Origin of the sequence: Allobosea sp. Root670, assembly GCF_001429415.1 — a bacterium.
In the GTDB taxonomy this organism is placed as follows: domain Bacteria; phylum Pseudomonadota; class Alphaproteobacteria; order Rhizobiales; family Beijerinckiaceae; genus Allobosea; species Allobosea robiniae.
In genome coordinates, this window is sequence record NZ_LMJU01000007.1 from 601 (window position 1) to 55,870 (window position 55,270).

Genomic DNA, 55,270 nt, shown 5'->3' on the forward strand with positions numbered 1-55,270 from the left:
CGCCATCTGGGCGAGGCGCTGGATCGTGCCCTCGATCTCCTTGCCGGCGACCATCATCAGGTCGGCCATCTCGTCGACGATGACGACGATATAGGGCAAGGGCTCGAGGTCCATGACCTCCTCCTCGTAGATCGCCTCGCCGGAATGCTTGTCGAAGCCGGTCTGGACGGTGCGGGTGATGACCTCGCCGGCCGCCTTGGCCTCGCCGACCCGGGCATTGAAGCCGTCGATGTTGCGCACCGAGAGCTTCGACATCTTCTTGTAGCGCTCCTCCNGTGATGACCTCGCCGGCCGCCTTGGCCTCGCCGACCCGGGCATTGAAGCCGTCGATGTTGCGCACCGAGAGCTTCGACATCTTCTTGTAGCGCTCCTCCATCTCGCGCACCGCCCATTTTAGGGCGACGACCGCCTTCTTGGGATCGGTGACGACGGGGGTGAGCAGATGCGGGATGCCGTCATAGACGGAGAGCTCCAGCATCTTGGGATCGACCATGATCAGGCGGCACTCCTCCGGCTTGAGCCGGTAGAGGATCGAGAGGATCATGGTGTTGATGGCGACGGACTTGCCCGAGCCGGTGGTGCCGGCGACGAGCAGATGCGGCATGCGGGCGAGATCGGCGATCACCGGCTCGCCGCCGATGGTCTTGCCGAGGCAGAGCGCGAGCTTGTGCTTGCGGGCGAGATCGGCGATCACCGGCTCGCCGCCGATGGTCTTGCCGAGGCAGAGCGCGAGCTTGTGCTTGGTCGCCTCGAAATCCTGGCTGGCGAGGAGTTCGCGCAGGAAGACGGTCTCGCGGCGGGTGTTGGGCAGTTCGATGCCGATCGCGTTCTTGCCCTGAACCACCGCCACACGCGCCGACACCGCGCTCATCGAACGCGCGATGTCGTCGGCCAAAGAGATCACCCGGGAGCTCTTGATGCCGGGGGCCGGCTCCAGTTCATAGAGGGTCACGACCGGGCCGGGACAGGCCTGGACGATCTCGCCACGGATATTGAAGTCCTCCAGCACGCCTTCGAGCAGGCCGGCATTCTGCTGGAGCGTCTCGACCGGCAGTCTCTCATCCTGCGTCGGCGGCGGCTCGGCGAGAAACTCGATCGGCGGCAACTGGAAGCCGGCATCCTGCACCACCGGCAACTCGACAAGGCGGAGCTTGGCCCTGAAGGGCGTGACCTTGGCGGGCTGGGCCACAGATTCAGGTTCAGGGCGCGCAGGTTCCGGTTGGGCGGGCTGAGGCTGAACCGGTTTGGATGGAACAGGCTTGGGCTCGACCGCAGGCCGCGTGCTGCGCGCCAGCGGCACGCCGGGCTTCGCTACAGGCACAGTTTCTTCCGGGGCCGGAGCCTCGTCCTCGACCGCAACCGTTTCCACGGCCGGGGCCTGCCAGGAGGGGGTCGCGATCTGGAAGCTCACCTGATAGCTCTGCCCCCAGCCGAAGCCGGACCAGGCGGGCGCGACCACCGGAGCAGTCACCGCGATCGTCGTCGCTTCGCGCTTCGCGACCCGCGGCTCTTCGTCGAAGGCGATGACCGGGGCATGGGCCAGCGCTTCCGCCGGCATCGGCAGAGAGACGGACTCGAAGGAGAACTCGGCGTCGTCGCGCTCGGCCTCGGGCACGCATTCCCAGAAGGCATGATCCGAGATGAAATCGAGCGGCGTCGCGACGTCCTGCTCCGGGACGACAACGATCTCCGCAGGAGCCTCGAACGCCATCTCGTCGGTGAAGGCGTTCTCACCCTCGTTGAACGTCAGCTCGACGGAGACCGTTTCATCCGTTGCCGGTTCGGGCGCCGTCTCGGTGCCGGGCGCTCCCCAGACCTGCCTGATCAGATGATCCGGCGTGCGCCAGAAGCGGACACGGCTCTCGCCCGGAGCGGGAGCGTTCGGGGACATGGCGATGTCGAGGGCCTGGCCCAGAACCGGGGAAGCGGCCAGCTCCTGCTCGGCCTGCGCAAGCTTGCGCTGGGCGTCCGTGGAGCGCGAGGGCCTGACATAGGTCGGCCAGAGGCTGGAGGATGATCCCCCCTGCCGAATCGACTCGGCCGCAGGGGCTTCCGGCGTCGCGGACGACGCGCCCTCCTGTGGCTGAACGAAGCGATTATCCTCGGGAACGACGGCGTTCGCGCGGCGGTGACGATCCAGTTTATGCATGGGCTTAGGCGAACACTACGCTTCGTTAACCTGAGCCCCAGTGCTAGCCCGGCAGGGTTAAGAGACCGTTCAGATCGAGCGCGCGGGGGCAGGCAGGATCAACACGGCGACGGCGATCATCAGCGCCCTGGCCCTGAGAACCGCGCCATCTCGTATCGCGCGCGGCAGCCCTCAGGCTGCGACGGCGCTCATCCGCGCAGCGTTCATCACGCGCACGCCGCCAGGGACGATCAGGATGGTCTTTTCGCGGGCGAGGCGGGTGAAGGTGCGGCTCACCGTTTCGATGGTCAGGCCGAGGAAATCGGCGATGTCCTGCCGCGTCATCGGCAGCGGCACCGTGACCGACGGCTTGCCGAGGCGGGCCCAGCGCTGCTGCATGCCGAGCAGGAAGCAGATCAGCTTCTCCTCGGCCGTGCGCCGGCCGAGCAGCATCATCTGCTCATGGGCAAGCGTCAGCTCATGCGTCGCGAACTCGTGCAGGCGCTTCAGCAGATGCGGCTTGGCATCGACCAGCGCGGTATAGGCGCCGCGCGCGAAGGCGCAGACCGCGACATCGCCGATGGCATCGGCCGAGAAGCCGTAGGCATCGCGCATCGCAAGGCCGAGAAAATCGCCCGGCAGCGCAAAACCGACCACCTGCCGGCGACCGTCGGAGAGCAGCTTGTAGAGGCGCACGACGCCGGCCGTGACGTTGTAGACGGAATGCGCCTCGCGGCCTTGCGTGAACAGCGTCGCGCCGGAGGCGAAATGCGTGGGATGCGCCAGGGATTCGAGCAGCGCCAGCTCGTCATCCGTCAGGGACGCACAGACGCTGACCAGCCGCACCATGCAGCTGCGGCAGCCGCCATCGCCGCAGGCCGTGGGGTGACAGTTCACGATCGCACCTTCCTGATCATCGGCAGACCATACCGCATGGGTTCGAGCCCACAAAGCGCGCTTCTGGTCGCAAGCCGCCGATTTGATCCAGATCAATGCGCCCTTGCCGGCCCGGCAATCACGGTACGCCCTCGAAACCCCGGAGAGCGTTCGTGACTGGCGATGATATCTTCGAGGTCGCGCGCATCGCGCCGGCGGGCGCCGACACGGTCTTCAGCCTCGTCGCCATGCTGCATCCGGAGGTGACCCCGGAGGGCTGGGCCGCCTTCGTGCGCGACAATTCGCAGGATGGCGCGCGGCCGCGCGGCGTCTTCGCGTTGCGCGACGCGCGGGCCATGCCGCATGCCGTCTTCACCTTCCGCGTCGCGCAGACGATCGCGGGCGGCACGGCGCTGGAGATCTCGGAACTGGCAATGATGAGGCTGCCGGGCACCTGCCTGGTCGATGCCTTGCTGCGCTTCGCCAACCAGCTTGCCGTCGAGCTCGACCTGCCCCGAATCGCGATCTCGCTGGAGCGCTCGGCCGCCTGGGCGCAGGACCATGACGCTTTCCAGCGCTCGGGCTTCCAGGTCGACCGGATGATGGTGCTCGGCCGGGCGCGACTGGCGCCGACGGCCTGCAATTGACCTGCCTCAATTGGGTATCAGCCCGACTTAGCGACCGTTGGCCTTTCGCCACGCCGCAAAATCGGTCTTGGTCTGCTCCTCCGTCGCCGGGTAGAGGCCGAGGATCGAGCGGCCTTTCAGCACCTCCTCAGTGACGAAATCTTCGAAGGCGGTCATCTCGACCGCCTCGGCCGCGACCTCGTCGGCGAGATGGGCGGGGATGATGATGACGCCCTCGGCGTCGCCGACCACGACATCGCCCGGGAAGACCGCGACGTCGCCGCAGCCGATCGGCACGTTGATATCGATCGCCTGATGCAGGGTCAGGTTGGTCGGGGAGGACGGGCGGTTGTGATAGGTCGGGAAGGGCAATCCCGCGATCTCGTAGGAATCGCGGAAGCCGCCATCTGTGACGACGCCGGCAACGCCGCGCTTCATCAGGCGCGAGACGAGGATGCCACCGGCCGAGGCCGCGCGCGGGTCCTTGCGGCTGTCGATCACCATCACGGCGCCGGGCGGGCAATCCTCGACCGCCTTGCGCTGCGGATGGGCGCGATCCTGGAAGACCGAGAGCGGGTTCAGGTCCTCGCGCGCCGGGATGTAGCGGAGCGTGAAGGCCTCGCCGACCATGGTGCCGGCGCCGGGATTGAGCGGGCGGACATCCTGGATGAACTGGTTGCGCAATCCGCGCTTGAACAGCGCCGTGCAGAGCGTGGCGACGGAGACCGTGCGCAGCTTCTCGCGGGTTTCCGGCTTGAGACTGGGCATGCGTTCACCTTCCGACGTCCGTGGCTCCCCGCCGGGCGGCAGGTGGCAGGGAAGTTCCCGCGATCCGCCCCGCTTTGTAAAGGCGAAGCGATCAGCGAAAAACGCAACCCCGCCCTTGCCTGCCGGGATACGGACTACTTGCCCCAGCGCAGCGCCAGCGGATCGAGCTCGCGGGCGAGTTCGATCAGGCCCTCGCGGGTCTTCGGATGCAACGGCGTCAGGGGATGGCGCACGGCCTCCGACCGGATCACGCCGCCTTCCTTCATCACCGCCTTGGCCGAGCGCAGGCCGCATTGGCGGTTCTCGTAATTGATGATCGGCAGGACGCGGGCATAGAGCGCCGCAGCCTGCTTGCGGTCACCCGCCGCGTGGGCGGCGAGGATCGGCTTGATCAGGTCCGGGATCATCGCCGAAGTCATCGTGCCGGTGGCGCCGGCATCAAGATCGGCCATCAGCGTGATCGCCTCCTCGCCGTCGAAGGGGCCGGCCACGGCATCGCCGCCGGCCTCGATCAGAGCACGCAGCTTGTTCGCCGTGCCGGGCACCTCGATCTTGAAATAGCGGACGAGCGGAACCTCTTTCGCCAGCCGGATCATGAAGGGCACGGTCATGGTCACGCCCGAGAGCGGCGCGTCCTGCAGGATGACCGGCAAGCCGCAGGCGTCCGTCACCGCCTTGAAATGCTCGATCATGCCCTGCTCGTCAGCCTTGAGCAGCGCGCCGTGATAGGGCGGCATCATCATCAGCATCTTGGCGCCGGCGTCCGCCGCGGCCTTGGCGCGGGCGGCGGCGATGCGCGTCGCGAAATGCGAGGTCGTGACGATGACCGGCACGCGGCCGCCGACCTGCTCCAGCGAGAGCCGCATGACCTGATCGCGTTCCTCGTCGGTGAGCAGGAACTGCTCCGAGAAATTGGCGAGGATGCAGATGCCGTCGACGCCCTGGTCGACCATCAGGTCCATGACGCGCCTGTTGCCCTCGATATCGAGGTCGCCGTTCTCGTGGAAGATGGTCGGCGCGATCGGCAGGATGCCCTTGTAGGGTTCGGTCATGGCGTCATCTCAGGTGGCGGACAGGGCGGGTTCAGACAGTGCTGGCGGCCTTGGCGCCGCGCAAGCGGCGGGCGATCGAGCCGAGGACCGGCATGACCAGAAGCGCCAGGCCGATCGTCATCAGCGTCGAGACCAGTGGGTTAGACCAGAAGATCGAAAGGGAGCCCTGGCTGAAGATCATCGACTGGCGGAAGGCGTCCTCGGCCTTGTCGCCGATGACCATGGCGAGCACGAGCGGCGCGATCGGATAGTCGAGCTTCTTGAAGAGATAGCCGACGAGGCCGAAGACCAGCGCGAGCCAGATGTCGAATTCCTTGCTCGCCGCGGTGAAGGCGCCGATGAAGCAGATCACCACGATGACCGGCCCGATGATCGAGAAGGGAATCCGCAGGATCGAGGCGAAGAGCGGCACCGTCGCCAGCACGATCACCACCGCCACGACATTGCCGAGATACATCGAGGCGATCAGGCCCCAGACGAAATCGGGCCGGTCGGTAAACAGCGTCGGGCCGGGGTTGAGGCCCCAGATCATCAGCCCGCCCATCATCACCGCAGCCGTCGCGGAACCGGGAATGCCGAGCGCCAGCATCGGCAGCATGGCCGCGGAACCGGCGGCATGGTCCGCCGTCTCGGGCGCGATCACGCCCTCGGGCTCGCCCTTGCCGAATTTGGCGGGATTACGCGAGGAGCGCTTGGCCATCGCGTAGCTCATGAAGGAGGCTGCCGTCGGCCCGCCCGGCGTGATGCCCATCCAGATGCCGATCAGCGAGGAGCGCAGCAAAGCGAGCCAGTAGCGCGGCAGCTTGGCGGCGGTGCGCAGCACGTCACCGATGCGCACCTTGGCGGCGACACCCTCGAATTTCAGCCCCTCCTCCATCGTCAGCAGCAATTCGCCGATGCCGAACAGGCCGATGACCGCGATCAGGAAGCTGACGCCGGCGAGCAGCACATCGAATTCGAAGGTGAGGCGGACATTGCCCGAGACCGAGTCCATGCCGATGGTCGCCAGTGCGAAGCCCATCGCCATCGAGACGACCGTCTTGAAGGGCGAGGCGCCGCCGAGCCCGATGAAGCTCGCGAAGGTCATGAAATAGACGGCGAAATACTCGGGCGAGGAGAAGCGCAGCGCAAAATTCGCGACCCATCCGGAGAGCAGCGTGATCAGGATGACGCCGGCCATGGCGCCGAAGCCGGCCGAAAGGAAGGCGAAGGAGAGCGCCTCCGTCGCCTTGCCCTGCTTGGCCATCGGGTGGCCATCGAAGGTCGTCGCGACCGATGAGGGTTCGCCGGGGATATTGAACAGGATCGAGGTGGTCGAGCCACCGAAGAGCGCACCCCAGTAGAGCGAGGTCAAAAGGATGATCGCCGAGACCGGATCCATCGAGAAGGTCAGCGGCAGCAGCAGCGAGACGCCGTTGGGCGCGCCGAGGCCCGGCAGGACGCCGACGAGCACGCCGAGCAGGACGCCCGCCATCATCAGCAGGACATGGTGCGTGGTGAGCGCGACCGAGAAGCCGTGCATCAGGTTGGCGACATTATCCATGCTGATATCCCCGCCGTCTCAGAGGCCGATGAGCGGCTCGATCGGGCCCTTGAGCAGGCCGATCTGGAAGAATTTCTCGAGGGCGAAATAGAAGAAGGCCGCCGTCACGAAAGCGGTCGCGAGACTCTGGAACCAGCCGTAGCCGCCCTGGAAGCGCATCGCGAAGACGAGATAGAGGATCGTCGCGACATACATGCCGAGCGTTACGCTCAGCACGACGAAGGCGACGAGCGGCAGCAGGAAGGACAGCACCCGCTTGCCGCGCTCGGCATCGAGGAAGGCCTCGGCGAGCGCGGCCCTGCCTACGACGCGCTGGCTGAGCGTGACCGCGATCGTGCCAAGGCTCGCCAGTGCGATCAGCGCCCCCGCATAGAAGGGAAAGGCGCCGGGCTGCGGGCCGGAGCTGTCCCAGCCGATGCCGAATTCGAGCGAGCCCTTCACGATGACGAGCCCGAAGACGAGCGTCAGGATCGCGGTCCCGATCTCGGCCCAGAAGCGGGTGATCATGCGGTGGGTTCTCCCTTTCAGGGCTTGCACGTCATGGCCGGGCTTGACCCGGCCATCTCGGAAACCAGCCGTCTCGTCATGAGATTCCCGGGACAGCGCGCCGCGCCGCCCGGGAATGACGATCCCACCTTACTTCGCGACCCAGCCTTCGTTCTCGAAGACCTTCTTGTTTGCCGCCTCGTCCTTGGCGACGAAATCGGCGAGTTCCTTGCCCTTCATGAACTTGCCGGTCTGGGCGGTGCGCGTCACGAATTCCTGCCATTCGGGGGTCTTGGAGACCTTCTCCAGCAGGCCGGCATAATAGGTCACGGCATCGGCCGGGACGTCGGCCGGCAGCCAGACGGTGCGCGGCATCTGGAAGGTCTCCAGCGGCAGGCCCGCCTCCTTGCAGGTCGGGATATCGCCCCAGCCCTTGCCGTCATGAACGGGTTCGCCCTTGGCGAGGCGCACCGGCGAGAAGACGCAGAGCGGCTTGACCTGCCCGGCCTTCCACTGGCCGATATTCTCGTTGGGGTTGTTGGTGTTGGAATCGATATGGCCGCCGGCGAGCTGCACGGCCGCGGCGCTGCCGCCCTGGAACGGGATGTAGATCCACTTCACGCCGGCGGCGTCCTGGATCATCGAGGTCAGGGTCTGGTCGGTGTCCTTCGATTGGCTGCCGCCCATCTTGAAGCCCATCGGCTTGGCCTTGACCGCCTCGAGATAGCTCTTGGCGTCGGCATAGGGGGCATCGCCCTTGACCCAGAGCAGGAACTCGTCGAGCGCCAGCGCCGCGACCGGCGTCAGGTCCGTGAATTTGTAGCCGAGCTTGGCGACATAGGGCAGCAGATAGGCGTTGTTGGTGCCGAAGATGACGCGGTTCGGATCGCCCTTGGCGCTCTTGCCGTAGACATAGCCTTCGGCGCCGGAGCCGCCGCCCTTGTTCACCACCACGATGGGCTGCTCGGTGAACTTGTGCTTGGTGATGATCGACTGGATGATCCGGGCGAAATTGTCGGTGCCGCCGCCGGCGCCCGAGGTCACGACGAACTCGATCGGCTTGGTCGGTTCCCAGGCCTGGGCGGCACCGATGCCGCCGAAGGCAACCGCGCCGGCAAGCGCAGCCGAAATAGCAATGGTCTTCATGGTTTCTCTCCCTGTGAGCTGGAATTGACGGGCCGCTCTTGGCGGCGGCCTTGACATGGACAGGCGGGATCAGGCAGCGGCGCGGGTCTTTTCCTTGCCATCCTGGGCCATCTTGATGGCGAGCGAGAGCGCGGCGCGCGTCGCGCCGAGATTGGCGACGCCCTTGCCGGCAATCTCATAGGCCGTGCCATGGGCCGGCGTGCAGATCGGGAAGGGGAAGCCGCCGATCAGGGTGACGCCGCGGTCGAAGCCGATCAGCTTCATCGCGATCTGGCCCTGGTCGTGATACATCGTCAGCACGGCGTCGAAATCGCCGTTCTTCGCCCGCAGGAACACCGTGTCGGAGGGGAACGGCCCCTCGACGGTGAAGCCCTTGGCCTTGGCCGCCTTCACCGCCGGCTCGATCGTCTCGATCTCGTCGCGGCCGAAATTGCCGCCATCGCCGGCATGAGGATTGATGCCGGCAACCGCGATGCGCGGCGGGTTGAAGCCGGCGGCGCGCAGATTGGCATCGGCCAGCGTCAGGGCGCGCAGGATGCGCTCCTGCGTGATGTTCTGAGCCACTTCCGAGAGCGGGATGTGCGAGGTGACGCGGGCGTTCCAGAGCTTGTCGAGGATATTGAACTCGCTCGCGGCGCCTTCGAAGCCGATCGCGTCGCGCACGAAGCGGATTTCGTCGTCATAGCCGGGATAGGCGAAGCGCATCGCCGCCTTGTTGAAGGGCGTGAAGAACACCGCATCGGCCTGGCCGGAGGCGGCGAATTGCAGCGCGCGGCGGAAATTCTCGGTCGCAGCCTTGCCGCCGGCGAGCGTCGCGGTGCCGCGCTTGAGATCGGCGGGGTCGTGATTGCCGAGATCGATAAAGGCGGGCTTGTCGCCAAGCGGCACGGCGTCACCGTCCTTGACGACCTGGACCTGCGGATCGACGCCGCCGTCCTTGATGCCGAGATCGAGCAGCCGCTTGTCGCCGAAGACGACATAGCGGGCAGCGCCGCGCAGGTCGGCCTCCGACAGGATGCGGGCCGTCAATTCGGGACTGATGCCGGAGGGATCGCCCATCGCAACGGCGATCACCGGCAAGGCGTCATTCGTCCGCTCACTCATGACTGCCACTCCGCTGCCTGTCCATTCGTCTGGCCCGTTGGCTAGCACACGCAGCCCGGCCACTCAAGTATGCTGTATGCAGCATATCCAGATTGCTGTACCAAGCAGGAAGATGCAGGCGCGGATTGCGCCCGCGCCGAAGGAGGGCCGATGAATTTTCATGCGCATTACGCCGGGATCGCGGAGCCGGTCGAAACCTGCCTGGTCGGCAGCGGCAGCTTCGGGCGCAGCTATCTCGCGCAGTCGCGCCGGACGCGGCTGGTCAATGCGCGCATCGCGGTCGACGTCACCGCCGAGGCGGCCGCGCGCGCCTTCGCCGCGGCCGGTTTCGAGCCGGGCGAGATCGCGTTGTGCGCGACCGGCGCCGAGGCCAGGACCGCATGGAACGCCGGCAAATGCATCGCCGCGGCGAGCCTCGACGTCGTCATGGAATTGCCCTTCGCGCTTCTCGTCGAGGCCACCGGGAGCCCCGAGGCAGCCACACGGCACAGCCTCGCCGCGATCGATGCCGGCCGCCATGTCGCGCTGGTCTCGAAGGAGGCCGACAGCGTCGTGGGTCCCGGGCTGGCACGGCTCGCCCGCGACAAGGGCGTCGTCGTGACGCCGGTCGATGGCGACCAGCCGAGCCTGCTGATCGCGCTCGCGAGCTGGGCCGAGGTCATCGGCCTCGAGATCATCGCAGTCGGCAAGTCGAGCGAATACGATTTCGTGCTCGATGCCGCGACCGGCGACGTCACCTGCAATGGCGTGACCCGCGCACTGCCGGCACTGCGAGAGCACTGGCTGCCGGGCTCGCGCTCGATCGTGACCAATGCAGCCGAGCGCGCGCGCATCCTCGGCGAGGCTTTCCCGCTGCGGGCCGTGCCCGATCTCTGCGAGATGACGCTGGTCGCCAATGCGCTGGACTTCTCGGCCGATGCCGCCGGCTTCCACGCGCCGCCGGCCCGCGTCCCCGAGCTCGCCGATCTCTTCGCGGAGCGCGCCGAGGGCGGGCTGATGGAGGGCACGCGCCGGATCGACGTGTTCCATCATCTGCGGCTCAAGGAAGAAGCGAGCTTCGCCGGCGGCGTCTTCATCGTCGTGCGCTGCGACAATGACGAGACCTGGGAGATGCTCGCCGGCAAGGGCCATGTCGTCAGCCGCAGCGGCAGGACGGCTGCGCTCTACCTGCCGCGCCACCTGCTCGGCGTCGAGGTCGCGACCTCCATCCTCGATGCCGCCGGCCTCGGCCGCTCGGGCTATGGCGACGATTACCGCCCGCGGCAGGATCTCGTCGCCGTGGCGCAGCGCGATCTCGCCGCCGGGACGGTGCTCGCGATGGGCGGGCATCATCACAGCATCGACAATGTTGGCGCCGAAGTGAGGCCGGCGATGGCGCTGGCAGCCGAGCGCGCCGCCCCGTTCTACCTCGTCGCCGACCGGACGCTCGTTCGCCCGGTCAAGGCCGGCGAAGCGATCCGCCTCGGCGATGTCGCGATCCCCGAGGATTCCGGGTTGCTGGCGATGCGCCGACGGCAGGACGCGCTGTTTGCCGCCGGGAACGACGTGCCGGTTTGACAGCGCGGAAGCCGCATGCCGTAACGGAGAGGCCGGAAACACGGGAGCAACGATGAGCGAGACGGCGGCCGACTATATCCCGATCACGCGGCGGACCCTCCATGACGAGGTGCTGGAGCGCGTGCGCGACATGATCATCGAAGGGCGCCTCGCCCCCGGCCAGCGCATCAACGAAGGCCAGGTCGGCGCCCAGCTCGGGGTCTCGCGGACGCCGCTGCGCGAGGCGATCAAGACTCTCGCCAGCGAGGGGCTCGTCGAGATCCTGCCGGCCAAGGGCGCGATCGTCCGGAAATTCTCGGCGCGGGACCTCGCCGACATCCTCGAAGTCATCAAGAGCCTGGAGCAGCTCGGCGGTCGGATCGCCTGTGCGCAGGCCAGCGACGCCACGGTCGAAGCGATCCACACGCTGCACCGGGACATGCTGGCACTCTACGCGACGCGCGACCGGCTGGACTATTTCAAGCTCAATCAGGCGATCCACAGCGCCATCGTCGCGGCCTCCGGCAATGCGGTGCTGGCCGAGATGCACACCACGCTGCAATCGCGGATCAAGCGGCTGCGCTTCGTCGGCAACGAAGGCCCGGAAAAATGGGCCGGAGCGGTCGCCGAGCACGAGGACATGATGGCGGCGCTGCTCAGGCGCGACGGCGACGCCCTGGCCGAGGCGATCGGCCGCCATATGGACACGACGCTGGTGCGGGTGCGCGAAGTCCTCTGAGGGCCTGCCCGAACACCGGGCCTGTCTGGAACCCATAGACTTTCGAATAAGCGTCCGACGGCAGCACAAGCTTTCTCGCGCCGCCCGGAATCCGTTCCGACACAATCGTTTACCCTCACCTTGGAGCCGGCCTTCAAGCCCTCCGAGACGGCTATCCGCGCTCTCCTTCTTTGAATAAGCTGTAGACAAGGCGGCCCGGGGACTTCCGCCCCAGGAGCTTCCGATACAACGGGGCCGTTTGCCGCCCTCGCGAGGGCGGAAAGGCGTTCAAGGAGACACCCATGAAGACGATTCTGTTGGCGACGCTGTCGGCCGCCGCGCTGATGGCCGCGCAACCGCTGATGGCCAAGACGCTGGTCTATTGCTCCGAGGGCAGTCCCGAGAATTTCGCGCCGAGCGTCAACACCACCGGCACGTCCTTCGATGCGAACACCCAGATCTACGACACGATCGTCCAGTTCGAGCGTGGCGGCACCAAGGTCCAGCCGGCCCTTGCCGAGAAATGGGATATCTCGCCGGACGGCCTGACCTACACCTTCCACCTGCGCAAGAACGTCAAGTGGCAGTCCAACAAGAGCTTCAAGCCGACGCGCGACTTCAATGCCGACGACATCATCTTCATGATCGAGCGGCAGTGGAAGGAGAACCATCCGTTCTTCAAGGTGACGAGCTCGAACCACTCCTATTTCAACGACATGGGCATGCCCAAGCTGCTGAAATCGGTCGAGAAGGTCGATGACTACACCGTCAAGTTCACGCTGAACCAGCCGGAAGCGCCCTTCCTCGCCGACCTCGCCATGCAATATGCCAGCGTGCAGTCGAAGGAATATGCCGATGCGATGCTGAAGGCGGGCACGCCCGAGAAGCTCGACCAGGACCCGATCGGCACCGGCCCGTTCTATCTCGTGCAATACCAGAAGGACGCGATCATCCGCTACAAGGCCAATCCCGACTATTGGGCCGGCAAGGCCAAGATCGACGACCTGATCTTCGCGATCACGCCGGACGCCTCGGTGCGCTGGGCCAAGCTCCAGAAGGGCGAATGCCATGTCATGCCCTATCCGAACCCGGCTGATCTCGACGCGATCAGGAAGGACGCCAATGTCGAGATCCTCGAGCAGCCCGGCCTGAACATCGGCTATCTCGCCTACAACACCACCAAGAAGCCGTTCGACGACGTCAAGGTGCGCCACGCCGTCAACAAGGCGATCAACAAGCAGGCGATCATCGACGCGGTCTATCTCTCCAGCGGCGTCGCGGCGATCAACCCGATCCCGCCGACCATGTGGTCCTATAACGAGACGATCAAGGACGATCCCTATGATCCGGAGGCGGCCAAGAAGGAGCTGGCCGAGGCCGGCTATCCGAACGGGCTGGAGATCGACCTCTGGGCCATGCCGGTGCAGCGCCCCTACAACCCCAACGCCAAGCGTATCGCCGAACTGATGCAGGCCGATCTCGCCAAGGTCGGCGTCAAGGCCGAGATCAAGAGCTTCGAATGGGGCGAGTACCGCAAGCGCCTGCAGGCGGGCGAGCACCAGACCGGCATGTTCGGCTGGACCGGCGACAACGGCGACCCGGACAACTTCCTGCACACGCTGCTGGGCTGCGACGCGGCCAAGAACAACGGCGGCAACGTCGCGAAGTTCTGCTACAAGCCCTTCGATGACCTGGTCGTGAAGGCGAAGACGGTCACCGACCAGGCCGAGCGCGAGAAGCTCTACCGGCAGGCGCAGGTGATCTTCAAGGAGCAGTCGCCCTGGTTCACTATCGCGCATGCGGTGCAATTGAAGCCCGTTCGCAAGGAAGTGAAGGACTTCAAGCTCTCGCCGTTCGGCCGCCACACCTTCTACGGCGTCGACATCGGCAAGTGACCTTCCGCGCCAACCGCGCCACATCGTGGCGCGGTTGATGCTTGCCAGTTGATGCTTGCCAAGTGACGCGGCCCCGCCGGACCGCGTTCCGGGAGGTGGAGACGATGGGGCACGACGCCCCGCGCCCGATCCGCCTCTCCTGCCTGTCCCGAGAGAGATGCCCATGCCCGTTCGTGCCCGTTCTCTTGCCCTGACGCTGGGGCTGAGCGCCCTTCTGCTGCCCGCCGTCGCCAGCGCCCAGGCGCTCGTCGTCTGCTCCGAGGCCAGTCCCGATTACCTGAACCCGCAATTCAGCGGACAGAACACCGCCTATGACGTGGCGGCACAGATCTATGAGCGGCTGACCGCGACGGAGCGCGGAGGATCGCAGATCATCCCGAGCCTCGCCGAGTCCTGGACGATTTCCGATGACGGGCTGACCTACACGTTCAAGCTGCGCAAGGGCGTGAAATGGCACGCCAACAAGAGCTTCACGCCGACGCGGGACTTCAACGCCGACGACGTGATCTTCTCGTTCGGCCGCATGTTCGACGAGAAGAATCCTTTCCACAAAGTCGGCAGCGGCAATTTCGGCTTCTTCGCCGAAATTGTGAAGCCGAGCCTGAAATCGATCGAGAAGGTCGACGACCTCACGGTCAAGCTGACCTTGACCAAGCCGAACTCGCCGCTGCTCTCGGCGCTCTCGGTCGAGCCGATGTCGATCCTTTCGGCCGAGTATGCCGCGGCGATGCTGAAGGCCGGCACGCCCGAGCAGATCGATTTCGTGCCGATCGGCACCGGGCCGTTCTCGCTCACCTCCTACCAGAAGGATGCCGTCATCCGCTTCAAGGCGGTGCCGGACCACTGGACCAAGGCAGTCGGCAACCGCGATCGCATGGCGCTGGTCAACGACCTGATCTTCGTGATCACGCCGGATGCCTCGGTGCGCTTCGCCAAGGTGCGCTCGGGCGAGTGCCAGATCGCGCGCTATCCCAATCCAGGCGACCTGCCGGCGATGAAGGCGGAAGCCTCGATCAACCTCCTGCAGGGCAGCATCGCCGACCAGAGCTTCCTCGCCTTCAACCAGCAGAAGAAGCCCTTCGGCGACAAGCGCGTGCGCGAGGCGCTGGCCTATGCGACCAACATCCCTGCGATCATCGACGCGGTCTATCAGGGCACCGGCAAGATCGCCGCGGCTGCCGTGCCGCCCTCGCTCTGGTCGCATGATGCGGATCTGAAGCCGCGCCCCTACGATCCCGAGAAGGCCAAGGCGCTGCTGAAGGAGGCAGGTCTCGCCGACGGCTTCGAGACGACGCTCTGGGCCATTCCGGTCGTGCGCGCCTATATGCCGAACGGCCGGCGTGCGGCCGAGCTGATCCAGGCCGACTGGGCCAAGATCGGCGTCAAGGCGACGATCCAGACCTACGAATGGGGCGAGTATCTCAAGCGCGGCCGCGCCGGCGACCATGAGGTCGGCATGTTCGGCTATACCTGGGACTATCCCGATCCGAGCCAGATCCTGCTTTCGGGCTGGACGTGCGAAGGCGTGAAGAGCGGCGCCAACCGCTCGCGCTGGTGCAACCAGGAGGCCTCGGACGCGCTGGCCAAGGCCAGCACCATCACCGACCAGGGCGAGCGCACAAAGCTCTACAAGCGCTTCCAGGAGCTGTTCCACGAGGATGTCGCGGGCCTGCTCTTCGCCAATGCGCAGGCGTTCACGCCGGTGCGCAAGGAAGTGAAGGACTACAAGATCCACTTCTTCGGCGGACAGCCCTTCTACGGCGTCTCCATCGCCAAGTAATCCTGCGCCCCTCTCGCCGCGGCAGCCCACGCTGCCGCGGTCGACTGCCTGCGCGCTCATGCGAGCGGCGCAGGGCCTCCCCCGGAGCTCATCGCCATGCGCATCTACATTTCCGCCGACATCGAAGGCATCGCCGGCGTCGTCACCCGCGATCAGACCCTCGTGGAGGGCTTCGAATACCAGGCCGCCCGGATCTGGATGACCGACAGCGTCACCGCCGCGGCGCGGGCCGCCTATGCCAGCGGCGCCAGCGAGGTCGTCATCGCCGACAGCCATGGCAGAGGGCAGAACCTGCTGCTCGAGCGGCTGCCGCGCGAGGTTCAGCTCGTCCGGGCCCATCCGCGGCCGCTGTCGATGATGCAGGGCATCGAGGCCGGCAGCTATGACGGCGCGCTCTTCATCGGCTACCACACGGGAGCGACCAATCCCGAGGGCGTGCTGGCCCATACCTTCCGCAGCGCCTGCCTGCGCGAGGTCAGGGTCAATGGCGTCGCCGTTCCGGAGGCCGGCATCAATGCCGCCATCGCCGGGCATTTCGACGTGCCGGTCCTGCTCGTCAGCGGCGACGACGCCACCATCGCCGAGACCAAGGGGTTCCTGCCCGATATCGAGGGCGTGACGGTGAAATGGGCGCATAGCCGCCAGTCCGCCCGCACGCTGATGCCGGAAGCCTCTTACGAGCTGATCGCGGAGGGTGTGAAGCGCGCCATCGCGCGGCGGGCCGCGATCAAGCCCTATCGCATCGCCGGGCCGGTTACGCTCGATATCAACTTCCTGTTCCGGCAGCCGGTCGAGTATCTCGCCATGCTGAAGGCCGTGGAGCGTCTCGACGCCTTCACGATCCGCTATGTCGCGGACGACATTCTTGATCTCCAGCGCTTTTTGGTGTTTGCGCTGGGCTACAGCTCGACATTGCAATAAATCCAAACGACCTGCCGGCGTGCAACGATCCTTTTCACGCCGGCCAAGAACATCGGCACAACCATGCTGCGCTTCATCTTCACCCGGCTGAGCCTGGTCATCCCGACCTTCATCGGCATCACGCTGCTGGCCTTCTTCCTCGTCCGCCTCGTCCCCGGCGATCCGATCGAGACCATGGCCGGCGAACGCGGCATCGACGCCGCCCGCCACGCCCAGCTCCTGACCGAATACGGCCTCGACCGGCCGCTGCTCGTCCAGTACGGCAAATATATCGAGCGCGTCGTCCAGGGCGATCTCGGCAAGTCGATCGTCACCCGCGAGAACGTGCTGACCGAATTCGGCCAGCTCTTCCCGGCGACGATCGAGCTCGCGATCTGCGCCATCCTGATCGCGCTGATCGTCGGGCTACCGGCCGGCATCATCGCGGCGGTGAAGCGAAACTCGATCTTCGACCACGGCGTGATGGGGATATCGCTGACCGGCTATTCGATGCCGATCTTCTGGTGGGGCCTGCTGCTGATCCTGCTGTTCTCGGTGCAGCTCGGCATCACGCCGGTCTCGGGCCGCATCGCGGTGCAGTATTTCATCGAGCCGGTGACCGGCTTCCTGACCGTCGACAGCCTGCTCGCCGGGGATATCGACGCCTTCTGGTCGGCCCTGTCGCATCTCGTCCTGCCGGCAATCGTGCTCGGCACCGTGCCGCTGGCCGTCATCGCGCGCATGACCCGCTCGGCGATGCTGGAAGTTCTGGGCGAGGACTATATCCGCACCGCCCGCGCCAAGGGCATGGCGCCGATCCGGGTCGTGGCCATGCATGCGCTGCGCAACGCCCTGATCCCGATCGTCACCGTCATCGGCCTGCAGGTCGGCGCGCTCTTCACCGGCGCGATCCTGACCGAGACGATCTTCTCCTGGCCCGGCGTCGGCAAATGGCTGATCGAGGCGATCAGCCGGCGCGACTACCCGGTCCTGCAAGGCGGCACGCTGATGCTCGGCGTCGTGGTGATGAGCGTCAACCTCTTCGTCGACCTGCTCTACGGCCTGATCAACCCGCGCATCAGGCACGCAAGATGAACCGTCATTTCTCCCTTCGCTCCCGTCGGAGCCTGACCGCATGAGCACCCAAACCCTCAACGCCCCGACTGCTGCGCCCAGCGCTGCGCCGCCGCATCCCGTCCGCGAGTTCTGGACCTATTTCAGTGCCAATCGCGGCGCCGTCGCCGGCCTGGTCGTCATCGTGCTGGTGCTGCTCTGCGCGCTGTTCGCGCCGCTGATCGCGCCGCATGAGCCGAACCTGACCAACAACGCGGTCTTCCTGAAGCCGCCGTTCTGGCAGGAGGGCGGCTCGCTCTCCTATCCGCTCGGCACCGATGCGATCGGACGCGACATCCTCTCGCGCCTGCTCTTCGGCGCGCGGCTCTCGCTGGTGATCGGCATCGCGGTCGTGGCGCTCGCGATCGTCGTCGGCATCGTGCTCGGGCTGATCGCCGGCTATTTCAAGGGCATCGCCGATATCGCGATCATGCGGCTGATGGATATCCTGATGACGATGCCGAGCCTGCTGCTCGCCATCGTCATCGTCGCCATCCTCGGCCCCGGCCTGATGAACGCGATGCTTGCGGTGGCCATCGTCGTGCTGCCGCATTACGTCCGCATCACCCGTGCCGCGGTCATCGCCGAGGCGAGCAAGGACTATGTCGTCGCGGCCCAGGTCTCGGGCGCGCAGACGGTCCGGCTGATGTTCTCCGAGATCCTGCCGAACTGCGCCGCGCCGCTGATCGTGCAGGCGACGCTCGGCGTCTCCACCGCGATCCTCGATGCCGCCGCACTCGGCTTCCTCGGCCTCGGCGCCCAGCCGCCGACACCGGAATGGGGCACGATGCTGGCGGACGCCCGCGAATTCGTGCTGCGCGCCTGGTGGGTCGTCACCTTCCCGGGCCTCGCCATCCTCATCACCGTGCTCGCCTTCAACCTGCTCGGTGACGGCCTGCGCGATGCGCTCGACCCCAAGCTGAAGCGCTGATCCCATGCCCCTGCTCGAAATCGAAAACCTCAGCGTCGAATTCCCGACCTCCCAGGGAACGCTGCGCGCCGTCGACCGCATCGACCTCACCCTCGAAGAGGGCGAGGTGCTCGGCGTCGTCGGCGAATCCGGCTCCGGCAAGAGCGTGACCATGCTCGCGCTGATGGGCCTCGTCGGCTATCCCGGCCGCGTCCGTGCCGACAAGCTGCGCTTCGATGGCCGCGACCTCCTGACCATGTCCGCCCGCGAGCGCCGCCAGCTCACCGGCAAGGACGTGGCGATGATCTTCCAGGAGCCAAGCACCAGCCTGAACCCCTGCTTCACCATCGGCTTCCAGCTTGCCGAGACTCTCAGGAAGCACGAGGGCATGGATAACAAGGCGGCCAAGCGCCGCTCGATCGAATTGCTCGAGCAGGTCGGCATCCCCGCGCCGGAAAGCCGCCTCAAGGCCTTCCCGCACCAGATGTCCGGCGGCATGAACCAGCGCGTGATGATCGCGATGGCGATCGCCTGCAATCCGCGCCTGCTGATCGCCGACGAGCCGACGACCGCGCTCGACGTCACCATCCAGGCGCAGATCCTCGACCTGCTGATGTCGCTGCAGCGCGAGCGCAACATGGCGCTGGTCCTCATTACCCACAACATGGGCGTCGTCGCCGAGACGGCGCAGCGCATCATGGTGATGTATGCCGGGCAGATCATGGAGGAGCGCAAGGTCGACGCGCTCTTCGCCAACCCGCAGCATCCCTATTCCGCCGCCCTGCTCGCCGCCCTCCCGGAGCGCAGCGAGCATGCGACCCGCCTTGCAACCATCCCCGGCATGGTCCCCGGCCTGAACGACCGGCCGAAGGGCTGCCTGTTCTCGCCGCGCTGCGCCTACGCGACCGATCATTCGCGCAACATCCAGCCGGAGCTGCGGGATTGGGCAGACGGACGCGTGCGTTGCCACTATCCGCTCGGCGATCCCCAGCGCGACGCTGCGCGTGCCCGCGACGAAGCCGGCCAGGCGACGGAGGCCGTGCGATGAGCAATCCCGTGATCGAAGCGCGTGAGCTGACGCAGATCTACCCGGTCAAGCAGGGGCTTTTCCGCGCCCCGGCACAGTTGCAGGCGGTCAACAAGGTCTCCTTCGCGGTCGAGGCCGGGCGCACGCTCGCCGTCGTCGGCGAATCCGGCTGCGGAAAGTCGACGCTGGCGCGCATGGCGACGCTGATCGAGGCACCGACCTCCGGAGCGCTGACGCTGGACGGGGTCGATGCCGTCTCGCCGCCGGCCAGCGAGCGCCGGCGCCTGCGCCGCACCGTGCAGTTCGTCTTCCAGAATCCCTATGGTTCGCTCAATCCGCGCAAGAAGGTCGGGACGATCCTGGAGGAGACGCTCAAGATCAACACCGACCTCTCGCCGGCCGAGCGCACCGAAAAGGCGCGCGCGATGATGGCCAAGGTGGGCCTTCGTCCCGAGCACTATGCCCGCTATCCGCACATGTTCTCGGGCGGCCAGCGCCAGCGCATCGCGATCGCCCGTGCGCTGATCCTGTCGCCGAAAGTCGTGGTGGCGGACGAGCCGGTCTCGGCACTGGACATCTCGATCCAGGCGCAGGTGCTGAACCTGCTCGCCGACCTGCAGGACGAGCTGAAGCTCGCCTATCTCTTCATCTCGCACGATCTCAGCGTCGTCCGCCACATCGCCCATGACGTGATGGTGATGTATCTCGGCAATGCCATCGAGCATGGGCCGAAGGAGCGCATCTACGCGCGCCCCTTGCATCCCTATACGCAGGCACTGCTCGCCTCGACGCCGCGCGTCGATGCCGGCAAGCGCGAGCGCATCATCCTGCGCGGCGAATTGCCCTCCCCGCTCAACCCGCCGAAGGGCTGCGTATTCTCGACCCGCTGCCCCCACGTCACCGAACGCTGCCGGGCCGAACGGCCGGAGAAGCGCGAAGTCGATGGCCGGCAGGTCGCCTGTCACTATGCCGAGGATTTTCTCGCCAAGGCGGCGTGAACGAGGGCGGAGGTTTCGAGCGGCCCGCCCAACGTCGGATCGCTAGCCGCCGATCTCACGCCGGACGGCAATGGCGATATCCGGCCGGTCGGTCGTGAAGGCGCTCACGCCGTCCGAAAAGGCCTTGCGGATCGCCGGCTCGTCATGCGCGCCGTAATAGCCCAGCGTCACCGCCTCGCCGCGGCAGGCCTCCCCATCGCCATCCTGCGCCTGCACGATTCGGATGGCGATCTCTCGCACACCGGCCGCGCGCGCCTCGCGGGATAGCTTGCTCAGGTCCCGCGTGGGTGGTGCCAGCAGCTTGTCGGCGACGAGCCAGATCGTCGGCGTGGCCGGCGCGAGGCGCAGGAGTTCTGTGAGCGTGGGCAGATCGAAAGAGGTGAAGGTCGTCCTGTCGAGCAGGCGCCTTTCCCGCAGTCGCGCGACGACCTGCGCCTCGATCCCGGGATAGCGCCCGCCGCCCTGCCGCGTCTTCAATTCGATGCGCAGCCTGATGCCGCTCGGTTCGAGGATATCGAGGATCTCATCGAAGCTCGGGACGGTTTCTCCGTCCGTGCCGATCAGCTCCACGGCCTGAAGCTCAGTCCAGTCCATCTCGCCGACCGCCCCGGAGCCTGACGCCGTCCGGCCGAGCAGGGGATCGTGATGGACGAGCAGAACGCCGTCGCGGCTGCGATGGATGTCGAACTCGATGAAATCCACCGGGAGAACCGCAGAGTTGCGGAAAGCGAGGCGGCTGTTCTCGGGCCAGATTTTGGCCCCGCCGCGATGTGAGGCGATATCCGTCATATCCCTGTCACCGTCCGGAGAGATGTCTGCTTATGCAACATAAATTGCCGATGAGCGAGTCTGCAATTTAACTTGCATATCGCTGCAAGGCTCCTTTACGCTGCCTTCATGGGAGACACGATGAACCTGACGGAGATCATCGCGGCGCGCCGGGACGAGCTGACCGAGTCGGACCGGCGACTGGTCGAGGTTCTCCTGGCCAATCGCACGGCAGGCAGCTTCCTGCCGTCACACAAGGTCGCCGAACAGGCCGGCGTGCACGCCTCGACAGCCGGCCGCCTCGCCCGCAAGCTCGGCTTCGCCTCCTACCGCGAGATGCGCGGAGCGCTGCAGGACACCGTCGTGGCCGATCTCGACGCATCGGTGCGCGTGCAGCGCCGGCTCGACCGGGTTCGCGGCGATTCCCTGCTCGGCTCGGTCGTCGAAGGCGAAATCCGGGCCCTCGGTAACCTGGTCAACCAGATCACGGACGCGGAAATCGTCGCCGCCGCCGCGATGATCCGGCAGGCCGGGCACATCCTCGTCGTGGGCGAGGGTCATGCCAGCAGTCTCGCCGACATGTTCGTGCGACGCCTCGTCAGGTCCGGCTACCGCGCGGCGGTCGTCGCCCATGCCGACTGGCAGGCGGCCGACCAGTTGCTCGGCCTCGCCGCCGGCGACGTCGTCGTCTCCATGATCTTCCGCCACGAAAGTCCGGGGGCGGCACGATTGGTGTCCTGCGCCCGCGAGATCGGAGCCGCCACGCTGCTGATCACCGACCGGCGCACCGGCGTCCCCCTCTGCGACAGGCAACTCGTCGCCGCGCGCGGCGAGCAGGGCGAGTTCCATTCGCTGACCGTGCCGATGGCGATCTGCAACACGCTGATCCTGGAATTGTCACGCACCGACCAAGGCCGCTCGCTGAAGACGCTCGCGAAAGTCGAAACGCTGCAACGCCTGTTTCGCGGCAAGCCCGGATAGGGCTGTCGCATCGACGAACGACGGAACACGCAAACGATTCCTGTCCGATGGGAGGATACAATGACCAGATCGACCACACGCAAAGCGCCGCTCGGAGTCGTGCTCGGCGCCGGCTTGGCTATCGCCGCCTGCTCCGGCGCCGTCGCGCAGGAGCGCCCCGCCCTGACGGTGGCGGTGAACGAGCTCGCCCGCTCGCTCGACCCCGGCGAGCACACCGGCAATGTCGATACCCGGATCTACTATTCGATCTTCGACACGCTGATCCGGCGCGACTTCGCCAAGCCGAAGGCCGATGGCGGCGCCAATCTCGTGCCCGGCCTCGCCGAAAGCTGGTCCTGGACGACGCCGACCACCTTCGACCTGAAGCTGCGCCGCGGCGTCGTCTGCCATGACGGCAGCCCGTTCGACGCCAATGACGTGCTGGCGACCTTCTCGCCGGATCGCCTCTGGGGGCCGAAGGCCTATTATCCGGAAGGCCGCGTCTATTTCGGCAACTTCACCCAAGTCGAGAAGCTCGACGACTTCACCGTACGGATCACAGTGGCGCAGCACGACCCGATCATGGAGCATCGCCTGTCGAGCTACATGTCCTTCGCGATCTGCGACGAGCCGTGGAACGCCTTCCGCAAGGAGGGCGTCGACTCCAAGGTCTGGATGGACCAGGCCGCCAAGGCGCTGCGCTGGAAGCCGGTCGGCACCGGTCCCTACAGCTTCGTCGACTACCAGAAGAACGACAAGGTGACGCTCGCGGCCTTCGACCGCTATTTCGGCGGCAAGCCCGCCGCCAAGACCATCACCTTCCGCTCGGTCCCCGAGGTCGCGGCGCGCGTCGCCGGTCTTGTCGCCGGCGATTTCGACATCGCCGTCGAACTGCCGCCAGACCAGTGGGACGGACTCAAGGGCTACAAGGACGTCTCGGTGAAGACCGAGCCGCTGGAGAACAGCCACGTCCTCCAGTTCAACACCAACGACCCCGTGCTCTCCGACAAGAAGCTGCGCCATGCCATGAGCCTGTCGATCGACAGGAAGGCGCTGATCGACGCGCTCTGGAAGGGCCAGACCTATACGCCGAACGGCCACCAGCTCCCGAGCTTCGGGCCGATGTATGTCAAGGAGAACAAGGGCTACGCCTATGATCCGGCGCTCGCCAAGAAGCTGCTCGCGGAAAGCTCCTACAAAGGCCAGGAGATTTCCTACCGCCTGATCCCGAACTACTACCTCTACAATGTCGAGGCGGCGCAGGTGATCCAGGAGATGTGGCGTGCGGTCGGCATCAACGCCCGCATCGATTTCGTCGACAGCTTCAAGGAGGTGCGCAAGCCGGGTGCCCAGGTCTTCGCCTGGTCGAACACCTATCGCGTGCCCGATCCGTCCGGCGCGATCCTCACCCTCTGGGGTCCCGACAGCGAGAACCAGAAGACCTGGAAGCTCTACGGTGCGAGCCCGGCCTTCAACGACGCCGCCAGGGAGCTGACCGCCGAGACCGACGAGGCCAAGCGCCGGGCGACCTTCGCCAGGCTGCTCACGGCCTTCGAGGACGATATGCCGATGACGATGCTCTACAACCCCGTCACCGGCTATGGCGTGAAGAAGGGCATCGAGTGGACGCCCTACAGCCAGTACTACATGGACTTCCGCCCCTCGAACTTCTCGCTGGGCGCGAAGTGACGGAGCACGACCGCAGGGCAGGAACTGACGGGGGCAGCGCTGCGCTGCTCTCCGTCGAGGGCCTGACCGTCGGCTTCCGCACCGCCGCGGGCTATGCCGACATCCTGCACAGCGTCTCCTTCGCCGTACGGCCGGGCACGACGACCTGCGTCGTTGGCGAGAGCGGCAGCGGCAAGAGCGTCTCCTGCCAGGCGGTGCTCGGCCTCCTGCCCGCGAACGGGCGCCGGACCGCGGGACGCATCCTGTTCGAAGGGCGCGACCTCGCCGCCGCCAGCGAGGCCGAGCTGGAGACCATCCGCGGCCGCGGCATCGGCATGGTGTTCCAGGACCCGCTCGGTTCGCTGAACCCGCTCCATACGGTTGGCACGCAATTGCGCGAGACCTTGCGCCTGCACACCGCGCTCTCCGAGCCGCAGCGGCAGGCGCGGGCGCTGGAATTGCTGCGTCTCGTCGGCATTCCCGAGCCGGAGCAGCGTCTCGCGTCCTATGTCCACCAGTTCTCCGGCGGCATGGCGCAGCGCGTGATGATCGCGATGGCGCTGGCCTGCGAGCCGAAGCTGCTGATCGCGGACGAGCCGACGACCGCGCTCGACGTGACGATCCAGGCGCAGATCCTCGACCTGCTCAACCAGCTCAAGGTCGAGTTCGGCATGGCGATCCTGTTCGTCACCCATGATCTCGGCGTCGTCGCCGAAATGGCCAACGATGTCGTGGTGATGCGCCATGGCCGCGTGGTCGAGGCCGGCCCGGCCGCACGCGTGCTGAACGCTCCCGAAGCGCCCTATACGCGCGAACTCCTCGCCGCGATGCCGCGTCTCGATGTTGCCGCGCCGATCTATCGCGAACGGGTCGCGTCATGAGCGCCGCGACCGAGCCCCTGCTGCGCGTCTCAGGCCTGCGGCGGCATTTCGGCGGCGGGCGCTCCTTCCTGCGGACGCAGCGGACGATCCGCGCCGTCGAGGACGTGTCGCTGACCTTGCGGATCGGCGAGACGCTCGGGCTCGTCGGGGAATCCGGCTGCGGCAAATCGACGACCGGGCGGATGATCGTCGGGCTCGAACGGCCGAGTGGCGGCGAGATCCTGTTCAAGGGCCGCGACCTCACAAGCCTGACACCGACGGACTGGCAGCGGCAGCGCCGCGACATCCAGATGATCTTCCAGAACCCGCAATCGGCGCTCGATCCGCGATTGAGCATCGGCCGGCAGATCCGTGAGCCGCTCGACCTGCACGAGATCGGCGAGCGCAGCGGGCGCGACTCCGAAGTCCTGCGCCTGATGCAGGCGGTGGCGCTGGCGCCGGAGATGGCCGATCGCTTCCCGCACCAGATCAGCGGCGGGCAGGCACAGCGCGTCGTGATCGCGCGGGCGCTGGCGATGAAGCCGAGCCTGATCGTCTGCGACGAGCCGGTCTCGGCGCTCGACGTCTCCGTCCAGGCAACGGTGACCGAGCTGCTGCAGGAGCTGCAGGAGCGCTTCGACATCGCCTATCTCTTCATCTCGCACGACCTGCGCGTGGTGAAGAAGCTCTCGCACCGCATCGCGGTGATGTATCTCGGCCAGATCGTCGAGGAAGGCCTGACCGACTCGGTCTACCGCGCCCCGATGCATCCCTACACGATGGCGCTGCTCGCCGCGATTCCCGATCTTTCAACCGCGCACGCTGTCCGGCCCGTTAGGCTCGCGGGCGATCCGCCTTCACCGGCCAATCCGCCGTCGGGCTGCCATTTCCACACGCGCTGCCCCTACGCCCGCCCGCGCTGCTCGGCCGAGATGCCGGCTCTGCGCCCGCTCGGCGAGGGCCGCAGCGTCCGCTGCCATTTTGCTGGTGAACTGGGAGTTGCGTCATGACCCGGCCGCTCGTCATTGCCCATCGCGGCCATTCCGCCCGCTATCCCGAGAACACGCTGGAGGCCTATCGCGCAGCGATCGCTGCGGGCGCCGATCTCGTCGAGACCGATGCGCGGCTCAGCGCCGACGGCGTCGTCATCGCCTCGCACGATCCCGATCTCGCCCGCATCGCCGGCAGCGATGCTGCGATCGCGGAAACTTCGCATGAAAACCTCAAGGCCATCGCCCGCTCCGGCGGCGTCCAGCTTGCGACGCTCGCCGAGGCGCTCGCCGCGATCTGCCGGCATCGCCAGGCGCTGATCGACATCAAGACGAAAGACCTCGCGATCATCGATGCGGTGCTCGCGGTGATCCGGGAACTTGGCGTGCTCGATCGGGTCTGGGTCGGCGCGCGCGAGGTGCTTCAGGTCGCGCATGCCACCCTCAAAGTACCGGGCATCCGCGTGCTCGCCTTCCTGCCCGACAAGTCCAATCCGGATCACTACGCCGCTGCAGGCGCGAGCGCTTTCCGCATCTGGGAAGGCTCTCTCGGCGGCCCGGTCGCGGCGCGATTGCTGGGACACCAGCCGGTCTGGGTCACCGCCGGCGGCAACAGCACCGGTCGCATCGTCGGCGATGTCGACCGCGACGCTCTCTTGCGCATCCTCGCGCACGCGCCGCAGGCCGTGCTGCTCAACGATCCCGACCTGCTGATCGGCCTGCAAAGCCGCAAGGCCTCGTGATGTCGAGCCGAACCCTGCTGACCAAGCTCGCGCGCGGCCTCCTGACAGTCTGGCTGATCGTGACGCTGACCTTCGTCGCGCTCAATCTCTCGGGCGATCCGATCGAGGCGCTGGTCGGCGATCAGGCCCCCGCCGAAGTGATCGCGCATTACCGCGAGAAATTCGGCCTCGACCGGCCGCTCTGGCAGCAATACGTTTCCTATGTCGCAGGGATTGCGCAGGGCGATTTCGGCTTGTCGCTCTCGGATCAGCAGCCCGCGATCGAGCTCATCGCCGCGGCCCTTCCGCGCACGCTCAGGCTGGGGCTGACCGCCTTTGTGCTCGGCCTCCTGCTCGGCGTCGGGCTCGGCATCGTCGCGGCGCTCAACCGCAACCGGCCGATCGACCGCTTCGTCATGAGCTTCGCCGTGCTCGGCTTCAGCCTGCCGAACTTCTTCTTGGGCATCCTGCTGATCCTGCTGTTCTCGCTGCACTGGCGCCTGCTGCCGAGTTCGGGCGACCAGACGATCTGGCACCTGATCCTGCCCGCTGTGACGCTCGGCACGCATTTCGCCGGCACCTTCGCCCGTTTCACGCGCTCGGCGATGCTCGAGGTTCTCAGCAAGCAACATGTCGTCGCCGCCCGGGCCAAGGGCGTCCCGCGGCCGCGCCGGGTGCTCTGGCACGCCCTGCCCAACGCCGCGATCCCGATCATCACGATCATCGGCCTCAAGCTAGGCGATCTCGTCGCCGGCTCGATCATCGTCGAGACCGTCTTCGCGGTGCCCGGCGTCGGCCGGTTGCTGGTCAATGCCGTGACATCCCGCGATTTCGCGCTGGTGCAGGCGATCCTGATCATGACCTCGATCACGATGGTGCTCGCCAATCTCGCCGTCGACGCGATCTATGCGCTGATCGATCCGCGCATGCGCGCTGCCCGGTCGGAGAGCTGAGATGGCGCTCACGACCCTGTTCCGCCGGAAGGACGATGCGCCGGTCCGTGCCGAAGCACGCTATCCGACACTCGTCATCATCGCGCTTGCCCTGCTCGGGCTGATCCTCGTGATCTTCCTCTTCGCCGACTGGCTGGCTCCTTACGACTACCGCACGCAATCGCTGCTGAAGCGCCTGAAGCCGCCGAGCTTCCTCGGCGGGCTGCCCGAACACCTGCTTGGTACCGACGAACTCGGGCGCGACGTCCTGAGCCGCCTGATCTACGCGATCCGCTTCAGCGTGCTCGTCGCGCTCGGCGGCACGCTGATCGGCGCCTTCATCGGCACCATGCTCGGCTTCATCGCCGCCCATTTCCGCGGGCTGGTCGAGGAGGCCATCATGATGCTGGCGGACGTGCAGGCATCGCTGCCCTTCATGATGATCGCGCTGGCGCTGATCGCGCTGTTCGGCGGCGGCTTCTTCCTCTTCGTCGCGATCATGGGTTTCTATGGCTGGGAGGTGTTCGCGCGGCTGACGCGCGGCGTCGTCATCGCCGCCAATACGCAGGGCTATGCGACGGCCGTGACGGCGCTCGGCGCGCCGGCCCGCCATGTCTATCTCCGGCATGTCCTGCCGAATATCCTGAGCGTGCTGATCGTCCAGTTCACGCTGAACTTCCCGCAGGTGATCCTGCTGGAGACCTCGCTCTCATTCCTCGGCCTCGGCATCCGTCCGCCCCTGACCAGCCTCGGCCAGATGCTCGGCGCCGGACGCGCCTATCTCACCAGCGCGTGGTGGATCGCGGTGCTGCCGGGCATGGCGATCTTCCTGACGACGATGTCGATCTCGATCGTCGGCGACTGGATACGGGACCGGCTCGACCCGACCTTGCAATCGCGCTGACCGGCCTTCATCAGGACAGATCGGCCCGACCGAGGACACGCCTGGCCGCTGTCCGCAGCGCACGCTGGTCGGCATAACCGACCGCCCTGGCAATCTGGTGGGGCGGCGCGCCATCGCTCGCCATCGTCATGGCCCGGAGCACGCGCAGGCGCGAGCGCCAGTCACCGAAGCTCAGGCCGGTCTCCGCCCGGAAGCCGCGCGTCAATGTCCGCCGGCTCGCTCCCGCGCGCTGCGCCCAGCCATCGATGTCGAGGCCAGAACCGGGGTCCTTCAGCAAGGCATCGCAGATGCGCCGCAGACGCACATCCCGCGGCAAGGGCAGCGTCAGCGCCGTCTCTGGCGCCCGCGCGATCTCGTCGAGAATCAGCGCGGCGAGATGCCCGCCGCGCCCGGCTTCGTCATAGAGCAGCGGCTCGACCGCAAGCGCCTCCAGCGCCGAAGCGAGCAGGCTGGAGACCTCCAGCACGCGGCATCCCGTCGGCAGGACACCGACCGCGTCTGGCGCGATATAGGCCGAGCACATCGAGACCGCGCCATGCATCCTGACCTCATGCGAGAGACCAGGCGGAATCCAGAGCGCATGCCGGGCCGGCAGAACCCAGGTGCCGTCCTCGGCCCGGACCAGCGTCAGGCCGGCGGTGGCATAGAGCAGTTGTGCGCGCGGATGGCTGTGCCAGCCCGTGCTGGCGCCGGCTGAATAGCTCTTCGGCATGACGGCAACGGCGCGCGGCACCGTCTGATAGGCCTCGCTCTCATTGCGCATCACATCTCCTGTTTGGCCCGATCCTCCCGAATAACGGCCCGACAGGCTTAACGGGTCAAGCTAAATTGACGCGTTATTATCGAGAGACCGCCATGACCCCCGAAACGCTGTCGAAGCGCACCCTTCTCTTCGTCAATGCCGCTCATGCGCTCGATCATTTCGTGCTGCTGATCTACCCGACGGCGGTGATCGCCATCGCGGCGCAGACCAATCTCAGCTATGCCGAGCTGATCGGCCTCGCCACCGGCGCCTTCGTCGCCTTCGGCCTGTGCTCGCTGCCGATGGGCTGGCTCTCGGATCGGTTCGGCCGGCGCAACATGCTCGCCGTGTTCTTCATCGGCTATGGTTTGTCCTGCCTCGGCGTCGCGAGTGCCGACCGCCCCGCCGCCTTCGCCGGCTGGCTGCTCGTGCTGGGCGTGGCCTCGGCGATCTATCACCCGGTCGGTTCGACGATGCTGGTCAGCCATGCCCGCCAGCTCGGCCGGGATCTCGGCGTCAACGCCGTCTGGGGCAATCTCGGCGCGGCTTCGGCCGCCGGCGTCACCGCGCTCATCGCCGCGAATTTCGGCTGGCGCTTCGCCTTCGTCCTGCCGGGGCTGGTCTGCCTCGTCCTCGGCGCGGCGTTCATCGCGCTCGTGCCCGGCGACGGAAACCCGTCCGCCAACCGCTCCGGCAAGGCCGAGCTGATCCCGGTCAATCGGCCGAAGGTTCTTCTCGCCATCTTCGCTGTCGCGGTGATAGCCGGCGGCATGACCTTCAACATCACCACGATCGCGCTGCCGAAGGTCATCGACGAACGACTCGGCCTCGACCTGCCGCTGGCGCTGATCGGCTCGCTGGCGACGCTGGTCTTCGTCTTCGGCGCCGCCACGCAATGGCTGATGGGGCGGCTGGTCGACCGCTACACCCTTCCGGCCCTGTTCGTCGGGCTCGCGCTGTTCCAGCCGCTCGGCCTCGCACTCGCGGCGACGACATCCGGCGTGCCGCTGCTGATCGGCCTCGTCATGACCATGGCCGCGATCTACGGGCAGGTCGTCGTCAACGACGCGATGGTCGCCCGCTACGTGCCGGCGCAGCACCGCGCCAAGGCGTTCAGCGTGCGCTATTTCCTCGGCTTCACGGTGAGCGGCTTCGTGGTGCCGATGCTGGCCGTCCTGCACGCGCAAGGCGGATTCGGGCTGGTGCTGGCGGGCGCGACCGTCTTCGGCCTGATCGTCTGGTGCGCCGCGCTGGCGTTCTTCTTCCTGGCGCAGGCCGCGCCGACGGCGAACACCGTCCCAGCCGAACAATAGGCTTATGGCGGCGCAAGCTGCCGGCTGCTCATTCAAATTGAGTCGAGGCCATAGCCCCGCCATGCACGGCGGGGCTCAAGCGTGCCTGATCATGCGTTTCTGACATCTCACAAAATGATTGTCAGATCTCAGAAACTGAGCCAGCATGGCTCATGCTCGATCAATCGCCCTTCTCGCTTCCGAAGCCGCCTGCGGCGGAAAGCGACATCACCTTCGCAAGCCGGCGCCTGCGGCAGGCGCTCGTGCGCTGCGAGCTCATTCCCGGCACCTATGCCCATGAAGGCGACCTCGCGCAGCGCTTCGGGCTCGGACGCGCGGCTGTTCGCGTCGCACTGACGGAACTTGCCGGGGCCGGCTTCGTCGCCAGGCATGCGCGGCAGGGCTGGTGCGTCGCTGCGGTCGACGGGGCGCTTGCAAGCGCCATCGTCGAGGCAAGGCTGCGGATCGAGCCGGCGCTGGTCGAAAAATCGCTCGACGAACGCAGCATTGCCCTGCTCGGCAGCCTGAGAGGCGCGATCGATGCCGTTCTGGGGCGAGACGATCCTTCAGCCCGCACCATGGCGCAGCAATTGTGCCGGCAGGTGCTCGACCTGCTCGCACAGCGGGCCGGCGGCTTCATCGAAAGCTGGCTGCGCGATCTCTGGGATCACACCGAGCGGCTGATCCGCTCCCTCGAACTCGCTGGCGCGACGCCGCCGGCGATCGATCAGCGCCCGCTGCTCGACGCTCTCCTGCGCGGCGACCGGGAGGCCGCGCTGCTCGCACTTCAGGAGGAGCAGAAGCGCTTCACCGATGCGGTCGCGCACGGCTTTCTCGCCACCGCACGCCTGCTCCCGCAGGATCACCCCGTTTCCGTGCGCAGCCGCCTGCCGCGCCGGAGCAGCAACGACCGCAAGCCGTCCCCCACCCTGTCCGAGGAGAAATCGCGATGAGCCGTGTTTCGAAAGCCGCAGCCGCCTTCCTCGTCGCCACCGCGCTCGGCCTCGCGGCCGGGCCGGCGCTGGCTGCCAAGGACCGTTTCGTCGTCGACCTCGTCAACGAGCCGTCCTCGCTCGACCCGCAGGTGCAGTGGAACCCGGACAGCTACTATGTCTACCGCAACATCTTCGACAATCTCGTCACCCGCGACGACAAGGGCGAAATCATCCCGCAAGTTGCGACCGCCTGGAAGCAGCTCTCGGACACCGAGATCGAGTTCGACCTGCGCGGCGACATCGTCTTCCATGACGGCTCGAAGCTGACCGCCGACGATGTCGTCTTCAGTGTCAAGCGCATCACCGATCCGAAATTCGCCAGCCCCCAGCTCGGCCAGTTCGACAAGATCACCGATGCGGTCGCGCTATCGCCGACCAAGGTGAAGCTCGTCACCGCCGGCCCCTATCCGGCGCTGCTGGCGCAGCTCGTCAAGCTCTCGATCGTGCCCAAGGCCGTGGTCGAGGCCGTCGGCAAGGATGCCTTCAACCTGAAGCCGGTCGGCAGCGGCCCCTACAAGTTCGAGTCCTGGCAACGCGGCGTGAACGTCCAGCTTGCGCGCAACGACACCTATTGGGGCACCAAGGCGCCGTTCCCGACCGTGACCTTCCGGGCTGTGCCGGACGCGGCGACGCGGCTTGCCAACCTGCAGGCCGGTGCGAGCGACCTCGTCGTCACGCTCGATGCCGATCAGGCCGCCCAGCTCAAATCCTCCGCCAAGGCCCAGGCCCTGATCGGCCTGACCGAGCGCGTCGCCTATGTCCGGCTCAACACGACCAAGCCGCCCTTCGACAATCCCAAGCTCAGGCTGGCGGCAGCCTATGCGCTCGACAAGCAGGCGATGATCGACGGCCTGCTGGGCGGCCATGACAAGCCGGTGCCGGAACTGCTGACCCCGGCGATCTTCGGCTGGGTCGACGGCATCAAGGCACCGGAACACGACCTCGCCAAGGCCAAGGCGCTGATCGCGGAAGCAGGCCCCGCCGCGAAGGCCGAGATCGACCTCGCCACCGCGCCGGTCTTCGACCAGCGCATCGTCCAGGCAATCCAGCAGATGCTGGTCGATGCCGGCTTCAACGTGAAGATCGCGATGTCCGACATGGCGACCTATCTGAAGCGCGCCCAGGCCGGACCGGAGGCGACCTCGATGCTCAGCTTCGGCCGCTGGTCCTGCGCCTGCCAGGATGCCGACGGCGTGCTCTTCCCGCTGCTGCACAAGAGCAGCGGCTGGTCGGCCTATCGCAACCCGAAGATGGACGCGCTGCTGGAAGAGGCCCGCGCGACGCTCGACACCAACAAGCGGCTCGCCGCCTACAAGCAGGTCCATGAGATCGTCGCCACCGATGTCCCGGTCGTGCCGCTCTACCAAGCCGTGGTGATCTATGGCGCGGCGAAGAACCTCGCCTTTCAGCCGACGCCCAACGAAAGCATGTTCATCAACCGGATGAGCTGGAAGGACTGAGCCGAGGTGCCGGGTTTTCTGCTCCGCCGGCTGGGCCAGGCGCTCGTCACCATCCTCGGGGTGGTGACGCTGATCTTCTTCGTCCAGCGCCTGACGGGAGACCCGACCTACCTGCTCGTGCCGGAGACGGCGACGCAGGCCGATATCGCGGCCTTGCGCCACCAGCTCGGCTTCGACCGGCCGCTCGTCGTGCAGTATCTCGATTTCCTCGGCGAGCTCGTCCGTTTCGACCTCGGGCAATCCGTGGTGCAGCGCGTGCCGGTGACGACGATCATCGCCTCGCGCCTGCCCTATACGCTGATGCTGGCGGCGGGCGCGCTCATCGTCGCCTGCGGCATCGGCGTGCCGATCGGCATCCTGCTCGCGATCTTCCGCAACTCACCTGCAGCGAAGGCCGCCGCCGGCTTCGTCCTCGCCGCCCAGAGCATGCCGACCTTCTGGAGCGGCATCCTGATGATCCTGGTGTTCTCGGTGCTGCTCGGCTGGCTGCCGCCCTCCTCCACCGGCGATCTCTGGAATCTCGTCATGCCGTCCTTCGCGCTCGGGCTCCTGAGCATGGCGACCTTTGCGCGCATCACCCGCTCGGCCCTGCTCGACGAGCTCTCGAAGGACTATGTCCGCACCGCCCGCTCGCGCGGCGTCCGCAGCGGGCGCCTGCTGATCCGCCATCTCGCCCGCAATGCCTCGATCCCGGTCATCACCGTCGCCGCACTCGAAATCTCGAACCTGCTGGCCGGCGCCGTCATCGTCGAGACGGTCTTCGCCTGGCCCGGCCTCGGACAGGTCACCGTGCAGGCGATCCTGGCGCGCGACTTCATGATCGTGCAGGGCGTCGTGCTGCTCGGCGCCTTCGTCACCGTGCTGCTCAACCTGCTCTCGGACCTACTCTACAGCCTGGTCGATCCGCGCATCGTGCTGGAGGGAGCACGGTGAGCCTCGCAGCCGCAACCTCCGTACCGCGCCGCAGGCGCCCCGGCCTGTGGCGCTGGTGGCCGGTCGGCATCATCGCACTCGTGGTTCTGGTCGCTCTGCTTGCGCCGTGGCTCGCGCCCTATGACCCGAACCAGCAGAACCTGCTCGGGCGGTTGAAACCGCCCGGCACGGTCTCGCGCAGCTTCCATTACTGGCTCGGCAGCGACGAACTTGGTCGCGACCTGCTCAGCCGCGTTATCCATGGCGCGCGCATCTCGCTGATCGTCGCCTTCGCCTCGGTCGTGCTCTCCGGCGTGGTCGGGACGACGCTCGGCATGATCGCCGGCTACCGGCGCGGCTGGGTCGAGATCGCGGTGATGCGCGTCGTCGACGTCTTCCTGTCGATCCCGGCGATCCTGCTCGCGATCATCACGGTCGCGGTGCTCGGCCCCGGCATCGTCAACGTCATCATGGTGCTCGCGCTGACCCGCTGGCCGCGCTACGCCCGCATCGCCTACAGCCAGACGCTCTCCGTCGCGAACATGCCCTATGTCCGGCTCTCGGCCCTGATGGGGGCCGGCGCACCGCGCGTGCTCTTCCGCCATGTCCTGCCCAATATCGTCGGTGCCGTCAGCGTCGTCGCGACACTCGAATTCGGGCTGATGATCCTGTTCGAAGCGGGCCTCTCCTTCCTCGGGCTCGGCGTCCAGCCGCCGACCGCGAGCTGGGGCGCGATGCTCTCGACCGGCCGGAACTATGTCGCGACCGCCTGGTGGGTCGCCACGCTCCCCGGTGCCTGCCTGTTCGTGCTGGTGCTCGCCGTCAATCTCACCGGCGACGCCGTGCGCGACCGCCTCGATCCCCGCCATCGCTGAAGGAAAAGCCATGTTCGACGACATCAAGGGGAAGCGCGCCGTCGTCACCGGCGCCTGCGGGGTGATCGGCCGCTGGATCGCCGAGGTGCTGCACGCGGCCGGCGCCACGCTCTGCCTGACCGATGCGCGAGCCGGGGACCTGGAAGCGATGGCCAAGTCGCTCGGCCTTTCCGGCGAGAGCTTCGTCATGCCGGCCGACCTGACCGACGAGGCCTCGATCGTCGCGCTCACCAACGAGATCGGGAAGCGCTGGGGCGCCGCCGATATCCTCGTCAACAATGCCGGCATCTATCCGAGCGCCTTCCTGCTGGACACGCCGACCGCCGAGTTCGACCGCATCCTCGGGATCAACCTGCGGGCGCCGTTCATCCTGACCCGCGAGCTTGCGACGCAGATGGTGCGCAAGGGCGTGAAGGGCTCGATCATCAACATCTCGTCGGGAGCCTCGCGCAAGATGCGGCGCACGGCCTGTGTCTACTCGATGTCCAAGACCGCGCTTGACCGTTTGACCAAGGGCTTCGGCGTCGAACTCGCCGAATACGGCATCCGCTCCAACGCGCTGGAGCCGGGTTTTACCGCCGGCAGCACGGTCAGCGCGCTGACCGACGCGCATATCCAGAACACCGTCGCGCAGATCCCCCTCGGCCGGGCCTCCTCGCGGGCGGATGTCGGGAACGCGCTGCTCTATCTCGCCAGCGATGCCTCAGCCTATGTCACCGGCGCGACGCTCACGGTCGATGGCGGCAACTCGATCGGCTCTCTCGCCGTCCATCAGGACAAGAAGCAGGCGCTGTGAGGGAGGCCAGGACAATGACCACCCCGAACGCCGCCCGCCCCGCCTACGAATGGCCCCAGGGCAAGTCGAGCGCCTTCTGCTTCACCATCGATGTCGATGCGGAAAGCCCCTATCAGTGGAGCCTGCCGGAAAGCGCGCCGGTCGCACTCGGCCAGATCGAGCAAAGGCTGTTCGGCCCGCGCGTCGGCATCTGGCGCCTGCTCGACCTGCTCGACCGGCACAGTATCAAGGCGACGCTGTTCGTGCCGGGACTGATCGCGAAGAACCACCCGGAGCTGCTGCCGGCCTTCGTCGAGCGCGGCCATGAGATCGGCCTGCATGGCTATTTCCACGAGCTCGCCACCGAGGCCGGGCCAGAGGAATTCGCCCGCGCGATGGACGAGTCGCTGGCGCTGTTCAAGAGCCAGGCGGGCGTCGTGCCGAAAGGCTTCCGCTCGCCGGCCTGGGAGATGACGCCGTTCATGCTGGAGGAGGTGAAGCGGCGCGGGCTCTACGATTCCTCGCTGATGGGCTTCGACCATCCCTATACGATCGACGGGGTGACGCAGGTTCCCGTGCTCTGGGCGGTCGACGACGCCGTCTATTTCCGCTTCACCGGCAGCGCGCAGGATCGCGCCCCGCCCTCGGCCCAGAACGGCATCCTCGATGCCTGGCTCGACGAATGGGAGGTGCTGCATCGCGAGGGGCGGATGATGATGCTTACCGTCCATGACTGGATTTCCGGCCGGGCCGGGCGCGTGCGCATGCTGGAGAAGCTGCTCGACGTGGTGACGGCGTCGCGCGGCGTCTGGATCGCGACCGTCGGCGAGCTTGCCGCGCACCACGCCGCGAGCGCCAACGCGCAGCACTTCAGCGTGCCCCTGCGCCTACCGCAGCCGAGCGCGCCCTTGCGCTTCCGGACCAAAGCCTGATGCAGACCTTCAGCATCCGCCGCCCGGCCGTCCACTCGCCGCATGGGCTCGTCGCCGCGCAGAACCGCCATGCGGCCGAGGCCGGCGCCAACGTGCTCGCGCGCGGCGGGAATGCGATGGATGCGGCCGTCGTCACCGCGCTGGTGCTGAGCATCGTCGAGCCTTGGCTGTCCGGCGTGGGCGGCGGCGGCTTCCTGATCCATGCGGACGGCCGGACCGGCGCGCTCGATACGCTCGATTTCAACGTGCGCTCGCCGCGCGGGCTCGACCCGGCGGATTATCCGCTGACCGAGGCCGGTTCGGGCAACTGGTTCGCCTGGCCTGCCGTGGCGGGCGAGCGCAATGTCGCCGGCTACAGCGCGATCTGCGTGCCCGGCGCCATCGCCGGCTTCGCCGCGGCGCTGGAACGCTATGGCACGATCTCCTGGGATGAGGCGCTGCAACCGGCGATCCAGCATGCCGAGCGCGGACTGGAGATCGACTGGTATGCGGCGCTCTGCATCGCGGTCGAGGTCGCCGGCCTGTCGCGCGATCCTGCGATTTCTGCGCTCCTTCTGGATAACGGCCAGCCGCCCAAGGCCGGCGCCGATACGCGCCGCTTCAAGCCGATGACGGCCAAGGCCGAGCTGCTGAAGCGGTTAGCCAAGGCCGGCGCCCGCGACTTCTATGAGGGCGAGGCCGCGCGCCTAATCGCTGGTGATCTCGAAGCGGGCGGTTCGGCCATCCGCACTGAGGATCTCGCGGGCTATCAGGCGGTGTGGTCGCCAGCCCTCACCGGCCGCTATCGCGATCTCGACATCGCCGCCATTCCCGGCCTCAGCGGCGGCCCGACCTTCTTCGACGCCGCACAGCGCGTGGAAGCGCGCGGCCTCGGACAGGCCAGCTCGCAGGCCGATGCGGCGCTGACCTATGCCACGGCGATCCGCGAGGCCTATGCGGTGAGGCTCAACAGCATGGGCCATGCCGCGACACCGCAGGCGGGCTGCACCTCGCATGTCAGCGTCGTCGATCGGCAGGGCAACATGGTCTCGCTGACCAACACGCTGCTCTCGCGCTTCGGCGCGCGGGTGGCGCTGCCGCGGGCGGGCATCATCATGAATAACGGCATGATGTGGTTCGACCCGCGCCCCGGCCAACCCAACAGCATGGCTCCGGGTGTCAAGCCGCTGGCCAATATGTGCCCGCTGGTGCTGAGTCGCGGCGGCAAGCCCTGGCTCGCGATCGGCGCCGCCGGCGGCCGCACGATCTTCCCGACGCTGTTGCAGATGATCTCCGGCATGGCCGATTTCGGGCTGTCGCTCGAAGATGTCTTCCACCGGCCGCGCATCGATGCCTCGACGCCGCGCATCAAGGTCGACGCACGGGCCGAACCCGATGTCGCGGCACGGATCGCCGGGGCCTTCCCGGTCGAGATCGTCGAGGACACGCTTTACCCGGTCAATTTCTCAGTCCCCTCAGCCGTGATGCGGGCGGAGGGTGGCGACTTCCTCGGCATGGCGCATCCAACCAGTCCCTGGGCCGCGGTCGCGGCAGCCTCGGCATGATCGAACGCTCCGACCCGATGCTGGCGATCGAAGGGCTTGCCATCGAGATCGATGGCAACCGCATCGTTGATGGCGTCTCGCTCGGCGTCGAGACCGGCCGCATCCTCGCGATCGTCGGCGAATCCGGCTGCGGCAAGAGCCTGACGGCGCTCTCCATGCTCGGCCTGCTGCCGGGCGCGGCGCGGGTCTCCGGCGGCTCGATCCGGCTCGGCGGACGCGAATTGACGGGCTTATCCGAGGCGGAGCTGTCGCAGGTGCGCGGCAACGATGCCGCGATCATCTTCCAGGAGCCGGTCGCCTCGCTGAACCCGCTGATGCGGGTCGGCGAGCAGGTCGAGGAGGCGCTGCTCCTGCATCGCGGCTTGTCGCGCGCAGCGGCGCGCGAGGAGGCCATCGCGATCATGGCGCGGGTCGGCATTCCCGATCCGGCAAGGCGCGCCCGGCAATACCCGTTCGAACTCTCCGGCGGCATGTGCCAGCGCATCATGATCGCGTCAGCCCTGATCTGCCGGCCCTCGCTCCTGATCGCCGACGAGCCGACGACGGCGCTCGACGTCACCATCCAGGCGCAGATCCTCGACCTGATGCGGCGCCTGCGCGACGAGGTCGGCAGCGCTATCGTGCTGATCACCCATGACATGGGCGTGGTCGCCGATCTCGCCGACGATGTCTGCGTGATGTATGGCGGACGGATCGTCGAGAGCGGCCCGGTCGACGCCATCTTCGCCGAACCGAGCCACCCCTATACCCGCCTGCTGCTGGGCACGATCCCGAAGCTCGGCGGCATCAGGAAGACGGTGCTGCGGACGATCGAGGGCATGGTGCCGCCGGCCGGCGCCTGGCCCGAAGGCTGCCGTTTTCGCACGCGCTGCCCGCTCGCCGACGAGGCTTGCGTCGAGGTGCCGCCCGCGGTTGCTGTCGGCGCCTCCCATCAAGCCGCCTGCTGGCATGTCGACAGGCTGGAGGCGATGGCATGAGCGAGCCATTGCTAGAAATCCGCGACCTCAAGGTGCATTTCCCGCTGCGCGGCGGCATCGGCGCGCCGGGCGGCGTGGTCAAGGCGGTCGACGGCATCTCGCTCGAACTTCAGCCCGGAAAGACGCTGGCGCTCGTCGGCGAATCCGGCTGCGGCAAGTCGACGACCGCCTATGCCGTGGTCGGGCTGGAGCGAGCGACGGCAGGCACGATCCGCTTCGACGGGCGCGACATCACCGCGCTCAACGGGCGCGAGCGTGCGGCGCTGGCACAGGACATCCAGATCGTCTTCCAGGACCCGTCCTCGGCGCTCGATCCCAAGATGACGATCGCCGACAGCATCGCTGAGCCGCTGGCCATCGCCGGGCGCAGCCGCGCCGACCGCAAGGCCCGCGTCGCCGAACTGCTGGACCGTGTCGGCCTGCCTGCCGCGCTGGCCGAACGCCTGCCGAGCGCGCTCTCGGGCGGGCAGCGCCAGCGTGTCGTCATCGCCCGGGCGCTCGCCCTGTCACCGCGCCTGCTCGTGCTCGACGAGCCGGTCTCGGCGCTCGACGTCTCGATCCGCTCGCAGGTGCTCAACCTGCTGCTCGAATTGCAGCGCGATCTCGGCCTGTCCTATCTTTTCATCTCACATGACCTCTCGGTCGTTCGGCACATCGCCGACGAGGCGATGGTGCTCTATCTCGGCACTGTGGCCGAGCAGGGCCCGGTCGATGCGATCTTCGACAAGCCGCAGCACCCCTATACGAAGGCGCTGCTCTCGGCGATTCCGCTGCCGGATCCGCGCGCGCAGCGCAGCCGCGAGAAGATTATCCTGAGCGGCGATCTGCCGAGCCCGCTCTCGCCGCCGGTCGGCTGCCCCTTCGTGACGCGCTGCCCGGAGCGGATCGCGGTTTGCGCCGATGAGCGTTTTCCGCTCGCCGCTGGTGATACGGGCACGGAGGCGGCCTGCGTCCACGTCGGGCGGCAGAGGACCGGCTAGCCGCGGACGCGCTCCCATTCCGCGAGAGCGAGCAGAAGGTGGTAGAGCACCCGTACTGGGATCACAGTCTGGGTCGGCGCTCCATCCTTCGCGAGCTGGTTGAACCAGAGCCCCGTTTCGGGCGCGACGAAGCAGCGGAACAGGCTGGCGAGATGCCTGTCGAGGCGCTCGGCCGCATCAGCGTCGTCCAGGAACTCGATCCGGGCGAGGAAGGCCTTGATCGCCTCGGTCTGCGGCCAGAGCAGCTTGGTCGAGGCCGTGACAGTGCCGGTCCGATCGAAAACGTCGAAAGCGGCGAGCGGACCTGCCGAACCATCGTCGAGGCCATGCCGGATCGCGAAGCCATAGAGCCTCTCCGCCAGATCCCGAGCCTGCGTGTCTCCCGTCAGACGCCAGTGATGCAGCAGCAGCCAGGTCCATTCGAAATGATGGCCGGGTTCGCAGACCAGGCCAGCCGCGCCGGAAGCCGGCTTCCAGTCATCGGTGAAATACTCGCCGAGCGTGCCGGTCTCCGTATCGACCAGATGCTCCCGCGCCAGCCGGACGATCGCGCTGGCATGGTCGAGCCAGCGTTGTTCGCCGGTCGCCTCCGTCAGCGCGTGGAAGGCCTCGAGCAGATGCATATGCGGGTTCTGCCTGCGCGGCAGCGTACCCGCCGTATCCTCGGCGAAGCCGCCTTGCGGATGCACCATCTCGCTTTCGATGAAGCCGATCACCTCGTCGGCGATCGCCAGCGCTGCCTCATCTCGTGTCGCGCGGTAGTACCAGGCCATGGCGAACAGGACGAAGGCGAGGTCGTAGAGATCGGTGCGGGCATCGACCGGCGTGCCGTCCTCGCGGACGGAGTGCAGGAAGCGCCCTCGCCCACCTTCCCGGCAGGCGTCGCGCAGGAAGGCGAAGCCATGGCGCGCAGCGGCGAGCGCCTCGCCTTGCGGATCGAGCAGATGGGCATGGCTGAAGACATAGGTCAGGCGGGCCGTGACCAGCGTCGTCCTGAGCGATCCGGGATCGCGCACGGGATCAGCCGGATCGAACATCTCGACAAAGCCGGCGCGGCCGGGCCGGACGGCGCGAGCGACCCAGGCCGGGATGAGGGTCTCCCTGAGCCACGCTTTCGACGGCAAGTCGGCGGCGGTTTCCAAGGCTTCTTCACGCTTCATCGGACGATACCCTCGGGAGGAGAAGGCCGAGAGCAGCTCTTCCTGCCGCTCACCGTGCGCTATGGCCTAGCCGATAGCCACAGCCGAGGCGCGCGTCCACATCGCCCAGTGCAGGGCGCTATAGCGCGCCCCGCCCGACGACTTCGCGCATCGCGATATAGCTGTGGTATTCCGCGACATTGGGATCGTCATGGAAGACCTCGCGCGTGAAAGCCGCGTAGGCAGCCATGCTCTCGACCTGCAGGTGCAGCACGAAATCGGCGTCGCCCGTCACATAGGAGGCGTGCTTCACCTCGGGCCGTGCCTGGAGCTTGCGGGCGAAATCGCCATAGGTCCGCGAGCCCTGGATGATCGAGACAGTGACATGCACCGTCACCGGCACGCCCATGATCTCCGGGCTGACGATCGAGACATCCGCGGTGATGACCTTTTCCGCCCGCAGGCGCCTCAAGCGCCGCAGGACCGCGCTCTGGGACAAGCCCACACGCTCGGCCAGCACGCGCGCCGGCGTCTGATTATCGGCCTGCATCTCTTTCAGGAGGGCGTAATCGAACGAGTCGAGATGGACTGTTTTGGCCATCGAAACCTTCATGATCGGCGAAATTCGCTATCGGATAGCAAAAATAGGCGACTATCGCCAAGCGCCTGACGGCATGATCTGATCCATATGCCGACCCTATCGGCGGCGACGAAACCGGAAAACGGATCATGACTGCGACGAAGTGGACCAAGAGAAGCCTTGCCGCGCAGGCCATGGGCAAGATCGACCCGACCACCAAGGGCGTCGTGCCGCCGATCCATGTCTCGACGACCTATATCCGCGACGAGGACAATGGCTATTCGACCGGCTTCATCTATGGCCGGCCGGATAACGAGACGGTGCATGAAGCGCAGGCCGTGCTCGCCATGCTGGAGGAGGCCAAGGCCGGCGCGCTGCTGTTCGGCTCGGGCATGGCGGCGGCGACCGCCGTGTTCCAGGCGCTCTCGCCCGGCGACCATGTCGTCGCCTCCAAGGTGATGTACTGGGCGCTGCGCGCCTGGCTGCTCAACGAGGCGACACGCTGGGGCATCAAGGTCGATTTCGTCGAGACCGACGACCTCGCCGCGCTGAAGGCCGCGGTGAAGCCGGGCGCCACCAAGCTCGTCTGGATCGAGACGCCGTCGAACCCGCTCTGGACCATCACGGACATCGCCGGCGCGGCTGAGATCGCCCATGCGGCCGGTGCCAAGCTCGCCGTCGACTCGACCTGCGCCTCGCCGGTCCACACCCGCCCGCTGACGCTCGGCGCCGATATCGTCATGCATGCGGCGACCAAGGTGCTGAACGGCCATTCCGACGTCGTGGCCGGTGCGCTCTGCGCCCGCGAGGACGACGAGTTCTGGAATCGGGTCAAGACGGTCCGCAAGGGTCAGGGCGGCATTCTCGGCCCGTTCGAGGCCTATCTGCTGATGCGCGGCATGCGCACGCTCCATGTCCGGCAGGAGCGCCAGGCCGCGTCCGCGATGGCGCTGGCGCAGCGTCTCTCGGCCCATCCGCTAGTCGCGCGCGTACTCTATCCCGGCCTGCCACAGCATCCCGGCCACGACATCGCGGCGCGGCAGATGGAGAACGGCTTCGGCTTCATGCTCTCGGTGCAGGTCACCGGCGGCGAGGCGGCGGCAATCGGCACAGCGGCCCATGTCGAACTGTACAAGCGGGCGACCTCGCTCGGCGGCGTCGAAAGCCTGATCGAGCACCGCGCCTCGATCGAGGGCGCTGGCTCGCCCTGCCCGACCGACCTCCTGCGCCTCTCGACCGGCATCGAGGATGTCGATGACCTCTATGCCGATCTCGACCAGGCGCTGAAGGCTGGGCACCGCTCGTAAGGCGCCGTGCCATGACCATGACAGGCTCCGCCTCCGCGCCGGCCAGCCAGACGGTCGGCAAAGCCCTGCTGCTCGTGACGGCCTTCGGCTGGGGCCTCAACTGGACCGTGCTGAAATTCGTCCTGCAGGACTGGCCGCCGCTGTTCGCGCGAGGCACAGCCGGTCTGCTGGGGGCGCTCTGCCTCGTGCTGCTGGCAATGGCTCGCGGCGACAGCCTTGCCGTACCAAAGGGCGCCCGGGCGCCTCTCCTGGTCGCGGCGTCGATCAACGTCTTCGCCTGGATGGGCTTCACCGCGCTCGCCCTGAACTGGCTCAAGGTCTCGGAAGGCGCACTGATCGCCTATTCGATGCCGATCTGGGCGATGATGCTCGCCTGGCCCTTGCTCGGAGCGCGTCCGACGCGGCGCAGCCTGGTGGCGCTGGGCCTGAGCATCACCGGCATGGTCGTTCTGATGGGCGGGCCTGAATTTTCGCCGGCCAAGCTGCCCGGCGTGCTGTTCGCCTTTGCGGCGGCGGTGCTGTTCGCACTCGGCACGGTCAAGGCGCGGAAACCCCTCGCCATGCCTGGCCCGGCTGTCGCCGCCTGGCAGGTCGGCCTCGGCTGCCTGCCGATGGTGATCCTGGGGCTTACGCTGGAGCAGCCGCAGATCACGTCGCTTTCCACGCAGGGAGCGCTGGGGCTGGTCTACATGGCCGTCGGCCCGATGGCGCTCTGCTACCTCACCTGGTTCGGCGCGCTCAAGCGGCTGCCAACCGCGGTCGCCGCGACCAGCATGCTGATCGTGCCGGTGGTGGGAACGCTGACCGCCGTCCCCCTGCTCGGCGAAACGCTCGGCGCGCGGGAACTGATCGCGATCGTGCTGACCATCGGCGGCGTCGCCCTGGCGCTACGGCGCGAGCCGGCACGGCGCGAAGCCTGAATCTGATAAAACTGCGCCGCCCTTGCGAGCGCGGCGAAGCCGGCCTTTCCTAGCGCGACCGAATCCCCATGGCCTCGACTTCCGCGGCAGTCGGGAGGTCAGCGCCGCGACGCGTGACCGTGATCGCCGCAGCCGCGGCGGCATAGGCGAGGAGACCGGCCAGGGCCTCGCGGTCGAGCGCCGCGATCGCCTCGGGGCTGAGCCGGCCGGTCTGCGCAAGCCGCGCGAGCAGCGCGGCGTGGAAGGTATCGCCCGCACCGACGGTGTCCTGCACGGCAACCTCGTGGCCCGGCACGGAAACCTGCCCGGCCGCGGAGTAGGCCGTGGCGCCCTGCTCGCCCTGCGTGACGACAACGAGCCGTGCGCCGAGGCCGAGCCAATAGGCAGCAGCCTCGGCCATGCCGAGCTGCCCGTCCCAGGCGATGCGGATATCCTCGTCGCTCGCCTTGATCACCGTCGCCGTCCGATAGAAGCGCTCTGCCGCCCGATGCCAGCCGGACATGTCGCCGATCACGGTCGGGCGCAGGTTGGGGTCGACGCTGATGACGCGCCGGCCGCGTTCCCGCTCGGCCAACGCCGCAAAGGCCGATCCGACCGGCTCGACCGCCATCGTGTAGGAGCCGAAGGTCAGCGCCTGGACCGCGTCCGGCAGCGCCTGCGGCAGGTCGGCAGGGGTGAGCGAGCGGTCGGCCGCCCCTTCGCCATGGAAGGAATAGCTGGGATGGCCGTCCTTGCCGGTCGCCACGACCGAAATGGTGGTGAGCCGCTCGGTCCGGACCAGATGGCGGTTATCGACGCCTTCCCGCGCGAGAAGATCGGCAAGCAGGGTGCCGAAGCCGTCGCGCGAGACACCGCCGAGAAAGGAAGCCTCGATACCGAGCCGGGCCAGGCCGATCGCGACATTGAAGGGCGAGCCGCCTGCCACGATCCGCGCCGGCATCTCGCTGCCCTCGCTCGCACCGGCGAACAGGTCGACCAGCGCTTCCCCACAGACCAGGATCATGGCAACCGACTTTCGATATCCGTCATGGCGCGTCATTGAACAGCACACCACGAATTCCGGGAAGCCGCGCCGGCGCTGCGGGCGGCTGGCGTGCAAAGCCGCACCATCCGCCTTGGAGACCTCGCGAAATTTCCGTAAACTGCGACTTGCAGATATTTTAAGCTTGAAACATTATGGCCTGCGCGCGCCAAAGAAACCCAAGGGAACGGGGCCGCGCTTCAACTTCGTCCGGGAGGACATCGATGACGACACTCAGGTTCGGTCTGGCACTTGGTTGCGGCGCGCTGGCGCTATCCATCGCTTCGGCCCAAGCGCAGGAGCCGATCAAGATCGGCGTGGTCAGCGTGCTGACCGGTCCGGCCGCCTCGCTCGGCCAGCAGGTCCGCGACGGCTTCCAGCTCGCAGTCGACAAGAATGGCGGCAAGCTCGGCGGCGTGCCGGTCAAGATCACCGTGATCGACGACGAGCTGAAGCCCGATGTCGCGGTCGAGCGCGTGCGCTCGTTCGTCGAGAGCGAGAAGCCGGCCTTCGTCGTCGGCCCGGTCTTCTCCAACATCCTCGGCGCGATCGCCAAGCCGGTGCTCGATTCCGGCGCCTTCCTGATCAGCCCGAATGCCGGCCCCTCGACCATGGCCGGCAAGGCCTGCAACAAGAACTTCTTCGTCACCTCCTACCAGAACGATCAGGTGCACGAGGTCCTCGGCAAATACGCGCAGGACCAGAACTACAAGAAGGCATACATCATCGCGCCGAACTATCAGGCCGGTAAGGACTCGCTCGCCGGCTTCAAGCGCTACTTCAAGGGCGAGATCGTCGACGAGGTCTATGCGCCGCTGAACGCCATGGATTTCTCGGCCGACCTCGCCAAGATCGCTTCATCCAAGCCCGATGTCGTCTTCGCCTTCCTGCCCGGCGGGCTCGGCGTCAACTTCGTCAAGCAGTGGTCGCAGGCCGGCCTGCAGGGCAAGATCCCGTTCCTCTCCGCCTTCACGGTCGATGAATCGACCCTGCCGGCGCAGCAGGACGCCGCGGTCGGCCTCTATGGCGGCATGACCTGGGCGCCCAATATGGACAACCCGCAGACGAAGGATTTCGTCAAAGCCTATGAGGCGGCCTACAAGATCGTGCCCGGCTCCTATGCCCAGCAGTCCTACGACGCGGCCATGCTGATCGACTCCGCCGTGAAAGCGGCGGGCGGTACCGGCAATGCCGACAAGCTGCGCGACGCCATCAAGAAGGCCGACTTCACCTCGCTGCGCGGCAAGTTCAAGTTCAACACCAACGGCTACCCGATCCAGGACTTCTACCTCGTCAAGGTCGCCAAGCGCGCCGACGGCAAGTTCCAGACCGAAATCGCGCAGAAGGTGTTTTCGGACTACGCCGATCCGCACGCCAAGGATTGCGCGCTGAAGTGACGCGAAGCGTCATCCTCGGGCGAAGCGAAGCTTCGACCCGGGGATCTCTTCGTCACGAGATGCTCGGGTCAAACCCGAGCATGACGTCCTGTGACCGGCCCTGACCTAGGACCGCGCAATGACCCTCAGCCTCCTGATCGTCCAGCTCCTGAATGGACTCCAGTTCGGCGTCCTGCTGTTCCTGGTCGCGGCCGGGCTGACGCTGGTCTTCGGTGTCATGGACTTCATCAACCTGGCCCATGGCGTCCAGTACATGCTGGGCGCCTATCTCGCCGTCACCTTCGTCAGCCTGACCGGCTCCTTCCTGCTGGGCCTCATACTCGCGCTTGCGGCCGCGCTCCTGCTGGGGCTCGCCCTCGAATTCCTGGTCTTCCGGCATCTCTATGAGCGCGACCATCTCGACCAGGTGCTCGCCACCTTCGGACTGATCCTGCTGCTCAACCAGGCGGTGAAGATGATCTGGGGCGCCGCGCCGCTTTCGGTGCCGGTGCCGGAATTCCTCTCCGGCAATGTCCGATTGATGGACGGCATTCTCTACCCCGTCTACCGCTTCGCGCTGATCGGGGCCGGCCTCGGTGTCGGCGCGCTGCTCTGGTTCGTGGTCGAGAAGACCCGCACCGGCATGCTGCTCAGGGCCGGCGCGTCGAACGCGCCGATGGTCTCGGCGCTCGGCGTCGACATCCGCAAGCTGTTCATGATCGTCTTCGCCTTCGGCACCATGCTCGCCGGCTTCGCCGGGGCGATGGCGGCGCCGATCCTCTCGGTCGAGCCCGGCATGGGCGATACCGTCCTGATCCTCGCCTTCGTCGTCATCGTCGTCGGCGGCATCGGCTCGATCCGCGGCGCCTTCGTGGGCGCGCTGATCGTCGGCCTCGTCGACACGCTCGGCCGCTCGTCCATGAACGACCTGCTCCGGCTGTTCATGGCGCCGGCCTCGGCGCGCGCGACCGGCGCAGCGCTCTCCTCGATGCTGATCTATCTCGTCATGGCGGCGGTTCTGTTCGTCCGGCCCGAAGGCCTGCTCCCGGCCAAGGGGCGCTCGTGAGCATGGCGAGCACGCCCGCGGATTCCGCCGTTGCGGCAGCGCGACCGCCGACGCCGATGGCGCGCCGGCTCGCGCCGCTCGTCATCTTCGCCCTGCTCGCCCTCTTGCCGCTTGCTTCCCTGCTCGGCCTGCCCGGGCACTGGCTGACGCTGGTGACGCGGGCGATGATCTTCGCGATCGCGGCGCTGTCGCTCGACCTCGTCCTCGGCATCGGCGGGCTGATCTCCTTCGGCCACGCCGCCTTCGTCGGCATCGGCGCCTATGGTGCGGGCATCCTGATCACCGAAGGCCAGACCGAGCTTCTCGTGGCGCTGCCGGTCATCCTGCTCGCCTGCGCCGTCTTCGCGACGGTCACCGGCTATGTCTCGCTGCGCACGCGCGGCGTCGCCTTCATCATGATCACCCTGGCCTTCGGCCAGATGGCCTTCTATTTTGCGCAGGCGCTCTCAGCCTATGGCGGCGATGACGGCCTGACCCTCTACGAGAAGAGCACGCTGCTCGGGCACGAGATCTTCGGCAACCGCACCGGCTTCTATTACATCGCGCTCGGCACGCTGGCCTTCTGCTACGGACTGGCGCGGCGGCTCGTCGCCTCGCGCTTCGGCCGGGTGCTGCGGGCGGCGCGTGAAAATGCCGTGCGCGTCACCATCACCGGCTACGACGTCAACCATGTCCGGCTCGGCGCCTATGTGATCAGCGGCATGATGGCGGGGCTCGCCGGCTTCCTGCTCGCCAACCAGACCGATTTCGTCAGCCCCGCCTATATGTCCTGGCCGCGCTCGGGGGAGCTGATCTTCATGGTCGTGCTCGGCGGCGTCGGCTCGCTCTATGGTGCGATCCTCGGCGCGCTTGCCTTCCTCGTCACCGAGGACGTGCTCTCGTCGCTGACGCATAACTGGAAGATCATCTTCGGGCCGTTGATCGTGCTCTTCGTGCTGTTCACCCATGGCGGCATCGCCGGCCTTGTCGCGAAGCTCAGGGGGCGCCGCGATGGCTGAGCCGGCACTGGCCCTGAAAGGGCTCGCCAAATCGTTCGGCGCGCTCAAGGTCACCAACGGGGTCGACCTCACCATCGCGCCGGGCGAGTTGCACGCGCTGATCGGCCCCAATGGCGCCGGCAAGACCACGCTGGTCCACCAGATTTCCGGGACGCTGAAGCCGGATGCCGGCGCGATCCTGTTTGGCGGGCAGGACATCACCCGCCTGTCGCCGCAGGCGCGGGCACGGGCGGGGCTCGCGCGCACCTTCCAGATCACCTCGACCATCCCCTCGCTCTCGGCGCTGGAGAATGTCGCACTCGGTGTGCAGGCGCACAGCGCCCATCCGCTCTCGCTCTTCCGCGACGCGGCCAGCGACGAGGCGCTCAATGGCCCCGCCTGGGAAGCGCTCGAAGCGGTCGGGCTGGCGGAGCGAGCGCATGCCCCGGCCGGGAGCCTCTCGCATGGCGAAAAGCGCGCGCTGGAGATCGCGATGGCGCTGACGCTGCAGCCCAAGCTCATCCTGCTCGACGAACCGCTCGCCGGCGTCGGCCATGAGGAAGGCGAGCGCCTGATCGCGCTGCTGAACAGCCTCAAGGGTCGCTTCGCCATGCTGCTGGTCGAGCACGACATGAGCGCCGTCTTCGCGCTGGCCGACCGCGTCACCGTGCTGGTCTATGGTGGCGTCATCGCCTCAGGCGCGCCCGCCGCCGTCCGGGCCGACCCGGCCGTGCGGCAGGCCTATCTCGGCGAGGAGGGCTAGCGATGCTCAGCGTCGAAGGGCTCGATGCCGGCTATGGCGAGGCGCAGATCCTGTTCGGGGTCGATCTCACTGTGGGCGAAGGCGAGGTCGTGACCCTGCTCGGCCGCAACGGCATGGGCAAGACCACGACGGTGCGCACGATCATGGGGCTGCTTCCGGCAAAAGCGGGGAAGATCGCCTTCGGCGGTCGCGACCTGACCGGCGCCGCGCCCTTCCGCATCGCGCAGGCCGGGATCGGGCTGGTGCCGGAAGGCCGCCAGATCTTCCCGACGCTCTCGGTCGAGGAGAACCTGATCGCGACCGCGGCCGATCGCTCCGGCAAGAAGCGCTGGGACCTCGAACGGATCTACGCCTTCTTCCCGCGTCTCAGGGAACGGCGGGGGAACCGCGGCAACCAGCTTTCCGGCGGCGAGCAGCAGATGCTGGCGATCGGCCGGGCGCTGATGACCAATCCGAAGCTGATCATCCTCGACGAGGCGACCGAGGGGCTTGCCCCCCTGATCCGCGAGGAAATCTGGAACTGCCTGACAGCCCTGAAGGCGGAGGGCGAGTCGATCCTCGTCATCGACAAGAATGTCGATGCTCTCGTTCGGATCGCCGATCGCCATGTCGTGCTGGAGAAGGGCCGCGTCGTCTGGCGCGGCTCCAGCGCCGAACTGCGCAGCGACAGCGCCGTGAAGGACCGCTTCCTGCACTTCTAGCAGATCCTGCCAACAACCCTCCGGCCTGCATGCCGGCAGATGAGGAGAGCCAAGACCCATGAACCCGCTGACAGCCGGCGTGACGCGCGCCAATGAAGGCCTCGAGGGCATCTCCTGGAGCATCCTCGGCCAGACCTATGTGCCGAAGACGCTGACGGAGGAGAGCTTCTCCTGGCACGCGACCCTGCCGCCCGGAACCTTCGTGCCGCCGCATATCCACACGACGCAGGAGGAGTTCATCTACATGCTGGAGGGCCGGCTCGACCTGCTGCTCGACGGCAAGGAGAGCTTCGCCACCGCCGGCGACCTGATCCGCCTGCCGCGCAACATCCCGCACGGCCTGTTCAACAAGAGCGACGCAACGGTGAAGTGCCTGTTCTGGGTCTCGCCGACGGCACGGCTCTACGATCTGTTCTGGGGCCTGCATTCAATGGCCGAGCAGAAGCCGGCCGATGTCGTCGCGCTCGCGGCCAAGCACGAGGTCGACTTCCTCCCGCCCCCGCCCGACGCGGGGTGAGGGCGGGAAGAGCATCGTAAGGAAACACGCCGTCATCCCGGGCTTGACCCGGGATCCATTCCGGAGCGCCTCCGGTAGAGGTTCAGGCATGGTTCCCGGATCTTCGCTTCGCTGCGTCCGGGATGACCCGCCTTGGAAGGCGCGTTCGCCTAACCCTTCTTCCGCGCCAATTGCTCGGCCGAGAAACCGGCCTTGCCGGCATAGCCCTTGACGATCTGTTCGCGTGCGGCGTGGTCGAGGACCTGATCGATATCCTCGAAGCCTTGCGGCGCCAGAGCCTCCACCGCGTCGATCACCCGCTCCGGCCCGCCGACCCGGTTCATCGCCACGACCTCCGCCGTCGCCGGCAGGCGCTCGGCTTCATAGGCCGCAAGCGCCTGGCGCGGATGCTCGGCCTTCGCCAGCCAGTCGGCGAGGCAGCGCGCGTCGAGCACCGCTTGCGAGGCGCCGTTGGAGCCGACCGGGTACATCGGATGTGCCGCATCCCCGAGCAGCGTGACGCGGCCATGGGTCCAGCGCGGCAGCGGGTCGCGGTCGCACATCGGGTACTCCCAGAAGGTCGAGGTCGCCCGGACCATCGCGAGGATATCGACCTCGGGCACGCTGAAGCGCCGCGCGAAGGGCAGCACGTCTTCAAGGCGGCCGGGCTTCGACCAGGCCTCCTTCGGCGGCGGCTTTTCAGGATCGCCTGTGCGGATATTGACGACCCAGTTGGTCAGGCGCGTCTGCGGTGTCGCGCCCTTGCCGATCGGATAGAGCACCAGCTTTCCGGCCATGCCTCCGGCGATGATCATGCTCTCGCCATCGAGGAAGACGGGCCAGTCGCAGGCGCCGCGCCACATCTGCACGCCCTGCCAGCGCGGCGGCCCCTGGTTCGGGAAGTAATGCCCGCGAACGGCGGAATGGATGCCGTCGGCCCCGACCAGGATGTCGCCGCGCGCAGTCTCGCCGGCCTCGCCGAAGCGCGTATCGCCGAAATGGGCGGTGACGCCGCCCTCGTCCTGGATGAAGCCTTGCAGCCGGCGGCCGGTCCGGATCGCATCCTCGCCCAGCCGCTCGACCACCGCATCGCGAATGACGCACTGGAGCCGGCCGCGATGGATCGAGAATTGCGGCACCGGCGCGCCCGCATGCAGGCCGCGCGGCTCGCGCCAGACCGCCTGCCCGAAGCGGTTCATGTAGATCAGCTCGCGCGTGCGGATACCGGCTTCGTCCAGCGCGGGCAGCAGGCCGAGATCGGCGAGCTCGCGGATGGCATGCGGCAAGGTGTTGATCCCGACGCCGACCTCGCGGATCTCGCTGGACTGCTCGTAGACGGTCGCGCCAACGCCGCGGGCATGAAGCATCAAGGCCAGCGTCAATCCGCCGATACCACCGCCGATAATGATGACCCGCATGACGTCGCCCCTCAGCGATCTCGATATTTTAAGTTTGAAATATCCTGGTTTCCGTTGTCAATCGCGCACGGCACGGTGGCAACGGACACACAGGCCGGCGCCCTGGCGCAGACCTCGTCGGGAGCCTCGTTCAAACCGCACCCACCGCAACGATCGCGGTTGTTGCGCGCCAGCCGATCGCCCATATCTACGATGGATGACGGTTCAGTTCGACAACTCCTATGCCCGCCTGCCCGAGCGCTTTTACGCGGCGGTGAATCCGACCGCCGTGGCAGAGCCCCGGCTCATTCGCCTGAACGCGCCGCTGGCGTCCGAACTCGGCCTTGATCCGGACTGGTTGAAAAGCCCTGCGGGCCTCGCGATGCTGGCCGGCAACAGCCTGATCGACGGAGCGCATCCGATCGCGACAGCCTATGCAGGGCACCAGTTCGGCGGTTTCAGCCCACAGCTCGGCGACGGGCGCGCCATCCTGCTCGGAGAGGTCGTGGATCGCCACGGCCGGCGCCGCGACATTCAGCTCAAGGGCGCAGGCCAGACCCCGTTCTCGCGCCGGGGAGACGGCCGCGCCGCGCTGGGGCCGGTGCTGCGCGAGTATATCCTCAGCGAAGCCATGGCCGCCCTGGACGTGCCCACGACCCGGGCGCTCGCGGCGGTCATGACCGGCGAAACCGTGCGGCGGGAGACGCTTCTGCCGGGCGCCATCCTGACCCGCGTCGCCTCCAGCCATATCAGGATCGGCACCTTTCAATATTTCGCGGCGCGCGGCGACATCGAGGCGTTGCGCCTGCTCGCGGACCACGTCATCGCGCGACACTATCCCGATCTGTCGGGCCGCGAGGACCCGTATCTCGCGCTGCTGAAGGCCATCATCGCCGCTCAGGCCGGACTTGTCGCCCGCTGGATGCTGATCGGCTTCATCCATGGCGTGATGAATACGGACAACATGTCGGTGGCCGGCGAAACCATCGATTACGGCCCCTGCGCCTTCATGGATGCCTACGATCCGGCGACCGTCTTCAGCTCGATCGACGAGCAGGGACGCTATGCCTATGCCAACCAGCCTCCGATCGCACGCTGGAACCTGACGCGTCTCGCCGAGGCGCTGCTTCCGCTCCTCGCCGATGACCAGGACAAGGCCGTGGCGCTCGCGCAGGATGCGCTCGACGATTTCGATCGGCAGATTCAAGTGGACATGATCGCCGGCTTCCGCCGAAAGCTCGGTCTCGCCAGCGAAGACCCCGAGGATATCGCGCTCATCCGGTCGCTGCTCGAGACGATGCAGCTTGGGCAGGCGGATTTCACCCTGGTGTTTCGCCGGCTGAGCGAGGATGCCTCCCCGCTGGAGGACGGGCGCGCCTGCCGCGACCTGTTCGGCAACCCGGCTGCCTTCGACGGCTGGGAAGGCCGCTGGCGCGAGCGCCTGTCGAAGGAAGGCAGGCCGGACAAGGTTCGGCAGTATGCGATGTGCCGCGTCAATCCGCTTTTCATCCCCCGCAATCATCGGGTCGAAGCCGTGATCGAGGCCGCTGTCGAGCGGCAGGATTTCGCGCCCTTCGAAGAGCTCCATGCTGTATTGTCCAGGCCCTATGACAGGCAGCCCGGCCGCGAGCACTACGCGCTGCCGCCCGCCGCCCATGAGCGTGTGCTGGCGACGTTCTGCGGGACCTGACTGCGCAGCTGTTTCGGCGAGCGCGCCCTTCGCGGCGATTTCCTGCCGCAGCGGGTCGGCGTCATAGGTTGACGCGGGCGGTAGCGCACCGCGACAAGCTCTGGTGATCATGAAGCTGCGCTTGTCTAATCCCGGTCAGGTGCGCCCAGCGGGAAGTAGTGGCGGAAGCGCCGCGCCTCATCCACCGCTCGGGCGAAGGACGGTCGTCGCAGCAGACGCGCGCGATAGGCGGTCAGGTTCCTGTATTGCTCGGGAATTCGATGCGTCCAGTCAGCATAGAACAGTGCGGGCGCGGCAGCGCAGTCCGCAAGTGTGAAGGTCTCGCCCACTGCCCAGGTGCGCCCCTGCATGCGCTGGTCCAGCCAGGCATAGCTGGTGTCGAGCATCTTGCGCGCGTCCTCGACGCCGTAAGGATCGCGGCTTTCGGCAGGGCGCAGGGCGTCGAATACGAACTTGCCCTGAGGTGTCATGACATAGTTGTCGAAGAAGCGGTCGAGCATCCGCGCCTCGAGGGCGAGATCGGGATCCGCGGGGATCAGCTTCACCGGCCCCGGGTGATGGACCTGGAGGTATTCGATCACTATGGAGGCCTCCAGCACAACGCTCCCGTTCTCGCGCAGGATCGGGAAGCGCTTCATTGGCCACAGCGAGGCGAGCTCCTCGCTAACGCCAGGGTCCTCCAGCATCCGATAGGTGAACGGCACGTCATTCTCGTAGAAGGCGATGAGCGCCTTCTGGCAGTACGACGAGAACGGATGGGCGAAGAGTTCGACGGTCATGCGAAGGTCCTGGCTTCCTGGGCCTCGAGGACCGCGGTGAGATTATCGATATGCCAGGTCGTGCCATGCTCGCGGCTCTTCACCGCCTCTTCGCCACCAGTCAGATATGAGCCCTGCTCGGTGTGGATCAGCCGGGTCCTGTCACCCTCGCCCCTCAATTCGAGCGTCAGAAGCGATACCGACAGCTTATCGCCATTGTGGAACATGTCGTAGACGAGGATGATCCGCTCGTTCTCCACGATATCGTGGTAGGTGGCCTGGAAGTCGGTGACCATGCCGCCGGGCCAGCGAGCGTGGAACCGTTCCTTACCGCCGACGCGGAAGTCGAAGTCCCGGTTCAGGGTTTCGATGGCGGTCGGCGCCTTGAACCAGGCGCTCTTGGCCTCAAGGCTGGAATAGGCGGCGAAGACCCGTGCCGGGGAAGCATTCAGTACCCGCTCTATCGTGAATGTAGCGTTGGTGACGGTCATTGGTCATTCTCCTCGGGGGTGGTCCGGGCCAAATAGGCCTCCAGTTGATCGTATTGCCGTTCCCAGAAGCGCTTGCGCTCGGCGATCCAGCGTTCGATCTGCGTCATCGTTTCGACCTCCAGTGCACAGATGCGCACGCGGCCAATCTTCTCGCTCTTCACCAGCCCGGCCTCTTCCAGCAGCTTCAAGTGCTGGACGACCGCCGACAGGGTCATTGGAAGCGGCTTGGCCAGCTCGCTCACCGAGGCAGGGCCAATGCTCAGGCGCTCGACCATCGCGCGGCGTCCGGGGTCGGACAGGGCCTGAAAGGCAAGGTCGAATGTCCCGGGTCGATACTGTAGCATTTGCTTAAGTGTTGATTCGAACGGAGCAGGAGTCAAATGGAATGTTGAAACGGGTAGCACCGTCTCGGCGCAGGACATGGCCAAAGCCTGTCTCGTCGGTGGCTGGAGAAGGCGTATCGCTTTCTCGCCCTTCGGCAATCGACCACGAAGGTGCCGCTCTTCCGCGATTGGCCGAGCTCGGAATCAGCGAAGTCACGCTTCAAATCCACGAATTCCACGGCGACCTGGCGCGGATTTCGCTGTTTGCTCTGAGAACACGAAAGCCCCGCCGCGATTGCGACGGGGCTTTTGTGTTTGGTTGCGGGGGCCAGATTTGAACTGACGACCTTCAGGTTATGAGCCTGACGAGCT

Annotated in this window: 52 protein-coding genes and 2 pseudogenes; 36 read left to right on the forward strand and 18 right to left on the reverse strand. The window is 66.9% G+C overall.

What is annotated here, in order from left to right:
• The 3 genes and pseudogenes from ASE61_RS27115 to ASE61_RS08910 form a co-directional block, all read right to left on the reverse strand.
• Positions 1-274: pseudogene (locus tag ASE61_RS27115) on the reverse strand (FtsK/SpoIIIE domain-containing protein); the annotation flags it as partial.
• Between the two features lies 1 nt (position 275).
• Positions 276-2,149: pseudogene (locus tag ASE61_RS27120) on the reverse strand (DNA translocase FtsK); the annotation flags it as partial.
• A 171-nt stretch (positions 2,150-2,320) separates the two neighbouring features.
• Positions 2,321-2,977 carry a helix-turn-helix domain-containing protein gene (locus tag ASE61_RS08910; protein WP_082617320.1) on the reverse strand — a complete coding sequence of 219 codons (657 nt, stop codon included), beginning with the start codon at positions 2,975-2,977 and terminating at the stop codon, positions 2,321-2,323.
• A 200-nt stretch (positions 2,978-3,177) separates the two neighbouring features.
• On the opposite strand from ASE61_RS08910, the gene ASE61_RS08915 reads away from it, so the two are divergent.
• The gene (locus tag ASE61_RS08915; RefSeq protein ID WP_061966548.1) at positions 3,178-3,651 is read left to right on the forward strand and encodes a hypothetical protein; all 474 of its coding nucleotides are present in this window, start codon (positions 3,178-3,180) and stop codon (positions 3,649-3,651) included.
• Between the two features lie 27 nt (positions 3,652-3,678).
• On the opposite strand, the gene ASE61_RS08920 is transcribed toward ASE61_RS08915, so the two are convergent.
• From ASE61_RS08920 to ASE61_RS08945, 6 genes are all read right to left on the reverse strand, one after another.
• Positions 3,679-4,398: a ribonuclease activity regulator RraA gene (locus tag ASE61_RS08920; protein WP_061966549.1), complete on the reverse strand. Its 720-nt coding sequence runs from the start codon at positions 4,396-4,398 to the stop codon at positions 3,679-3,681.
• 134 nt (positions 4,399-4,532) lie between these two features.
• Positions 4,533-5,450, reverse strand: coding sequence for a dihydrodipicolinate synthase family protein (locus tag ASE61_RS08925; protein ID WP_061966550.1), 918 nt, complete (start codon positions 5,448-5,450; stop codon positions 4,533-4,535).
• A 31-nt stretch (positions 5,451-5,481) separates the two neighbouring features.
• Complete coding sequence (locus tag ASE61_RS08930; RefSeq protein WP_061966551.1) at positions 5,482-6,993, reverse strand: tripartite tricarboxylate transporter permease; 1,512 nt, start codon at positions 6,991-6,993, stop codon at positions 5,482-5,484.
• 18 nt (positions 6,994-7,011) lie between these two features.
• Positions 7,012-7,500 carry a tripartite tricarboxylate transporter TctB family protein gene (locus ASE61_RS08935; protein WP_061966552.1) on the reverse strand — a complete coding sequence of 163 codons (489 nt, stop codon included), beginning with the start codon at positions 7,498-7,500 and terminating at the stop codon, positions 7,012-7,014.
• A gap of 129 nt (positions 7,501-7,629) precedes the next feature.
• Entirely contained in the window at positions 7,630-8,625 is a 996-nt protein-coding gene (locus ASE61_RS08940) for a Bug family tripartite tricarboxylate transporter substrate binding protein (protein ID WP_061966553.1), read from the reverse strand.
• A 69-nt stretch (positions 8,626-8,694) separates the two neighbouring features.
• Entirely contained in the window at positions 8,695-9,729 is a 1,035-nt protein-coding gene (locus ASE61_RS08945) for a 4-hydroxythreonine-4-phosphate dehydrogenase PdxA (protein ID WP_061966554.1), read from the reverse strand.
• Positions 9,730-9,879: 150 nt separating this feature from the next.
• Here ASE61_RS08945 and ASE61_RS08950 point away from each other — a divergent pair, with 150 nt between their 5' ends.
• The 9 genes from ASE61_RS08950 (at position 9,880) to ASE61_RS08990 (ending at position 20,606) form a co-directional block, all read left to right on the forward strand.
• Complete coding sequence (locus tag ASE61_RS08950) at positions 9,880-11,286, forward strand: hypothetical protein (RefSeq protein WP_061966555.1); 1,407 nt, start codon at positions 9,880-9,882, stop codon at positions 11,284-11,286.
• 52 nt (positions 11,287-11,338) lie between these two features.
• Complete coding sequence (locus tag ASE61_RS08955; RefSeq protein WP_061966556.1) at positions 11,339-12,004, forward strand: GntR family transcriptional regulator; 666 nt, start codon at positions 11,339-11,341, stop codon at positions 12,002-12,004.
• A 281-nt stretch (positions 12,005-12,285) separates the two neighbouring features.
• On the forward strand, positions 12,286-13,878 hold the full coding sequence (locus tag ASE61_RS08960) for an ABC transporter substrate-binding protein (protein WP_061966557.1): 1,593 nt from the start codon (positions 12,286-12,288) through the stop codon (positions 13,876-13,878).
• 163 nt (positions 13,879-14,041) lie between these two features.
• Positions 14,042-15,658, forward strand: coding sequence for an ABC transporter substrate-binding protein (locus ASE61_RS08965; RefSeq protein WP_061966558.1), 1,617 nt, complete (start codon positions 14,042-14,044; stop codon positions 15,656-15,658).
• Between the two features lie 96 nt (positions 15,659-15,754).
• On the forward strand, positions 15,755-16,579 hold the full coding sequence (locus ASE61_RS08970; RefSeq protein WP_061966559.1) for a M55 family metallopeptidase: 825 nt from the start codon (positions 15,755-15,757) through the stop codon (positions 16,577-16,579).
• A 63-nt stretch (positions 16,580-16,642) separates the two neighbouring features.
• The gene (locus ASE61_RS08975) at positions 16,643-17,653 is read left to right on the forward strand and encodes an ABC transporter permease subunit (protein WP_061966560.1); all 1,011 of its coding nucleotides are present in this window, start codon (positions 16,643-16,645) and stop codon (positions 17,651-17,653) included.
• Positions 17,654-17,693: 40 nt separating this feature from the next.
• Positions 17,694-18,602 carry an ABC transporter permease subunit gene (locus ASE61_RS08980; RefSeq protein ID WP_061966561.1) on the forward strand — a complete coding sequence of 303 codons (909 nt, stop codon included), beginning with the start codon at positions 17,694-17,696 and terminating at the stop codon, positions 18,600-18,602.
• Positions 18,603-18,606: 4 nt separating this feature from the next.
• Positions 18,607-19,629: an ABC transporter ATP-binding protein gene (locus tag ASE61_RS08985; RefSeq protein WP_061966562.1), complete on the forward strand. Its 1,023-nt coding sequence runs from the start codon at positions 18,607-18,609 to the stop codon at positions 19,627-19,629.
• Entirely contained in the window at positions 19,626-20,606 is a 981-nt protein-coding gene (locus tag ASE61_RS08990) for a peptide ABC transporter ATP-binding protein (protein ID WP_061966563.1), read from the forward strand. The genes ASE61_RS08985 and ASE61_RS08990 overlap by 4 nt, the downstream gene beginning before the upstream one ends.
• A 42-nt stretch (positions 20,607-20,648) precedes the next feature.
• Here ASE61_RS08990 and ASE61_RS08995 read toward each other — a convergent pair whose 3' ends face one another.
• The gene (locus ASE61_RS08995) at positions 20,649-21,395 is read right to left on the reverse strand and encodes a glycerophosphodiester phosphodiesterase family protein (protein WP_061966564.1); all 747 of its coding nucleotides are present in this window, start codon (positions 21,393-21,395) and stop codon (positions 20,649-20,651) included.
• A 120-nt stretch (positions 21,396-21,515) separates the two neighbouring features.
• Between ASE61_RS08995 and ASE61_RS09000 the strand changes: the two genes are divergently transcribed.
• The 7 genes from ASE61_RS09000 to ASE61_RS09030 are packed head-to-tail and all read left to right on the forward strand — an operon-like array spanning position 21,516 to position 28,409.
• On the forward strand, positions 21,516-22,355 hold the full coding sequence (locus ASE61_RS09000; protein ID WP_061966565.1) for a MurR/RpiR family transcriptional regulator: 840 nt from the start codon (positions 21,516-21,518) through the stop codon (positions 22,353-22,355).
• Positions 22,356-22,415: 60 nt separating this feature from the next.
• Complete coding sequence (locus ASE61_RS09005; RefSeq protein ID WP_061966566.1) at positions 22,416-24,023, forward strand: ABC transporter substrate-binding protein; 1,608 nt, start codon at positions 22,416-22,418, stop codon at positions 24,021-24,023.
• A complete protein-coding gene (locus tag ASE61_RS26365; RefSeq protein ID WP_061966567.1) occupies positions 24,020-24,883 on the forward strand; it encodes an ATP-binding cassette domain-containing protein in 864 nt (287 codons plus the stop codon). Before ASE61_RS09005 ends, ASE61_RS26365 begins: the two co-directional genes overlap by 4 nt.
• Positions 24,880-25,872 (forward strand): ABC transporter ATP-binding protein, encoded by a 993-nt coding sequence (locus tag ASE61_RS09015; RefSeq protein ID WP_061966568.1) that lies wholly within the window; start codon positions 24,880-24,882, stop codon positions 25,870-25,872. The genes ASE61_RS26365 and ASE61_RS09015 overlap by 4 nt, the downstream gene beginning before the upstream one ends.
• Complete coding sequence (locus ASE61_RS09020; protein WP_061966569.1) at positions 25,869-26,594, forward strand: glycerophosphodiester phosphodiesterase; 726 nt, start codon at positions 25,869-25,871, stop codon at positions 26,592-26,594. The genes ASE61_RS09015 and ASE61_RS09020 overlap by 4 nt, the downstream gene beginning before the upstream one ends.
• Entirely contained in the window at positions 26,594-27,526 is a 933-nt protein-coding gene (locus ASE61_RS09025; RefSeq protein ID WP_061966570.1) for an ABC transporter permease, read from the forward strand. The genes ASE61_RS09020 and ASE61_RS09025 overlap by 1 nt, the downstream gene beginning before the upstream one ends.
• A gap of 1 nt (position 27,527) precedes the next feature.
• Positions 27,528-28,409, forward strand: a complete 882-nt coding sequence (locus tag ASE61_RS09030) for an ABC transporter permease (RefSeq protein WP_061966571.1) — start codon at positions 27,528-27,530, stop codon at positions 28,407-28,409.
• 10 nt (positions 28,410-28,419) lie between these two features.
• Here the strand turns inward: ASE61_RS09030 and ASE61_RS09035 are convergent, their stop codons facing one another.
• Positions 28,420-29,172 carry an AraC family transcriptional regulator gene (locus tag ASE61_RS09035; RefSeq protein ID WP_061966572.1) on the reverse strand — a complete coding sequence of 251 codons (753 nt, stop codon included), beginning with the start codon at positions 29,170-29,172 and terminating at the stop codon, positions 28,420-28,422.
• 92 nt (positions 29,173-29,264) lie between these two features.
• On the opposite strand from ASE61_RS09035, the gene ASE61_RS09040 reads away from it, so the two are divergent.
• The 10 genes from ASE61_RS09040 (at position 29,265) to ASE61_RS09085 (ending at position 39,893) form a co-directional block, all read left to right on the forward strand.
• Positions 29,265-30,464 carry an MFS transporter gene (locus tag ASE61_RS09040; RefSeq protein ID WP_061966573.1) on the forward strand — a complete coding sequence of 400 codons (1,200 nt, stop codon included), beginning with the start codon at positions 29,265-29,267 and terminating at the stop codon, positions 30,462-30,464.
• 152 nt (positions 30,465-30,616) lie between these two features.
• Positions 30,617-31,396 carry a GntR family transcriptional regulator gene (locus tag ASE61_RS09045; protein WP_061966574.1) on the forward strand — a complete coding sequence of 260 codons (780 nt, stop codon included), beginning with the start codon at positions 30,617-30,619 and terminating at the stop codon, positions 31,394-31,396.
• Positions 31,393-32,898 carry an ABC transporter substrate-binding protein gene (locus ASE61_RS09050; protein ID WP_061966575.1) on the forward strand — a complete coding sequence of 502 codons (1,506 nt, stop codon included), beginning with the start codon at positions 31,393-31,395 and terminating at the stop codon, positions 32,896-32,898. The genes ASE61_RS09045 and ASE61_RS09050 overlap by 4 nt, the downstream gene beginning before the upstream one ends.
• Before the next feature lie 6 nt (positions 32,899-32,904).
• Positions 32,905-33,831 (forward strand): ABC transporter permease, encoded by a 927-nt coding sequence (locus ASE61_RS09055; RefSeq protein ID WP_061966576.1) that lies wholly within the window; start codon positions 32,905-32,907, stop codon positions 33,829-33,831.
• A complete protein-coding gene (gene nikC / locus ASE61_RS09060) occupies positions 33,828-34,685 on the forward strand; it encodes a nickel transporter permease (protein ID WP_061966577.1) in 858 nt (285 codons plus the stop codon). Before ASE61_RS09055 ends, nikC begins: the two co-directional genes overlap by 4 nt.
• A gap of 10 nt (positions 34,686-34,695) precedes the next feature.
• The gene (locus ASE61_RS09065) at positions 34,696-35,481 is read left to right on the forward strand and encodes an SDR family NAD(P)-dependent oxidoreductase (RefSeq protein ID WP_061966578.1); all 786 of its coding nucleotides are present in this window, start codon (positions 34,696-34,698) and stop codon (positions 35,479-35,481) included.
• Positions 35,482-35,495: 14 nt separating this feature from the next.
• Positions 35,496-36,392: a polysaccharide deacetylase family protein gene (locus ASE61_RS09070; protein ID WP_061966579.1), complete on the forward strand. Its 897-nt coding sequence runs from the start codon at positions 35,496-35,498 to the stop codon at positions 36,390-36,392.
• The gene (locus ASE61_RS09075; protein WP_156407029.1) at positions 36,392-37,936 is read left to right on the forward strand and encodes a gamma-glutamyltransferase family protein; all 1,545 of its coding nucleotides are present in this window, start codon (positions 36,392-36,394) and stop codon (positions 37,934-37,936) included. Before ASE61_RS09070 ends, ASE61_RS09075 begins: the two co-directional genes overlap by 1 nt.
• The gene (locus tag ASE61_RS09080) at positions 37,933-38,913 is read left to right on the forward strand and encodes an ABC transporter ATP-binding protein (RefSeq protein WP_061966581.1); all 981 of its coding nucleotides are present in this window, start codon (positions 37,933-37,935) and stop codon (positions 38,911-38,913) included. The genes ASE61_RS09075 and ASE61_RS09080 overlap by 4 nt, the downstream gene beginning before the upstream one ends.
• Positions 38,910-39,893, forward strand: coding sequence for an ABC transporter ATP-binding protein (locus ASE61_RS09085; RefSeq protein ID WP_061966582.1), 984 nt, complete (start codon positions 38,910-38,912; stop codon positions 39,891-39,893). The genes ASE61_RS09080 and ASE61_RS09085 overlap by 4 nt, the downstream gene beginning before the upstream one ends.
• On the opposite strand, the gene ASE61_RS09090 is transcribed toward ASE61_RS09085, so the two are convergent.
• The gene (locus ASE61_RS09090) at positions 39,890-41,053 is read right to left on the reverse strand and encodes an AGE family epimerase/isomerase (protein WP_061966583.1); all 1,164 of its coding nucleotides are present in this window, start codon (positions 41,051-41,053) and stop codon (positions 39,890-39,892) included. The two genes, ASE61_RS09085 and ASE61_RS09090, sit on opposite strands and share 4 nt — an antisense overlap.
• A gap of 118 nt (positions 41,054-41,171) precedes the next feature.
• The gene (locus ASE61_RS09095) at positions 41,172-41,633 is read right to left on the reverse strand and encodes an Lrp/AsnC family transcriptional regulator (RefSeq protein WP_061966598.1); all 462 of its coding nucleotides are present in this window, start codon (positions 41,631-41,633) and stop codon (positions 41,172-41,174) included.
• Between the two features lie 128 nt (positions 41,634-41,761).
• Here ASE61_RS09095 and ASE61_RS09100 point away from each other — a divergent pair, with 128 nt between their 5' ends.
• A complete protein-coding gene (locus tag ASE61_RS09100) occupies positions 41,762-42,919 on the forward strand; it encodes a trans-sulfuration enzyme family protein (protein ID WP_061966584.1) in 1,158 nt (385 codons plus the stop codon).
• A gap of 11 nt (positions 42,920-42,930) precedes the next feature.
• Positions 42,931-43,839 (forward strand): DMT family transporter, encoded by a 909-nt coding sequence (locus tag ASE61_RS09105; RefSeq protein WP_082617323.1) that lies wholly within the window; start codon positions 42,931-42,933, stop codon positions 43,837-43,839.
• A 49-nt stretch (positions 43,840-43,888) separates the two neighbouring features.
• On the opposite strand, the gene ASE61_RS09110 is transcribed toward ASE61_RS09105, so the two are convergent.
• A complete protein-coding gene (locus ASE61_RS09110; RefSeq protein WP_061966585.1) occupies positions 43,889-44,842 on the reverse strand; it encodes a carbohydrate kinase family protein in 954 nt (317 codons plus the stop codon).
• Between the two features lie 242 nt (positions 44,843-45,084).
• Between ASE61_RS09110 and ASE61_RS09115 the strand changes: the two genes are divergently transcribed.
• The 6 genes from ASE61_RS09115 to ASE61_RS09140 all read left to right on the forward strand — a co-directional run bounded on the left by ASE61_RS09115 (position 45,085) and on the right by ASE61_RS09140 (position 50,260).
• Complete coding sequence (locus ASE61_RS09115) at positions 45,085-46,257, forward strand: ABC transporter substrate-binding protein (RefSeq protein WP_061966586.1); 1,173 nt, start codon at positions 45,085-45,087, stop codon at positions 46,255-46,257.
• 118 nt (positions 46,258-46,375) lie between these two features.
• Positions 46,376-47,302 (forward strand): branched-chain amino acid ABC transporter permease, encoded by a 927-nt coding sequence (locus tag ASE61_RS09120; protein ID WP_061966587.1) that lies wholly within the window; start codon positions 46,376-46,378, stop codon positions 47,300-47,302.
• A 2-nt stretch (positions 47,303-47,304) separates the two neighbouring features.
• A complete protein-coding gene (locus ASE61_RS09125; RefSeq protein WP_061966588.1) occupies positions 47,305-48,300 on the forward strand; it encodes a branched-chain amino acid ABC transporter permease in 996 nt (331 codons plus the stop codon).
• On the forward strand, positions 48,293-49,042 hold the full coding sequence (locus ASE61_RS09130) for an ABC transporter ATP-binding protein (RefSeq protein WP_061966589.1): 750 nt from the start codon (positions 48,293-48,295) through the stop codon (positions 49,040-49,042). Before ASE61_RS09125 ends, ASE61_RS09130 begins: the two co-directional genes overlap by 8 nt.
• A gap of 2 nt (positions 49,043-49,044) precedes the next feature.
• Positions 49,045-49,743, forward strand: a complete 699-nt coding sequence (locus ASE61_RS09135) for an ABC transporter ATP-binding protein (RefSeq protein ID WP_061966590.1) — start codon at positions 49,045-49,047, stop codon at positions 49,741-49,743.
• A gap of 58 nt (positions 49,744-49,801) precedes the next feature.
• Positions 49,802-50,260: a cupin domain-containing protein gene (locus ASE61_RS09140; RefSeq protein ID WP_061966591.1), complete on the forward strand. Its 459-nt coding sequence runs from the start codon at positions 49,802-49,804 to the stop codon at positions 50,258-50,260.
• A 149-nt stretch (positions 50,261-50,409) separates the two neighbouring features.
• On the opposite strand, the gene ASE61_RS09145 is transcribed toward ASE61_RS09140, so the two are convergent.
• Positions 50,410-51,657: a flavin-dependent oxidoreductase gene (locus ASE61_RS09145; RefSeq protein ID WP_061966592.1), complete on the reverse strand. Its 1,248-nt coding sequence runs from the start codon at positions 51,655-51,657 to the stop codon at positions 50,410-50,412.
• Positions 51,658-51,853: 196 nt separating this feature from the next.
• Here ASE61_RS09145 and ASE61_RS09150 point away from each other — a divergent pair, with 196 nt between their 5' ends.
• Positions 51,854-53,326: a protein adenylyltransferase SelO gene (locus ASE61_RS09150; RefSeq protein WP_061966593.1), complete on the forward strand. Its 1,473-nt coding sequence runs from the start codon at positions 51,854-51,856 to the stop codon at positions 53,324-53,326.
• A gap of 125 nt (positions 53,327-53,451) precedes the next feature.
• On the opposite strand, the gene ASE61_RS09155 is transcribed toward ASE61_RS09150, so the two are convergent.
• Genes ASE61_RS09155 through ASE61_RS09165 form a run of 3 tightly spaced genes read right to left on the reverse strand, consistent with a single transcriptional unit; the run spans position 53,452 to position 54,997 of the window.
• Positions 53,452-54,105, reverse strand: a complete 654-nt coding sequence (locus ASE61_RS09155; RefSeq protein WP_061966594.1) for a glutathione S-transferase family protein — start codon at positions 54,103-54,105, stop codon at positions 53,452-53,454.
• Entirely contained in the window at positions 54,102-54,575 is a 474-nt protein-coding gene (locus ASE61_RS09160) for an SRPBCC family protein (RefSeq protein WP_061966595.1), read from the reverse strand. The genes ASE61_RS09155 and ASE61_RS09160 overlap by 4 nt, the downstream gene beginning before the upstream one ends.
• Complete coding sequence (locus ASE61_RS09165; RefSeq protein ID WP_320409862.1) at positions 54,572-54,997, reverse strand: metalloregulator ArsR/SmtB family transcription factor; 426 nt, start codon at positions 54,995-54,997, stop codon at positions 54,572-54,574. The genes ASE61_RS09160 and ASE61_RS09165 overlap by 4 nt, the downstream gene beginning before the upstream one ends.
• Between the last annotated feature and the right edge of the window lie 273 nt (positions 54,998-55,270).

Bases quoted from the DNA above. Each gene is read 5' to 3' on its own strand.
- ASE61_RS08910 (WP_082617320.1), bottom strand. From the start codon at position 2,977: ATGGTGCGGCTGGTCAGCGTCTGTGCGTCCCTGACGGATGACGAGCTG.
- ASE61_RS08920 (WP_061966549.1), bottom strand. From the start codon at position 4,398: ATGCCCAGTCTCAAGCCGGAAACCCGCGAGAAGCTGCGCACGGTCTCC.
- ASE61_RS08925 (WP_061966550.1), bottom strand. From the start codon at position 5,450: ATGACCGAACCCTACAAGGGCATCCTGCCGATCGCGCCGACCATCTTC.
- ASE61_RS08930 (WP_061966551.1), bottom strand. From the start codon at position 6,993: ATGGATAATGTCGCCAACCTGATGCACGGCTTCTCGGTCGCGCTCACC.
- ASE61_RS08935 (WP_061966552.1), bottom strand. From the start codon at position 7,500: ATGATCACCCGCTTCTGGGCCGAGATCGGGACCGCGATCCTGACGCTC.
- ASE61_RS08940 (WP_061966553.1), bottom strand. From the start codon at position 8,625: ATGAAGACCATTGCTATTTCGGCTGCGCTTGCCGGCGCGGTTGCCTTC.
- ASE61_RS08945 (WP_061966554.1), bottom strand. From the start codon at position 9,729: ATGAGTGAGCGGACGAATGACGCCTTGCCGGTGATCGCCGTTGCGATG.
- ASE61_RS08950 (WP_061966555.1), top strand. From the start codon at position 9,880: ATGAATTTTCATGCGCATTACGCCGGGATCGCGGAGCCGGTCGAAACC.
- ASE61_RS08955 (WP_061966556.1), top strand. From the start codon at position 11,339: ATGAGCGAGACGGCGGCCGACTATATCCCGATCACGCGGCGGACCCTC.
- ASE61_RS08960 (WP_061966557.1), top strand. From the start codon at position 12,286: ATGAAGACGATTCTGTTGGCGACGCTGTCGGCCGCCGCGCTGATGGCC.
- ASE61_RS08965 (WP_061966558.1), top strand. From the start codon at position 14,042: ATGCCCGTTCGTGCCCGTTCTCTTGCCCTGACGCTGGGGCTGAGCGCC.
- ASE61_RS08970 (WP_061966559.1), top strand. From the start codon at position 15,755: ATGCGCATCTACATTTCCGCCGACATCGAAGGCATCGCCGGCGTCGTC.
- ASE61_RS08975 (WP_061966560.1), top strand. From the start codon at position 16,643: ATGCTGCGCTTCATCTTCACCCGGCTGAGCCTGGTCATCCCGACCTTC.
- ASE61_RS08980 (WP_061966561.1), top strand. From the start codon at position 17,694: ATGAGCACCCAAACCCTCAACGCCCCGACTGCTGCGCCCAGCGCTGCG.
- ASE61_RS08985 (WP_061966562.1), top strand. From the start codon at position 18,607: ATGCCCCTGCTCGAAATCGAAAACCTCAGCGTCGAATTCCCGACCTCC.
- ASE61_RS08990 (WP_061966563.1), top strand. From the start codon at position 19,626: ATGAGCAATCCCGTGATCGAAGCGCGTGAGCTGACGCAGATCTACCCG.
- ASE61_RS08995 (WP_061966564.1), bottom strand. From the start codon at position 21,395: ATGACGGATATCGCCTCACATCGCGGCGGGGCCAAAATCTGGCCCGAG.
- ASE61_RS09000 (WP_061966565.1), top strand. From the start codon at position 21,516: ATGAACCTGACGGAGATCATCGCGGCGCGCCGGGACGAGCTGACCGAG.
- ASE61_RS09005 (WP_061966566.1), top strand. From the start codon at position 22,416: ATGACCAGATCGACCACACGCAAAGCGCCGCTCGGAGTCGTGCTCGGC.
- ASE61_RS09015 (WP_061966568.1), top strand. From the start codon at position 24,880: ATGAGCGCCGCGACCGAGCCCCTGCTGCGCGTCTCAGGCCTGCGGCGG.
- ASE61_RS09020 (WP_061966569.1), top strand. From the start codon at position 25,869: ATGACCCGGCCGCTCGTCATTGCCCATCGCGGCCATTCCGCCCGCTAT.
- ASE61_RS09025 (WP_061966570.1), top strand. From the start codon at position 26,594: ATGTCGAGCCGAACCCTGCTGACCAAGCTCGCGCGCGGCCTCCTGACA.
- ASE61_RS09030 (WP_061966571.1), top strand. From the start codon at position 27,528: ATGGCGCTCACGACCCTGTTCCGCCGGAAGGACGATGCGCCGGTCCGT.
- ASE61_RS09035 (WP_061966572.1), bottom strand. From the start codon at position 29,172: ATGCGCAATGAGAGCGAGGCCTATCAGACGGTGCCGCGCGCCGTTGCC.
- ASE61_RS09040 (WP_061966573.1), top strand. From the start codon at position 29,265: ATGACCCCCGAAACGCTGTCGAAGCGCACCCTTCTCTTCGTCAATGCC.
- ASE61_RS09045 (WP_061966574.1), top strand. From the start codon at position 30,617: ATGCTCGATCAATCGCCCTTCTCGCTTCCGAAGCCGCCTGCGGCGGAA.
- ASE61_RS09050 (WP_061966575.1), top strand. From the start codon at position 31,393: ATGAGCCGTGTTTCGAAAGCCGCAGCCGCCTTCCTCGTCGCCACCGCG.
- ASE61_RS09065 (WP_061966578.1), top strand. From the start codon at position 34,696: ATGTTCGACGACATCAAGGGGAAGCGCGCCGTCGTCACCGGCGCCTGC.
- ASE61_RS09070 (WP_061966579.1), top strand. From the start codon at position 35,496: ATGACCACCCCGAACGCCGCCCGCCCCGCCTACGAATGGCCCCAGGGC.
- ASE61_RS09075 (WP_156407029.1), top strand. From the start codon at position 36,392: ATGCAGACCTTCAGCATCCGCCGCCCGGCCGTCCACTCGCCGCATGGG.
- ASE61_RS09080 (WP_061966581.1), top strand. From the start codon at position 37,933: ATGATCGAACGCTCCGACCCGATGCTGGCGATCGAAGGGCTTGCCATC.
- ASE61_RS09085 (WP_061966582.1), top strand. From the start codon at position 38,910: ATGAGCGAGCCATTGCTAGAAATCCGCGACCTCAAGGTGCATTTCCCG.
- ASE61_RS09090 (WP_061966583.1), bottom strand. From the start codon at position 41,053: ATGAAGCGTGAAGAAGCCTTGGAAACCGCCGCCGACTTGCCGTCGAAA.
- ASE61_RS09095 (WP_061966598.1), bottom strand. From the start codon at position 41,633: ATGGCCAAAACAGTCCATCTCGACTCGTTCGATTACGCCCTCCTGAAA.
- ASE61_RS09100 (WP_061966584.1), top strand. From the start codon at position 41,762: ATGACTGCGACGAAGTGGACCAAGAGAAGCCTTGCCGCGCAGGCCATG.
- ASE61_RS09105 (WP_082617323.1), top strand. From the start codon at position 42,931: ATGACCATGACAGGCTCCGCCTCCGCGCCGGCCAGCCAGACGGTCGGC.
- ASE61_RS09110 (WP_061966585.1), bottom strand. From the start codon at position 44,842: ATGATCCTGGTCTGTGGGGAAGCGCTGGTCGACCTGTTCGCCGGTGCG.
- ASE61_RS09115 (WP_061966586.1), top strand. From the start codon at position 45,085: ATGACGACACTCAGGTTCGGTCTGGCACTTGGTTGCGGCGCGCTGGCG.
- ASE61_RS09120 (WP_061966587.1), top strand. From the start codon at position 46,376: ATGACCCTCAGCCTCCTGATCGTCCAGCTCCTGAATGGACTCCAGTTC.
- ASE61_RS09125 (WP_061966588.1), top strand. From the start codon at position 47,305: ATGGCGAGCACGCCCGCGGATTCCGCCGTTGCGGCAGCGCGACCGCCG.
- ASE61_RS09130 (WP_061966589.1), top strand. From the start codon at position 48,293: ATGGCTGAGCCGGCACTGGCCCTGAAAGGGCTCGCCAAATCGTTCGGC.
- ASE61_RS09135 (WP_061966590.1), top strand. From the start codon at position 49,045: ATGCTCAGCGTCGAAGGGCTCGATGCCGGCTATGGCGAGGCGCAGATC.
- ASE61_RS09140 (WP_061966591.1), top strand. From the start codon at position 49,802: ATGAACCCGCTGACAGCCGGCGTGACGCGCGCCAATGAAGGCCTCGAG.
- ASE61_RS09145 (WP_061966592.1), bottom strand. From the start codon at position 51,657: ATGCGGGTCATCATTATCGGCGGTGGTATCGGCGGATTGACGCTGGCC.
- ASE61_RS09150 (WP_061966593.1), top strand. From the start codon at position 51,854: ATGACGGTTCAGTTCGACAACTCCTATGCCCGCCTGCCCGAGCGCTTT.
- ASE61_RS09155 (WP_061966594.1), bottom strand. From the start codon at position 54,105: ATGACCGTCGAACTCTTCGCCCATCCGTTCTCGTCGTACTGCCAGAAG.
- ASE61_RS09160 (WP_061966595.1), bottom strand. From the start codon at position 54,575: ATGACCGTCACCAACGCTACATTCACGATAGAGCGGGTACTGAATGCT.
- ASE61_RS09165 (WP_320409862.1), bottom strand. From the start codon at position 54,997: ATGTCCTGCGCCGAGACGGTGCTACCCGTTTCAACATTCCATTTGACT.